This window comes from Clostridium niameyense (assembly GCF_001243045.1).
GTDB lineage: Bacteria > Bacillota > Clostridia > Clostridiales > Clostridiaceae > Clostridium_F > Clostridium_F niameyense.
Map to the genome: position 1 here is coordinate 1,084,389 of NZ_LN849007.1, position 57,671 is coordinate 1,142,059.

Annotated in this window: 54 protein-coding genes (1 of these 54 only partly in view); 45 read left to right on the forward strand and 9 right to left on the reverse strand. The window is 27.1% G+C overall.

Translation table 11 applies throughout. From position 1 onward, the window contains the following. From BN1711_RS06180 to BN1711_RS06205, 6 genes are all read left to right on the forward strand, one after another. On the forward strand, positions 1–28 hold the 3' portion of the coding sequence (locus BN1711_RS06180) for an ABC transporter ATP-binding protein (RefSeq protein ID WP_050607303.1). Its footprint begins 1,715 nt before the window's first position; 28 of the gene's 1,743 nt are visible here — the last part of the coding sequence; its start codon lies off the left edge, out of view; its stop codon occupies positions 26–28. 264 nt (positions 29–292) lie between these two features. Continuing rightward, positions 293–1,057 carry a GDSL-type esterase/lipase family protein gene (locus BN1711_RS06185; RefSeq protein ID WP_164995931.1) on the forward strand — a complete coding sequence of 255 codons (765 nt, stop codon included), beginning with the start codon at positions 293–295 and terminating at the stop codon, positions 1,055–1,057. A gap of 20 nt (positions 1,058–1,077) precedes the next feature. Beyond that, positions 1,078–1,548, forward strand: a complete 471-nt coding sequence (locus BN1711_RS06190; protein ID WP_050607305.1) for a DUF4358 domain-containing protein — start codon at positions 1,078–1,080, stop codon at positions 1,546–1,548. Positions 1,549–1,565: 17 nt separating this feature from the next. Further along, positions 1,566–2,972, forward strand: coding sequence for an MBOAT family O-acyltransferase (locus BN1711_RS06195; RefSeq protein WP_050607306.1), 1,407 nt, complete (start codon positions 1,566–1,568; stop codon positions 2,970–2,972). A 22-nt stretch (positions 2,973–2,994) separates the two neighbouring features. After that, positions 2,995–4,155 carry a DHHW family protein gene (locus BN1711_RS06200; protein WP_050608450.1) on the forward strand — a complete coding sequence of 387 codons (1,161 nt, stop codon included), beginning with the start codon at positions 2,995–2,997 and terminating at the stop codon, positions 4,153–4,155. Positions 4,156–4,625: 470 nt separating this feature from the next. After that, positions 4,626–5,402, forward strand: coding sequence for a ZmpA/ZmpB/ZmpC family metallo-endopeptidase-related protein (locus BN1711_RS06205; RefSeq protein ID WP_050607307.1), 777 nt, complete (start codon positions 4,626–4,628; stop codon positions 5,400–5,402). A 12-nt stretch (positions 5,403–5,414) separates the two neighbouring features. Here BN1711_RS06205 and BN1711_RS12840 read toward each other — a convergent pair whose 3' ends face one another. Then, the gene (locus tag BN1711_RS12840) at positions 5,415–5,546 is read right to left on the reverse strand and encodes a hypothetical protein (protein WP_279233069.1); all 132 of its coding nucleotides are present in this window, start codon (positions 5,544–5,546) and stop codon (positions 5,415–5,417) included. 664 nt (positions 5,547–6,210) lie between these two features. On the opposite strand from BN1711_RS12840, the gene BN1711_RS06210 reads away from it, so the two are divergent. Then, positions 6,211–7,401, forward strand: a complete 1,191-nt coding sequence (locus BN1711_RS06210) for a M20 family metallopeptidase (RefSeq protein ID WP_050608451.1) — start codon at positions 6,211–6,213, stop codon at positions 7,399–7,401. Between the two features lie 198 nt (positions 7,402–7,599). Here BN1711_RS06210 and BN1711_RS06215 read toward each other — a convergent pair whose 3' ends face one another. The 5 genes from BN1711_RS06215 to BN1711_RS12715 form a co-directional block, all read right to left on the reverse strand. Continuing rightward, on the reverse strand, positions 7,600–9,411 hold the full coding sequence (locus BN1711_RS06215) for an ABC transporter permease (protein ID WP_050607308.1): 1,812 nt from the start codon (positions 9,409–9,411) through the stop codon (positions 7,600–7,602). Beyond that, positions 9,408–10,091: an ABC transporter ATP-binding protein gene (locus BN1711_RS06220; RefSeq protein WP_050607309.1), complete on the reverse strand. Its 684-nt coding sequence runs from the start codon at positions 10,089–10,091 to the stop codon at positions 9,408–9,410. The genes BN1711_RS06215 and BN1711_RS06220 overlap by 4 nt, the downstream gene beginning before the upstream one ends. A 72-nt stretch (positions 10,092–10,163) precedes the next feature. After that, positions 10,164–11,201, reverse strand: coding sequence for a sensor histidine kinase (locus tag BN1711_RS06225; RefSeq protein WP_050608452.1), 1,038 nt, complete (start codon positions 11,199–11,201; stop codon positions 10,164–10,166). Further along, complete coding sequence (locus tag BN1711_RS06230; RefSeq protein WP_050607310.1) at positions 11,198–11,896, reverse strand: response regulator transcription factor; 699 nt, start codon at positions 11,894–11,896, stop codon at positions 11,198–11,200. The genes BN1711_RS06225 and BN1711_RS06230 overlap by 4 nt, the downstream gene beginning before the upstream one ends. Further along, positions 11,893–12,090 (reverse strand): DNA-binding protein, encoded by a 198-nt coding sequence (locus BN1711_RS12715; protein WP_423243698.1) that lies wholly within the window; start codon positions 12,088–12,090, stop codon positions 11,893–11,895. Before BN1711_RS12715 ends, BN1711_RS06230 begins: the two co-directional genes overlap by 4 nt. A gap of 216 nt (positions 12,091–12,306) precedes the next feature. Here BN1711_RS12715 and BN1711_RS06240 point away from each other — a divergent pair, with 216 nt between their 5' ends. From BN1711_RS06240 to BN1711_RS06255, 4 genes are all read left to right on the forward strand, one after another. Further along, a complete protein-coding gene (locus BN1711_RS06240) occupies positions 12,307–13,119 on the forward strand; it encodes a 5-methylcytosine restriction system specificity protein McrC (RefSeq protein WP_082174069.1) in 813 nt (270 codons plus the stop codon). Positions 13,120–13,300: 181 nt separating this feature from the next. Further along, positions 13,301–14,335: a DUF5655 domain-containing protein gene (locus BN1711_RS06245; RefSeq protein ID WP_243128200.1), complete on the forward strand. Its 1,035-nt coding sequence runs from the start codon at positions 13,301–13,303 to the stop codon at positions 14,333–14,335. Between the two features lie 323 nt (positions 14,336–14,658). Further along, positions 14,659–15,267, forward strand: coding sequence for a toll/interleukin-1 receptor domain-containing protein (locus tag BN1711_RS06250; RefSeq protein WP_050607312.1), 609 nt, complete (start codon positions 14,659–14,661; stop codon positions 15,265–15,267). Between the two features lie 164 nt (positions 15,268–15,431). Beyond that, on the forward strand, positions 15,432–15,740 hold the full coding sequence (locus BN1711_RS06255; protein WP_050607313.1) for a ribosomal protein L33: 309 nt from the start codon (positions 15,432–15,434) through the stop codon (positions 15,738–15,740). A gap of 76 nt (positions 15,741–15,816) precedes the next feature. Here BN1711_RS06255 and BN1711_RS06260 read toward each other — a convergent pair whose 3' ends face one another. Continuing rightward, complete coding sequence (locus tag BN1711_RS06260; RefSeq protein ID WP_050607314.1) at positions 15,817–16,467, reverse strand: MutH/Sau3AI family endonuclease; 651 nt, start codon at positions 16,465–16,467, stop codon at positions 15,817–15,819. Between the two features lie 121 nt (positions 16,468–16,588). On the opposite strand from BN1711_RS06260, the gene BN1711_RS06265 reads away from it, so the two are divergent. From BN1711_RS06265 to BN1711_RS12250, 8 genes are all read left to right on the forward strand, one after another. Then, on the forward strand, positions 16,589–17,305 hold the full coding sequence (locus BN1711_RS06265) for a TRM11 family SAM-dependent methyltransferase (RefSeq protein ID WP_050607315.1): 717 nt from the start codon (positions 16,589–16,591) through the stop codon (positions 17,303–17,305). A 70-nt stretch (positions 17,306–17,375) separates the two neighbouring features. Beyond that, complete coding sequence (locus BN1711_RS06270) at positions 17,376–18,155, forward strand: DNA-methyltransferase (protein WP_050607316.1); 780 nt, start codon at positions 17,376–17,378, stop codon at positions 18,153–18,155. Positions 18,156–18,172: 17 nt separating this feature from the next. Further along, complete coding sequence (locus BN1711_RS12535) at positions 18,173–20,059, forward strand: DpnII family type II restriction endonuclease (protein WP_207204528.1); 1,887 nt, start codon at positions 18,173–18,175, stop codon at positions 20,057–20,059. 167 nt (positions 20,060–20,226) lie between these two features. Further along, complete coding sequence (locus tag BN1711_RS06280) at positions 20,227–21,063, forward strand: ImmA/IrrE family metallo-endopeptidase (RefSeq protein WP_243128202.1); 837 nt, start codon at positions 20,227–20,229, stop codon at positions 21,061–21,063. A gap of 64 nt (positions 21,064–21,127) precedes the next feature. Further along, the gene (locus tag BN1711_RS06285) at positions 21,128–21,514 is read left to right on the forward strand and encodes a helix-turn-helix domain-containing protein (protein WP_050607318.1); all 387 of its coding nucleotides are present in this window, start codon (positions 21,128–21,130) and stop codon (positions 21,512–21,514) included. 13 nt (positions 21,515–21,527) lie between these two features. Then, entirely contained in the window at positions 21,528–21,896 is a 369-nt protein-coding gene (locus tag BN1711_RS06290) for a hypothetical protein (protein ID WP_050607319.1), read from the forward strand. 20 nt (positions 21,897–21,916) lie between these two features. Further along, complete coding sequence (locus BN1711_RS12655; RefSeq protein WP_050607320.1) at positions 21,917–22,264, forward strand: hypothetical protein; 348 nt, start codon at positions 21,917–21,919, stop codon at positions 22,262–22,264. 19 nt (positions 22,265–22,283) lie between these two features. Next, positions 22,284–22,454, forward strand: coding sequence for a group II intron maturase-specific domain-containing protein (locus tag BN1711_RS12250; protein WP_082174070.1), 171 nt, complete (start codon positions 22,284–22,286; stop codon positions 22,452–22,454). 134 nt (positions 22,455–22,588) lie between these two features. Here BN1711_RS12250 and BN1711_RS06300 read toward each other — a convergent pair whose 3' ends face one another. Next, on the reverse strand, positions 22,589–25,534 hold the full coding sequence (locus BN1711_RS06300) for a collagenase (protein ID WP_050607321.1): 2,946 nt from the start codon (positions 25,532–25,534) through the stop codon (positions 22,589–22,591). Positions 25,535–26,675: 1,141 nt separating this feature from the next. On the opposite strand from BN1711_RS06300, the gene BN1711_RS06305 reads away from it, so the two are divergent. The 19 genes from BN1711_RS06305 (at position 26,676) to BN1711_RS06395 (ending at position 45,421) form a co-directional block, all read left to right on the forward strand. After that, positions 26,676–27,800 carry a radical SAM protein gene (locus tag BN1711_RS06305; RefSeq protein WP_050607322.1) on the forward strand — a complete coding sequence of 375 codons (1,125 nt, stop codon included), beginning with the start codon at positions 26,676–26,678 and terminating at the stop codon, positions 27,798–27,800. Between the two features lie 376 nt (positions 27,801–28,176). Further along, complete coding sequence (locus BN1711_RS06310) at positions 28,177–30,150, forward strand: bifunctional metallophosphatase/5'-nucleotidase (RefSeq protein ID WP_050607323.1); 1,974 nt, start codon at positions 28,177–28,179, stop codon at positions 30,148–30,150. Positions 30,151–30,274: 124 nt separating this feature from the next. Beyond that, entirely contained in the window at positions 30,275–31,051 is a 777-nt protein-coding gene (locus tag BN1711_RS06315; RefSeq protein WP_050607324.1) for a class I SAM-dependent methyltransferase, read from the forward strand. A 712-nt stretch (positions 31,052–31,763) separates the two neighbouring features. Further along, on the forward strand, positions 31,764–32,162 hold the full coding sequence (locus tag BN1711_RS06320) for a zinc ribbon domain-containing protein (RefSeq protein WP_050607325.1): 399 nt from the start codon (positions 31,764–31,766) through the stop codon (positions 32,160–32,162). A gap of 86 nt (positions 32,163–32,248) precedes the next feature. After that, entirely contained in the window at positions 32,249–33,217 is a 969-nt protein-coding gene (locus tag BN1711_RS06325) for a zinc ribbon domain-containing protein (protein ID WP_050607326.1), read from the forward strand. A gap of 285 nt (positions 33,218–33,502) precedes the next feature. After that, positions 33,503–33,943, forward strand: a complete 441-nt coding sequence (locus BN1711_RS06330) for a hypothetical protein (RefSeq protein WP_050607327.1) — start codon at positions 33,503–33,505, stop codon at positions 33,941–33,943. Between the two features lie 331 nt (positions 33,944–34,274). Beyond that, positions 34,275–34,652, forward strand: a complete 378-nt coding sequence (locus BN1711_RS06335) for a DUF5655 domain-containing protein (protein WP_129582134.1) — start codon at positions 34,275–34,277, stop codon at positions 34,650–34,652. A gap of 151 nt (positions 34,653–34,803) precedes the next feature. Then, positions 34,804–34,959 (forward strand): ribosomal protein L7/L12, encoded by a 156-nt coding sequence (locus tag BN1711_RS12720; protein ID WP_243128205.1) that lies wholly within the window; start codon positions 34,804–34,806, stop codon positions 34,957–34,959. 272 nt (positions 34,960–35,231) lie between these two features. Further along, positions 35,232–35,978 carry a vanadium-dependent haloperoxidase gene (locus BN1711_RS06345; RefSeq protein ID WP_050607329.1) on the forward strand — a complete coding sequence of 249 codons (747 nt, stop codon included), beginning with the start codon at positions 35,232–35,234 and terminating at the stop codon, positions 35,976–35,978. Between the two features lie 321 nt (positions 35,979–36,299). Then, complete coding sequence (locus tag BN1711_RS06350) at positions 36,300–37,208, forward strand: DUF2268 domain-containing putative Zn-dependent protease (protein WP_050607330.1); 909 nt, start codon at positions 36,300–36,302, stop codon at positions 37,206–37,208. After that, the gene (locus tag BN1711_RS06355; protein ID WP_050607331.1) at positions 37,205–37,936 is read left to right on the forward strand and encodes a MerR family transcriptional regulator; all 732 of its coding nucleotides are present in this window, start codon (positions 37,205–37,207) and stop codon (positions 37,934–37,936) included. Before BN1711_RS06350 ends, BN1711_RS06355 begins: the two co-directional genes overlap by 4 nt. A gap of 130 nt (positions 37,937–38,066) precedes the next feature. Continuing rightward, on the forward strand, positions 38,067–38,795 hold the full coding sequence (locus tag BN1711_RS06360) for a class I SAM-dependent DNA methyltransferase (protein WP_050607332.1): 729 nt from the start codon (positions 38,067–38,069) through the stop codon (positions 38,793–38,795). 272 nt (positions 38,796–39,067) lie between these two features. Further along, a complete protein-coding gene (gene rpsD, locus BN1711_RS06365) occupies positions 39,068–39,661 on the forward strand; it encodes a 30S ribosomal protein S4 (protein WP_050607333.1) in 594 nt (197 codons plus the stop codon). A gap of 84 nt (positions 39,662–39,745) precedes the next feature. Beyond that, complete coding sequence (locus BN1711_RS06370) at positions 39,746–40,423, forward strand: hypothetical protein (protein WP_050607334.1); 678 nt, start codon at positions 39,746–39,748, stop codon at positions 40,421–40,423. A gap of 299 nt (positions 40,424–40,722) precedes the next feature. Then, a complete protein-coding gene (locus tag BN1711_RS06375) occupies positions 40,723–41,190 on the forward strand; it encodes a DUF2975 domain-containing protein (RefSeq protein WP_050607335.1) in 468 nt (155 codons plus the stop codon). Positions 41,191–41,200: 10 nt separating this feature from the next. Further along, positions 41,201–41,413: a helix-turn-helix domain-containing protein gene (locus BN1711_RS06380; protein ID WP_050607336.1), complete on the forward strand. Its 213-nt coding sequence runs from the start codon at positions 41,201–41,203 to the stop codon at positions 41,411–41,413. Between the two features lie 98 nt (positions 41,414–41,511). After that, positions 41,512–43,287, forward strand: coding sequence for a sigma-54 interaction domain-containing protein (locus BN1711_RS06385; RefSeq protein ID WP_050607337.1), 1,776 nt, complete (start codon positions 41,512–41,514; stop codon positions 43,285–43,287). Positions 43,288–43,532: 245 nt separating this feature from the next. Next, positions 43,533–44,828 carry an L-cysteine desulfidase family protein gene (locus BN1711_RS06390; protein WP_050607338.1) on the forward strand — a complete coding sequence of 432 codons (1,296 nt, stop codon included), beginning with the start codon at positions 43,533–43,535 and terminating at the stop codon, positions 44,826–44,828. Between the two features lie 221 nt (positions 44,829–45,049). Further along, the gene (locus BN1711_RS06395; protein WP_050607339.1) at positions 45,050–45,421 is read left to right on the forward strand and encodes a PH domain-containing protein; all 372 of its coding nucleotides are present in this window, start codon (positions 45,050–45,052) and stop codon (positions 45,419–45,421) included. 147 nt (positions 45,422–45,568) lie between these two features. Here the strand turns inward: BN1711_RS06395 and BN1711_RS06400 are convergent, their stop codons facing one another. Beyond that, entirely contained in the window at positions 45,569–45,949 is a 381-nt protein-coding gene (locus BN1711_RS06400) for a carbonic anhydrase (protein WP_050607340.1), read from the reverse strand. Between the two features lie 171 nt (positions 45,950–46,120). Here BN1711_RS06400 and BN1711_RS12540 point away from each other — a divergent pair, with 171 nt between their 5' ends. The 7 genes from BN1711_RS12540 (at position 46,121) to pglX (ending at position 57,545) form a co-directional block, all read left to right on the forward strand. Further along, complete coding sequence (locus BN1711_RS12540; RefSeq protein ID WP_163249389.1) at positions 46,121–46,276, forward strand: hypothetical protein; 156 nt, start codon at positions 46,121–46,123, stop codon at positions 46,274–46,276. A 213-nt stretch (positions 46,277–46,489) separates the two neighbouring features. Continuing rightward, the gene (locus BN1711_RS06405) at positions 46,490–47,017 is read left to right on the forward strand and encodes a DUF7010 family protein (RefSeq protein ID WP_050607341.1); all 528 of its coding nucleotides are present in this window, start codon (positions 46,490–46,492) and stop codon (positions 47,015–47,017) included. Between the two features lie 183 nt (positions 47,018–47,200). Next, positions 47,201–48,181: a helix-turn-helix domain-containing protein gene (locus BN1711_RS06410; RefSeq protein WP_050607342.1), complete on the forward strand. Its 981-nt coding sequence runs from the start codon at positions 47,201–47,203 to the stop codon at positions 48,179–48,181. Between the two features lie 138 nt (positions 48,182–48,319). Next, a complete protein-coding gene (locus BN1711_RS06415; protein ID WP_050607343.1) occupies positions 48,320–49,672 on the forward strand; it encodes an MATE family efflux transporter in 1,353 nt (450 codons plus the stop codon). A 724-nt stretch (positions 49,673–50,396) separates the two neighbouring features. Beyond that, the gene (locus BN1711_RS06420) at positions 50,397–52,688 is read left to right on the forward strand and encodes a ribonucleoside-diphosphate reductase subunit alpha (RefSeq protein ID WP_050607344.1); all 2,292 of its coding nucleotides are present in this window, start codon (positions 50,397–50,399) and stop codon (positions 52,686–52,688) included. A 17-nt stretch (positions 52,689–52,705) separates the two neighbouring features. After that, entirely contained in the window at positions 52,706–53,734 is a 1,029-nt protein-coding gene (locus BN1711_RS06425) for a ribonucleotide-diphosphate reductase subunit beta (RefSeq protein ID WP_050607345.1), read from the forward strand. A gap of 91 nt (positions 53,735–53,825) precedes the next feature. After that, on the forward strand, positions 53,826–57,545 hold the full coding sequence (pglX, locus tag BN1711_RS06430) for a BREX-1 system adenine-specific DNA-methyltransferase PglX (RefSeq protein WP_050607346.1): 3,720 nt from the start codon (positions 53,826–53,828) through the stop codon (positions 57,543–57,545). The last annotated feature ends 126 nt before the right edge of the window (positions 57,546–57,671 follow it).

Below are 57,671 nucleotides of genomic sequence, written 5' to 3' on the forward strand. Positions count from 1 at the left end.
AAATGAAGCAATTTCATGGGAACTATAATACTTTATAAATATATACTGTATTTTGGTATAGATGAAAAGCCTAATAGCCTAATAGCTATTAGGCTTTTTTATTTTTATAAAAATATTCGATATAGTAATGTAATAGTACTGTAATGATATTGTAAATATTATAAAAAATTTTAATGCTATAATTTATTTGCAATTAGGGTAAAGACAATTTTATTTATAAATAGACAAATTATAAAGATATAATTAGAAGGTTGAGGTTAAACAAATGATGAGAAAATCACGGAAAAATCTAATGAAAACTATATTTATAATTATATGTTTAGTGCTTATATTTTTAATGATTAATCTTTATATGAATTCCAGAAATAGAATTAAAGAAGAAAAAATAAAACGTATACATGCATCAGTAGAATTAATTAAAAAGCTCGAATCTAAGGATGTAATGGAAATTGAAAATAAAATAAATAGTGCTGATAAGATTAATGAAGAAAAAGATAATGAGCTAAAATATAATGAACTAAAAGATAAAGATTTAAAAAAAATGTTTGAAAATTATGTAGTAATGGGAGATTCACGATCAGAAAGTTTAATAGGATATAACATATTAAATAAATCTTCTGTTGTAGCATATAAAGGTAGAAATACACATACGGCTAGAAAGGATATAAATGTATCTGTAAATTTATATCCAAGAAAAGTATTTATGACTTATGGAATGAATGATATAGAGTATTTTGCAGGTAATGCGGATAAATTTGTACAGTCCTATGAAAAAATAATAAAGGATTTAAAATTAAAATCACCTAAAAGTAAAATATATGTATGTGATATTTTACCTGTTCAGCAGAAGGTTATAGACAAGAAAAGTATTTATAGAAAATCAGGAGAATTTAATAATGCATTGAAAGAAATGTGTAATAGATTAGATTTAACCTTTATAGAAACCAAGGATATATTAATTAAAAATCCAAAATTTTATGAACCAGATGGAATTCATCTAAAATATGACTTTTATTCATCATGGTTAAAAGAACTTTTAGATAAATCAAATTCATAAATTAACTAGGGGGATGGGAAATGATGAAGTGTAGGAAGAGTCTATTAATAGTTATATTAATTAATATTATATTTTTTACTATTGGGTGTTCTAAGAATATAGATATATCTGTAGAGAAAATCGAATCCAATATAATAAATAATATCAATGTTGACAATATGAAGAAGGGAAATCAAAAATCTCTTAGACGATTATATGGTATAAATCCAAATGACTTAGAAGAATTTAGTTTATATACTCCTAAATCAAATATGGATGTAGAGGAAATGTTAATTTTAAAAGTAAAGAATGAAGAGAGGATAGATGATATAAAAGAAAAAATAGAAAATAGAGTAGACAGACAAATCACAAATTTTGATGGATATGGTATAAAACAAGTTGGATTATTAAATAACTATGAGATAAAGACAAAAAATAAGTATATTTTCTTTGTAGTGTCGGATAAATCTGAAGAAATTAAAGAACTATTTATAAAAAGTATAAATCAGTAAGGGAGGTGGAAGAAGTTATGGTTTTTAGTAGTATTATTTTTATAGCTACTTTTTTACCTATTAGTTTGATATTATATTATATTACTCCGAAAGTTATGAGAAATTTGATATTATTACTAATAAGTTTAATATTTTATGCATGGGGAGAGCCTGTTTATGTATTGCTAATGATATTTACCACAATATTTAACTTTATTACAGGGAGAATTATAGGGCATAACCATAGTAAAGTTAAAAATTGCAAGAAGGTTCTTATATTTACCATAATAGTGGATTTACTCATTTTAGGATTTTTTAAGTATTACGGATTTTTCATTGAAAATTTAAATGTGTTACTAAATCTTAATATTAAATATAGTAAGTTACCTCTTCCCTTAGGTATATCATTTTATACATTTCAGACATTATCTTATGTTATAGATGTATATTTGGGTAAGGTAAAGTCTCAAAAAAGCTTAGTTTCCTTTGGATTATATGTGGCTATGTTTCCACAATTAGTTGCAGGACCTATTGTAAGATATACAGATATAAAAAGGCAAATTAACATTAGAAATGAATCAGTATATAAATTTGGTTTAGGGGTAGAAAGGTTTATAAAAGGATTATGTAAAAAAGTTTTATTAGCTAATAATATAGGAATAGTATGGACTACCATTCAATCTACTAATATAGATAAATTATCAGTATTAACTTCATGGATAGGAATAATAGCCTACACTTTTCAAATATATTTTGATTTTAGTGGCTACTCTGATATGGCTATAGGACTTGGAAAAATGTTTGGGTTTGATTTTATAGAAAACTTTAATTATCCATATATATCATCTAGTGTATCAGAATTTTGGAGAAGGTGGCATATATCTCTAGGTTCATGGTTTAAAGAATATATATACATACCATTAGGGGGAAATAGGGTCAGCAAATTAAAGTCTATAAGAAATATATTTGTAGTTTGGATGTTAACAGGTTTATGGCACGGTGCAAGTTGGAATTTTATAATTTGGGGTATTTATTATGGGATAATACTATTTATGGAAAAAAATATATTAAAAAGATTTTTACAAAAAGCTCCAAAATCTATAAGGCATATTTATACTATGATTTTAGTTATGATTGGTTGGGTTTTATTTGGAAGCGAAAATTTAAGTTATGCACTAAAATATATAAGTGTTATGTTTGGAATATCAGGAAATTCCTTTGTAGATGCAACAGGATTATATTATCTATATACAAATTTAATTTTACTTATAGTAGTATTTTTATGCTCAACACCTATAGTAAGCAAAATATTTGAAAATATCATAAAAAGGGGACGGGCTAAAGGCTTAGTAATAGCTGCTTTTATTAATGTAGGAGTAATAATATTATCAATATCCTATTTAATAAATGAAACCTATAATCCTTTCTTATATTTTAGATTTTAAAGGTATTAAAGGAGAGAGCTTTATGGTAAATAATAAGAAACGTAAAAATAAACAATATTATTATATAATGATGGGATTTATTTTTATAGCATTTTTAATTATTGTAGTGGTATTAAACGCATTAAAGAAGGATACAAAGTTTTCAGAGTCAGAAAACAGAATGTTAATTAAAAAGCCTAAGTTTACAATGGAAAGATTAGTAGAAGGAAGCTTTTCTAAAAAATATGAGAAGTATAGGACAGATCAATTTATAAATAGAGATTTATGGATAAAAATAAAAACGAATTTTGATAGAGTATTAGGAAAAAACAAATCTAAAGGAGTATACTTAGGCAAAGATAACTATTTGCTTGAGGAATTTCAAAAACCTAATGATGATAGTATAAAAGCTAATGTGGATGCTATAAATAAATTTTCTCAAAAATACAAAAATATCAATCAATATATAACTATAGTACCAAATGCTATGGAGATATTAAAGGATAAACTTCCTAGATTTGCGCCCACTATAAGTGAGAAAAGTTATATTAATGATTTTAAAAATAAATTAAATAAAAATATAAATTTTATAGATTCATATAAGACTTTAGAAAATCATAAAGATGAATATATATATTATAAAACAGATCATCACTGGACAACCTTAGGAGCTTATTATACTTTTTTAAAAGTAGCAGAAGATATGAACCTTAATGTAGACAAAAATAAATATGATAATAAAATTGTAACCGATAGTTTTAATGGTACTCTATCTTCTAAAAGCGGATACAAATCTAAAGAAAAGGATGTTATAGAAATATATACATTAAAAGATAAGAAATATGAATATATAGTTAATTATGTCGATGAACGAAAAAAATCAGCTTCACTTTATGTTAGTTCAAAACTAGAGACAAAAGATAAGTATGGAGTATTTTTAGGAGGTAATCATTCCCTTATTAATATAAGAACAACATCTACAGAAGATAAGACGCTTCTTATTTTTAAGGATTCATATGCTAATAGTTTCATACAATTTTTAATACCTTATTTTAAAGAGATAGTTGTTGTGGATCCAAGATATTATTACGATGATATTGATAAATTAATAGAAGAAAAAAAGATAACAAATATATTGTTTTTATATAATGCAAATACATTTTTTAGTGATCAATCTTTAGAATTAATATTAAATAATAATTAAATTATAAACAAGAATTAAATAAATTATAATATATGATGAAATTAAAATTTTAGCGTAGCTTTGTTGATTTAAAAGCTATGCTATTTTTGCATTTATTAAAACACTCATATTTATTATAGATATACAGATATGTGTCAAACAAAGTATAAATAAATCAAATAATGATATTGCGGTAATTGAGTTATAAGTTTATATTTACAACAGCTATAAATTATCTAATTATACAAAAAGTGGATAGTTAAAGGATTGTTAATTATAAGTATATTATGTATTTTTTGAGTAAAAAATGTAGTTTAGTAATAAAATAATATTCTAAGAACTAAATTGGTAAAAAATAGTACTAAATTAGATTAAGATGGAATATAAAAGATAATATATAAATTTTGAAAGGAGATGTTTTACGATAAAAAATTACTTTAAAAAGAAGATGGAATATAAAAGGCAGTATAGATTTTGAAGGGGGATATTTTATGATAAAAAATTCAGTTCACAAACAAAATGGAAAACCAATTTTAAATGAAAATATTGAATTTCCTGAAGAGGTAATAGAATTAAAAGATATAGAGAGTGTAACATTATATAAAAAAGAAGGAAATGATGTTATAAAAGTTAAGGAGCTTGATATAAATAACTTTAATGCACAAGACTATATTGTACAAATTAAAATGAAAGATATGGTGGATTTTTATGCAGAAATAAAAAGTGGACGTATTGATAATGATAACTTTATGCTAGAGCTTAAATATAATAATGCAGTAAGTTATGATGGTAACGTAAAATCAAATACAATAACTGTGAACTATGGAAAAGTTCAAAATAATATTGTAAAAGATATTTCTTTTGATGATGTTATTAATACTATTAAAAATAATCCAACAGCAGAAATAACATTAACACATGATTTAGATGCAGCTAGTATAAAAAGCAAAGATAATTCCATGATAACAACAGAATTCAAAGGAAAGTTAAATGGAAATGGATATAGCATAAAAAATCTTAAAAAATCATTATTTAACTCGACCAATGGTGCGGATATAAAGAATTTAATTATAGACAATGCAACTTTAAAAAATTCACAAGGAATATTATCAAATTCAATTAATAATACTACAATTCACAATGTTCATATAAAAAATTCTAGTATATTAGTTGGAAGCTGGCAAACAATAGGAGCTTTTACAGGAATAAGCACTGGAAAATTATTAATTGAAAATTCTTCAATTTCTAATACTACTATAAAAGAATGATGATAATAGAAATCAAAATGGTGGATTAATTGGTACATTTGAAAATAGAAGAGGAACTATAAAAAATAGTATTGCTGCTGCAGATGTTAATAGTGATGTATATAAGGTCATTGCAGCTAAGGATAACAATAATATAGATGACATTAAAAACAATATACAAAATGTATATGAGGTTTCAGATGTTAAAGGATTAAGCAGTGTAGTTAAAGATACAAAAAATATAATAGCTATTCAGTTAAATGAGTTAAAGAAAAAGACATTTTATACAAATAACTTAAAATGGGATTCAAACCTTTGGGACTTATCAAAGGTAGAAAGTGGTGGAATGCCAACAATAAAATAATATAAGAAGCTGGTACACTAATTAGTTTACCAGCTTCTTATTGATATTATAAAGATTTTCTTTTCTTTTTTTATATTTTACAATAGAGTGTATAATAATAATGTTACTAAAATAAAGTTTCAAGATGTGAATCAACTTATTGATAAAGTAAATAAGTTGGGAAAAGATGAGAATAAATTAAAAAGAATTTTTTTATCCTTTTAAAATATATAGGAGAAAGATATTTATGTTACTTTTTATGAGTATTTTTTCAATTTTTTATTTATTTTTAGATTTTTTAAAATCTTACCTTAAAGATTTTATTTATATATAACAGTGACAAATTCTCTATTGATTCATAAAAAAGCAGACTTATATTTTGACACTTTCTTTTTTTTTTATGATATTATATTTTATGCTTAAACACATAAATAATGGGGTATACTATTTATGTGTTTTAAAAATTTTTATGAAGGGATATATTCTATGAATTATTGGGAACGAGCAAAAGAAATAAAAGATAATATAATTTCATATAGACGAAACTTACATTCAAATGCAGAAATAGGAATTAATCTACCTTTTACCACTGAATTTGTTATGAAAACATTAAAAAGTTTTGGATATGAACCAAAGCAAATAATAGATAGTGGTGTGGTTGCAACCATCGGGAACGGTGAAGGTCCTTGTATCTTGCTTAGAGCTGACATGGACGCACTTCCCATGATAGAAGAAAGTGGTGTTGATTTTTGTAGCAAAAATCAAGGAGCAGCTCATACCTGTGGACATGATTTACATTCTGCTATGCTTTTAGGAGCAGCAAAAATGCTGAAGGAAAATGAAGAAAAAATTAATGGTACCGTTAAACTGATGTTTCAACCGGGGGAGGAGACTTTCCAAGGGGCAAAAGCCATGATAGATGCAGGAATTTTAGAAAACCCTCATGTTGACAGAGCATTGTCATTTCATGTTGGTGCAGGAAATCTTCCTGTAGGAATTTGTGCATATAATGACAAAGGAGCTGCCATGTTTTCTTCAACAGGGTTTAGAATTCACATCACAGGGAAAGGTTCTCATGGGGCAACTCCACATGAGTCCATTGATTCAATAAATATAGGAGTTCATATTTATTTAGCTCTTCAGGAGCTAATTGCAAGAGAAACCAATCCATCAACACCCTCACTTCTTACAATTGGTCAGCTTTCAGGTGGATCTGCAAGCAATATTATTCCTGAAACAACTATTATGCAGGGAACCATGAGAACAGTATCAAAAGAAACAGATGAGTATTTAAAAAATAGAATTGTAGAAGTAGCAAAAGGTGTTGCTGCTACATATAGAGGGAAAGCTCATGTTTCTTGGTTACCATCTGTTCCACCTCTTATAGGAGATCATAAATTTACAAGAGAAGTGCTTGGATATATGAAAGAACTTAATATTCCAGGCTTTATGCCAGTAGGAGACACTACAGCTAGTGCTTCTGAAGACTTTGCTATAGTATTAAGTAAAGTACCCGGTACCTATATGTTCTTATCAGCAGGTTTTACTGATAGAGAAAGCTATACAGCTCATAATCCAAGAGTTTTATTTAATGAAGATGTACTTCCTGAAGGAGCTGCATTTTTTGCCCATTGTGCAACAAGATATTTGGAAAATGCAAATGGTATAAAAAAATAAAAAGTTAAGAGTATCATTTCATCATTGGCTACGCAGTGCGTAGCCAATGATCATTTCAAGTAGATTTATTTAAAGCTTATATTATTTATATATTTATAGAGTTAATTAAAATGGTGGTAAATATAAAGTAAATACAGTGGGATTTTTAGAGTATTCAGTTTGGTTTAATCTTCTTTATCTAGCCCATAAATAATACGCTTACAGTTCATTTATTGTATCAATTATCGCCATATTCCGAATCCGTTTTGATGGAACATAAACCGCAGCAATAGCCGCAACAAAAACAAATGCAAGTATAATCATTAATGGTATAACAGGTAAATGCCAAGTAGCATAGCTAAAATGAGTGGTAATAAGATTGTCATATAATAGCTTACTAATTAACAAACCAACTATACAGCCAACGGTGCAACCGGACACAGCATAGGTGAACGCTTCAGCTGCTATCATTTTTATTATCTGACGTTCATCCATACCCACTGCACGCATTGCTCCGTATTGTTTTATTCTTGCGGACACACTCATGGAAATACTATTCATAATATTGAGTACAGTAACCAATGTTATAATTGACAAAAATCCATATACAAACAGCTGGAATGCCATATATGTGCTGGTAGTTCTCTGGTCGCGTTTATCACTAAACGTGTACTTATCACCTACCGCATTATGGATTGCTTCAACATTTTTGTCTGTTATGTTTTTTGTTGTCTGTATCATAATAAGTGAATAATCGGATATACCTGTTATGTGTGTAAAGGTTTTTCCAGAAGTAATAAGCGTTATTGTTTCGTTTGTACTGCCATCTTCGCTGAATGGGTTATATTTCAGCATACCTGCGATTTTAAGTTTTTTATTTCCTACTTGTATTTTATCGCCTATCTCTAAGGTACTATCCTTATCACAGATTGCAAGTACATAACTACTATCTCCATATACTTTTGAAATATCACTGCCTTTTTTAAGTTGCTTATCTTTTGTAAGACAGTCCAAATCGTATTCATCATAAGAAATTATATCAATTTTCTTCGAAGTTATATTATCTTTATTTACTTTTGCCTGAACATCAAGATAGCTCCTGCGACCAAATACATGTTTTACGCCTTCCATATTACTGATTTTATCAAGCAGTACACTGTCTACCGAATTTGAACTGTCATTACTGCAAATGTTGATGTCAGAAGTATTCGATGACTGGGGCATTATGTAGCCAACAAAGTCTATGAAAACCGAAAAGCTTAAAAAAAGAATGATGCTAAGTGCAAATGAGCCTGTCATAAGCAATAAATTCTTTTTTACCGATACTGCATGATGAATGCCAAGAACGGTTTCAATTTTTGAAAAACGGATATTTATTGCATGGTGTATATTACTTGTATTTTCTGCATTACCCGATACTGCTGTCACAGGTGATACTTTAGCAGCATGTTTTGCAGGAGATCTGGCGGCAATGAGTACCGTAACAACTCCTACAATTATTCCGCTGATAATACCGATGAAGCTTACTCCAAAAAGGGGTATATTTGAAAACTCCTCACCGACAAGAAAATGTAAGACAGCGCACAGACCCCATGTAACAACAATTCCAAGTATGACTCCTAACGGAATCGCATTTTTGCACCAGTTAAGAGCTTCTAGTCTTACAAAACGGATAATCTGTTGTCTGCTCATTCCAATGCAGCGCATCATTCCAAAAAACTTTGTCCGTTGAGCAACATTACTGCTTATGCTGCTTGAAATCATCAGTACTCCTGCAATTAGTATCAGAATAAACAATACCACTGCCACAGAAAATAATCCCTGCACAGTTGAGTTGTTGGTTAATCCTTCAAGTGCCAAACTGCCATGCTTATTTAGTAATCTTGTTTCCTCCATTCTAACACCCATTTCTGCCATGCTGAAAATAGTAGTTACCAAAAATACGGCAAATATGATACACAGAAGAGTCATGCGGTTCTGCCGTCTGTGTACTTTTGCAGAAATCGGAATTAGGCTTAGATAGCTTTTCATTCGCGACACCTCCCAAAATCTGTCAGTGTGCCATCGGACACTCGTAGTATCCGATCTGCGGTTTGTGCCATACTTTGACTGTGAGTAATCATAACAATCGTCTGTTCATATTTCTTAGCAGCTTCTTTCAATAAAGCGATTACTTCACTGCTATTTTGTGTATCTAGATTACCTGTTGGCTCGTCCGCAAGGATAAGCGAAGGTCGCGTAATGAGCGCACGTCCTATTGCTATACGCTGTTGCTGTCCACCTGATAATTGACTTGGCAAATGGTTACGGCGTTCTTTCAAATTAAGCACTGTAAGCAATTCCTCAAGATATCCTTTATCGGGTTTTTGATAATCAAGCAGTACAGGAAATATGATGTTTTGCTCAACATTCAATTCTGGAATCAGATTAAAACTCTGAAAAATAAAACCAATATTTCTGCGCCTAAAGATTGTTAAGCTGTCATCTTTCATTGAAAAAATATCTTTACCGTCAATAAATACCTTTCCGGAAGTAGGAATATCAAGTGCGCCTACCATATTCAGAAGTGTACTTTTGCCGGAGCCGGATTCCCCAACAATTGCCACAAATTCGCCTTTCGGAACGGAAAAGCTAACATCTTTTAATGCATGTACAGCAGCTTCACCGTTGCCATAGGTTTTAGAAACTGATTTAACTTCCAATAAATTCATAGGTTATCCACCTCTTTCTGTTTTTATATTGAAAGGTTATCACGCCAATCCTACGGTTATATGACACTCATCCTACAATTTTGTAGGAATTAAAAAATTGATTGTAAAAGTAGTGCCAATACTCAATTCGCTGTCAATCTCGATTGTTCCGCTGTGTGCTTCAACAATAGCTTTCGCAAGCGGCAGTCCAAGTCCGATACCTTGCGTGTCTTTAGAAAAACGACTGCGATAAAACCTTTTAAAAATGTGGTATAAATCCTCTGGGTGAATACCGTTACCGTTGTCTTTTATGATAACTTGAACAACAGACGCAAATTGTTTCCATTCAATACGGATACTACTACCTTTTTGTGTATGGTCAAAAGCATTTTTAACAATATTGCTAATTGCCTCCATCAGCCAGTTACGGTCACACAATAAGGTAATGGTATTATTACCACACAGATATATTTTCTTTTCCTCTTGCTCAGCACGATATGAAAAGTGTCTTTCTATACAATTCATCATTTCAGATACATTTTCCATAGTTTTTTCTATCATAATTGTTCCAGCATCAAGCTTTGTGATTTTTAAGAGATTTTGTACCAGTATTTCTATTCTGTCAAGTTCCTGTTCAGAAAGTACAGTAAATTCCTTAATTGCCAGTAAATCTTTTGGTTCCTCTTGCATAATACCGTTATAGATGTTAAGTGCAGCAAGTGGGGTTTTTAACTGGTGGGAAATATCGGATATGGTATTTTTCAAAAACTTTTTTGATTTACTTTCATTTTCAACATGGGCATTCAAAATGGAAGCTAAGGAATTTACTTCGTGAAATAATCTGTATAGCTCACCTTCGTCATCACACTCAATACGTGCATTTTGATTTCCAGAAATATATTCTTTAATTTGCGTTACTGCATTTTCCATAATTGCATTTTGTTCCTTGAAATAACTATAACCTATTGCCAATGTCAAGATACTCATGCACAAGGAGCATAGTAATATACACAAGGCTGCATTTTCAAATTTTAAGCCTATGAGAGTAGTGGAAATCAAGGTAAAGGTTATAATAATCAGCAATTCCACACAAAAAAGTTTTTTAATTTTCTTGTTTATAAGTATTTTCATATCACACCATAATCTACAGTATTCCATTTATACCCCATACGCCGAACTGTCACTATTTTCTGAGGGTTGCTTGGATTGTCCTCAATTTTTGTACGAAGTCTACGGATATATACAGTAAGGGAATTGTTATCTATATAGTTTTCGTAGCAATCCCATAGTTTGCTTAAAATTTGGCCTGGTGAAAGTACAATGTTTGGATTTTCCATAAACAGGCACAGCAATTTATATTCACTTGCTGTTAACTCAAGTTGTCCTTCATTTTTATATACTTGTCTTTTTAATAGTTGTACTTTTATACCATTAGAATTTAATTCGGTATTTGTTTGATTAAAATTGTCACTTCTGCGAAGTAAAGCATTTATTCTTGATAGAAACACAGCTAGTTTGAACGGCTTTGTTATATAATCATCGCCCCCTATATCTAGTCCCATTATAATATTTGTTTCTTCATCAGCAGCAGTCAGAAACATAATGGGTAATTTTGATGTTTTACGGATTTTTTTGCATAAATTATAACCAGAGCCATCGGGAAGTGACACGTCTAAAATTACTAAATCATATTTCCCATTTATCCATAGTTTTTCTGCTTCAAGACTTGTACGGGCAACGTCTATTTCGTATCCTTGTTTTTTTATAGCAAAAGATAAACCATTAATCAAACTCAAATCATCTTCAACAAAGAAAATGCGTTTCATATGTTTCCACCGTCCTTTATTTTTCTACGGGTATGTCTGCCGTCAACAGGCTTTTTAGCGTCTTTAGGTATCAGCCATATTCGGCTGATACGGGTAACACCCGGTATTCTATTTTCCTCGCATAGCTTCTGTACTTGTCTTTCAAAAATGTGCCATTTCTTCGCTATTTCCGGAGCAGAAATATATTCCAACATTTTCCATTCACACCCTTTCAATTTTATCCAATATATAATTGTATACGGTTAACCGAATAAAATCAATATACAGGCAGCAAAGAATATGCTCTATTAATATCAATGATATGAAATGTGTACTTATATCTAAAAGGGAAGATGAATTGTAAAATGTAATATGGTGGCGAGAAGTGGAGGAATATGATTTTAAGTGATGTTTTATAGATATTATTAAACATGCGAAGGTGTATGGATGAATTACCTATGAAAATGTGCAATTTAGCTAATGTTCAGACTTGTAGTATGAATGTATTGGATATATTTATTTTAATATTTTTAAAGGAATTATATAAGGTTACAAAGCAAGGAATAAAGGCTTCTTATGTTTTATGTGAAGGTAATTTACCAGTTTATAAAGGAAAGTTGTTAGTAAATAAGCATATTAGTAAAAATATTATTTGTAAGGATAAATTCTATATGAACTACGATGAATTTAGTCCTAATATACCTGAGAACAGAATTATAAAAACTACTTTATTGTTTATTAAAAATCAAACATCAAATAGAAATATAATAAGAAATCAATACTTATTATATTTTCAACAGGTAGATGTTTCAGTGAATTGTGAAAAAGATTTTAGTAAATGTGTTAATAATAGATTAATGTGTCACTATGATAGTTTAATAAAGTGGTGCAAAGTATTTTTAAATAATAAAAGCTTTACTAATTATAGGGAAGAAGATAATTCATATTCATTATTGTTTCCTATGAAAAGGATATTTGAAAGTTATATAACAAAATCTATAAAGAAAAGTCACTATTTTAAGGATTTTTCAATATATGCTCAACACAATAAATATTGTTTATTAGAAAGTCATAAAAAGTTTAGATTAAAGCCAGATATATTATTAGAATCAAAGAACAAAACAATAATTATGGATACTAAGTGGAAAATATTAAATGATGAACCTACAGGGAACTATGGTATTTTTGTTGATTTGGGAAATATGGAAGAGAGCCTTAGGAAACTTAGAGAAGGGATTTTATAGGGTGAAAAAAATATATGTTTCCATATACATCTCACGTGGAGACTGTGGTGAAGATAACAAGAAAATAGCCTGATATCAAAGGCTTTGAAGGATTCTAACTAAATATGGATGTGTGTTTTATGTTCCCTCAGACTACGGTTTGAGGGAATTCTTGGGTTAGGGGGTTGAACAAATACGTAGAATGAAGGATATTTGCGTTAAGATATTTAATTTGCGTATTTGTTTGGCTACAGCAAAATGGATTATGCTTCTTGTGGTAGTAGATGGTTATGATATAATTAAGGAGATTAAAAAAAGTTTTATAGATGGAAGGGATAATATGTCAGATATTAAGCTGTTTAAAATACATAATGGAGTAGAAGAACTACCAGCTACATGGGCATCGCTAGAACGAGAATTACAGACATTGATTGAAAAAAATATGCCTATACTTTTTGGAGTTACTTTTCTTAAAAGTGAATATGTAACATCTAATGGTGGTCGTATGGATAGTTTAGGAATTGATGAAAATAATTGTCCTGTAATTTTTGAATATAAAAGAGCTAGCAATGAAAATGTAATAAATCAGGGATTATTTTATTTAGATTGGCTGTTAGACCATAAAGCAGATTTTGAACTTCTAGTTATGAAAACATTAGGAAAAGAATACTCTGATAAATTAGATTGGAGCATGCCACGTCTTATTTGCATAGCAGGAGATTTTACGAAATATGATGAATATGCTGTAAAGCAAATTAATAGAAATATAGATCTTATCAGATATAAAAAATTTGGAGAAGAATTGTTGATGTTTGATTTAATTAACTCAAATGTAGCCACACCAATTAATAATGTCAATGAAGAAAAAGTATCAAAACAAAGTACGGATAAGACATTTGATGATCAACTAGAAACTACAAGTGAAAAACTAAGAGAATTGTATGCTTCCATTAGGAATTATATTTTAGCACTTGGTGATGATGTAACGGAGAATAAGCTTAAATTGTATAGTGCATTTAAAAAGATAAAGAATATTGTATGTGTAGAAGTTAGGATGAAAAGCATAATGCTATATTTGAGATTGAATCCCGAAGAGATTACTCTTGAAAATGGTTTCACAAGGGATGTAAGTGAAATTGGTCATTGGGGAACTGGTGATTTAGAAGTTACAATAAAGGATACTCAGGATTTTGAAAAAGCTAAGGAGTATATTGATAGGGCTTATGAGATGAATTAATAATACAAGATGTGGATAATTGAACTAGCTGTAGGAATTTCTTTAAATGCAATGTCGAGAAACATTAATTATTTATAATTTTATAGAAATTTCAAATAATTAGAATTATAATATAATTGCATTGATTTTAGTTGGTGCAATTATTTTTATTAAAAGTTATAATTTTTTGAGAAATTTATTGGCTATTAATTATATAATTAGAAAAATAGTAAAATACAATAAATATAATTCAAATGTTAGGATATTTTTAAAAAATTATTTAAAATGCATTGAAATAGAATGGTTTCAAATAAGGCTGTAAATAACAAGAGAGGGGAGATATATTGAAATTTGATTACGAGGTTGCATTATCATTTGCAGGCGAAGATAGGGAGTATGTTGAAAAAGTTGCTGAGATATTAAAAGCCATTGGTATACAAGTTTTTTATGATAAATACGAAGAAGTGGATTTATGGGGAAAGAATTTATACACACATTTGGATGATATTTATCAGAAAAAATCAAAGTACTGTATTATGTTTATTTCTAAGCATTATAAAGAAAAATTATGGACAAACCATGAAAGAGAAAGTGCTCAGGCAAGAGCATTTGAATCAAAAGAAGAATATATTTTACCAGCTAAATTAGATGATACTGAAATACCAGGAATTAGAAAGACAATTGGATATATAAATATAGAGAAACTTAGTCCAGAAGATTTTGCTTATAAAGTGGCTAAAAAAATTAGACCGGATATTGATGTGCAAGGTATGATAAAATATTTGAAAGAATGGTTAAAAGACTATGATATATCAATAAAAGGAATTAATGTTGTATTCAAAAGTGAATTGGAGGATTATTATGGTGAATTTTCTTTAAGATTGCTAATTGAAATGTATATGATTGATGAGTTAGATAGAATGTTCCTAATTCCTGCAATTGTTCCATACTAATAAAAAAAGGTAGATAGAGGAAATGAATACTTTAATAGACATTGACTAAAGAAAAGGGTTTAATCAGTTATTTTTAGAACTATACAATAATTTGAGAAAACATTTAATGATATTAATGTATTTTAAAATAGTAATATGAAATTTTTTATAGGGGATGATAGGATATGATAATGAGAATTCCAATAAGATTTGATTACCCAGTTCAAATAAATTACCATGATGGAAGTGTAGAAACTTCTTCAGTTTTTCCAGCAGGTAGAGGTTTGATAAGTTGTACATTTTGTAAAATTAATGGGTATGATGCAAATAATAATCGTGTTACAAATTTGGTTAGATATGATGGAATAGAGCTTATGAAGAGGTGTCCTCATTGTAATTATGATAAGCATGTAACTGATTTTGGATATAGTGGGAGAACTACTAATAGAAAGAGAGATCAAAGTCAATGTACTGATTGCAGGGGGAGGTATTAAGCTTATAGTTTTCATATGAAATAAATAAAAATAAGCTCTGAATTTAAAATACAGAGCTTATTTTAGTGTATGAATATTATTTTATATTAACAATATATTTCATAAATTCCTTTTTAAAATAGAAGGCGTGATTTTTATTTGAAATTTCTTTATTATATATATCAGAATGAATAGGATGATAAGGTTTTGAATCTTTACTACGAATTTGAATATATTTGCCATTTGAAGTATGAATAAAGCCATCGCTACTAGTTTTAATATGTTCATTAAGTTGAGTACAAATAGAATAGTAATCTTTTTCTAATTGTAATTTTAAATCATGGAATTTAGGCTCATCTAAATTTACGTGAACACAAGGCAAGAACATCCAATCACATGGGTCGCCAACTTTACTTATTGGGACATAAAGTAGATTATTCATTTTTTTGTAAAGTTTACTTTGATAAAAATCATTGCTATTTAACAGTTCATCTATCATTGTTGAAATTTGAGTTATAAACATTGTTTCTAATGGCTTTCCTGTAGTGTCACATTTATTTGTTTTAAGTTCACCATCTTCAAAATCTAAATTGGTGTTAGACAAATTAAGACCTATTGTTATTTCTAAAAGTTGTCCACTTTTTCCTTTGTTTTTTATAATGTCCCTCATTTGATCTTCTTTTAAGACATGTCCAAACTTTTTACCTGCTAAATCATCTATTAGCTTTTTAGCTTTATCTAATTTCATAATATCGCTCCTTTTAGTAATGTATTTTTATATAAGTACAACATTAATTATATAATTAATAGCATAATTTGTATATAAAGGATATATATTGCCTAAGATTATATGTATAGAGGTGAATAAAATGGATGAAGCTTTTAAATTAGAAACAAAATCATTATGGAGTTTTAAAGAAAGAGGAGAATGGGCTACTCATAAAGGAGATTATCCAGGTAATTGGAGTCCATTTGTTCCTAAAAATATTATTCTAAGATATTCAAAGCAAAATGATGTAGTGTTAGATCAATTTTTAGGAAGTGGAACTACGCTTATAGAAGCAAAATTATTAAATAGAAGAGCCATTGGATGTGATATTAATCCTAAGGCATTAGAGATAGCTAAAGATAGAATTTCAAGAGTTAAAGCAAATACTACTATACAATTAATGGAATGTAATGCTAGAAATTTGGATTGTATTAAAGATAATTCGATAGATTTGATATGTACTCATCCGCCATATTCAAATATCATAAAATATAGTAAAAATATTCAAGGAGATTTATCATTATTAAATCTTAATGAATTTTATGAAGCAATAAAAGAAGTATCAATAGAATGTTTTAGGGTATTAAAAAAAACAAAATACTGTACAATTATGATGGGCGATATAAGAAAAAATGGTTGCGTAATTCCATTAGGATTTAATGTTATGAATTCATTTTTAAATCAAGGATTTAAATTGAAAGAAATAATTATAAAAGAACAGCATAATTGCAATTCTACAAAATTTTGGAAAGAAATAAGCTTAAAAAAGAATTTTTACCTATTAGCCCATGAATATCTATTTATTTTCTTCAAATAATAATTGGATTTATTTTTAAATACCTTTATAATATAGATTGGATGATGCTAGATATAAAGGTGGAGATAGTATGCAGTATGTGAAAGATAGCAATTATAAGTTGTTATTAGGAGATTGTATTAAGGAATTGAAGAAAATTGAAAGTAAGTCAATAGATATGATATTTGCAGATCCACCATATAAACTTAGTAATGATGGAATAACATGTAAGTCAGGGAAAATGGTAAGTGTAAATAAAGGAAGCTGGGATAAATCTTTAGGACTTGACCTTGATCATAAATTTAATATGAAATGGTTAAAAGCTTGTGATAGAGTTTTAAAAGATGATGGAACTATATGGATATCAGGCACATATCATATTATACATTCAATAGCTTTTGCACTTCAACAAATGGATTACTACATAATAAATGAAATTACATGGGTAAAACCTAATGCTGCACCTAATATGGGATGTAGATGTTTTACTGCAAGTCAAGAAACAATACTTTGGCTGAAGAAGACAAAAAAAGCAAAGCATACTTTTAATTATCAGCTTATGAAAGAACTGAATGGCGGTAAACAAATGAGAAGTGTATGGGAAATACCAACAACTCCAAAACGGGAAAAAATGAATGGTTACCACCCTACTCAAAAACCTAAAAAACTATTATACAGGTGCATAATATCTAGTACTAATGAAGATGATTTGATATTAGATCCATTTTGCGGCTCTGGAACAACAGGAGTTGTGGCTAGAGAAAACGATAGAAAATTTATTGGAATTGATATTGATAAGGAATATTTAGAAATTACAAACAAAAGATTAAAACAAGTAACGGAACAAACTATTGAAGAAGTAAAAAGATGAATTTAGGAGTGATAATTATGAATTTTAATGTAAAACCATTTCTAAAATGGGCTGGAGGAAAATCACAGCTTTTACACGAAATAATCCAAGAATTACCGATAAATATTAAACAGATAAAAAGATATGTAGAACCATTTGTTGGTGCTGGTGCTGTATTTATACATTTTTTAGAAAATAATTATTTTGAAGAATATATTATAAATGATATAAATTCTAAATTAATAAATTTATATAAAGTTATTAGAGATAGACCATATGATTTAATTGAAAAACTTGAAAAACTAAAAGCTCAATATTTAGAATCTGATTCAGAAGAAAGAGAGCAACTGTTTTATAAAATAAGAACTAATTTTAATAATGCAGAATGTGATATTATACAGTCATCTGCATATTTTATTTTTTTAAATAAAACTTGTTTTAATGGATTATATAGAGAAAATTCAAAAGGTGAATTTAATGTTCCATTTGGTAAATATAAAAATCCAAGTTTTTTTGATGAATTACAATTAAGAGAAATATCAAGATTGCTGAACTTAAAAAATGAAAATGGGGAATTCAAAGTTAAGATACTGAATAAATCTTTTGATGAACTTGAAGAATATGTAGATATTAATACATTTGTTTATTGCGATCCGCCATACAGACCAGTAACATTGGGAGGATTTACATCATATAATAAAAGCAATTTTAATGATAAAGAGCAGATTTTATTAAGAGATTTCTTTGAAACGATACATAAAAAAGGTGCAAAGGTAATGTTAAGCAATTCCGATCCTAAGAATTTAGATGAAAAAGATAATTTCTTTGATGATTTATATTCAAAATTTAATATAAAAAGAGTTTATGCTAAGAGAGCTATAAATTCAGCAGGTGATAAGAGAGGAAAAATTACAGAACTATTAATAACAAGCTATAAAGAGCAAGCTAATAGTGAAGCAGCACCGACTAAGATAGATGAATGTATAAAAGAATACTTAAAAACTGAATCTAGTGATTTAGTAAAAATATTCACTAAATCTTTATTAGAAACAAATAGAGGGTTTAATTTCTATGTGAATTGGCAAAGACCAGCTACAATTGTAAGTCAATATAATATAGAACTTAATACTTTGAATGCATTAGTTAAAAATAAAAACTATGATCATGATTTTAAAAAAATAGTTAAGAGATTTCCAACAGTGATAAATGTCTTACCAGCTTTATTTGCTTTATCAAAAGATGAAAGAGAAAACTTAAGAAAAGGTAAGGATGTTTTGAAAGTTGTGAATATAGATGCGTTAGAAGATGATTTGCTTGAGTATAGATTTAATATTGGAGAGGAAGAAAATCTAACTGAAGAAGAAATAGAAAAATATTTAGACTTTACTAAAAAGATAGGATTGAAATACTTATTTACAGATTTATTAGAAAAACACTTAATTGATTATCTAATAGGATGCGAAGTAGGATTAGATAGTAACGGAAGAAAAAATAGAGGTGGATTGGCATTTGAGTTAGCATTAGAACCAATAATATATAATATCTCAAAAAAATATAATATAGAAATGTTAACTCAAAAACAATTTAAAGTTTTGAGGAAAATGGGATTTGAAATTTCAGAGGATATAGCTAATAGGAAGGCTGACTTTATATTAATAAAAGATAATAAAATTATGAATATAGAAGCGAATTTTTATGGTGGTTCTGGATCAAAACCAGAAGAAATAATAGACTCATACATAAATAGACAAGAAGATTTAAGAAATAATAATATAGAATTTGCACTTATAACTGATGGCAAAAAATGCTGGGGGAATGACCATAAGCCACAATTGTTAAAAGGATTTAGACATTTAAACTATCTATTGAATTTCAATATGTCTAAGAATGGAATGTTAGAGGAAATAATAAACAACATTTTTTAAATTATTTATAATGTAGCTTCTATTTTATTATGTGTAAGAATTTAAAAAAAAGAATATTTAATAAATAATGGACAGACACTTTTCAATGATTTTAAAATACCTGTAGAGTTAAAGTTAACTCAAAGGGTATTTTTTATATATTGACAGGAATAATTTGGAGATGTATAATGTTCTCATACAAGCATACACGCAACAATGAAAGGGGCGATGGAATGGTTAACTTAGATTTTAAACAAAAAAAGAATGGTGTTCCTGTTCTATCAAAAGATGAAATTGATAATTTAGCGGAAATAGTAATTAATGATTATAATTCTAAAATGTTAAAAGAAGCAAGTGCTTTAGATGTTGAGGAATTTTTAGAATTTTATGCTGAATTAGAAATGGATTATAAAGATTTAACCCATAATCAATCCATATTAGGTATGACAGTTTTTAATGATTGTAATATACCAGTGTATGATGCTAAGAATAATAAGGCTAAGAGAATACCTGTAAATGAAGGGACGGTTCTTATTGATAATAGCCTTTTGAATGAAGATCAATTAAGAAGAGGACGATTTACTATAACCCACGAAATAAGTCATTGGCTTATACATAGACAAGTATATCTAGTAGATAAAAACCAATTATCATTATTTGATTTTATGGAAGATCAAAAACAGCCAGTTGTAAAATGTCGTACTAGTGATATCGAAAGTACTAAAAGAAAAAAATTAGTAACTGATGATGATTGGATGGAATGGCAAGCTGATTCTATGGCATCAGCATTGTTAATGCCTAAGGCAATATTTTCAAAAGTTACAAGAGATAAATTTACATCTGCTGGGATGGAAAAATGTTATTATGAATTAGGTTCTGATTTTGAAAAAGATTTATGGGCAGATTTATTACCTTATGAATTAGCAGATATATTTGATGTATCAGTAACTGCAGCTAAAATAAGACTTAAGAACTTAGGATTTATACGTGAAGAACAAGGAAATCATCAATATTTTCTTGTATAAAATAAACAAAAAGCTTAATTATATAAACTAGCATGTTTTGCTAGTTAAAAGGGAGGTGTAAAGGATGAGTCCAAACAAATTTGGAGAGTTTGTATCAGAGAGAAGAAAAGAAAAAAAGATTAGCTTAAGAAAAATGGCAGAACTTTTAGATCTTTCCCCAGCATACTGGAGTGATATTGAAAAGGGTAGAAGAAATCCACCTAATATCAATAAACTTCAGGAAATATCTAAATTATTAGGTTTATCTCATGATGAATTAGATGAAATGATAGATATGGCTTCTGAAGACAGAGATGAAATTCCTATGGATTTACCTAATTATATAAAGGAAAGTAATTTAGCCAGAACTGCGCTTAGAAAAGCACGTAAAATGGATGAAGTTGAAGGTAAAAGTGATATTACAGAAAAAGCATGGAAAGATTTTATAAAAGCTTTAGAAGAAGAAGAATAAAGGGGGATTGGGTGTGAAGGATTTATTTAAAAAGATGATTGAAGATAATTTTCATCGGGATATATTTAATTCTTTGCAAGAAGAAATTATGGACAAGTATGATCAATATGATTTAACTCTAAGATCTAATGTTGTTCAAGAAGTGCTAGAAGCAAGTCTTGATAGTATTGATGTTTTAAGAATTTTTGATATTAACCAAGATGAAAAAAAGGTGAAGTTTAGTGTACTAATAAGTTGTGATATTGAGATTAGTGATTATGCTTATAATGAAAATATTTCTGAGTTAGTTTGTCAGTGGTTTAAGTTAAAGTGTAGTGCAATGTTAGAAAATGCTGTATTAAAAGATTTTACTGTAAAGAAAATTGAAGCCTATAACAAGTAAAAAAAGGTGGGGATATGTTAATGAATCTGAGTAAAGATTTAGTGCCAATTATATATAAAAAAGATATGGATAAAGAGGCAACAAAATTTTTGCTAAAGTATTGTCCAGAAGCTTTAGATAAACCTATGCCTATACCAGTAGAAGATATTGCAGAATTAGAAATGAATCTTGAAATTGATTATGTAAATATTGATAGAAACTATGATATATTGGGCATGATGATATTTTCTGATGGGGTGAAGGAAAACACCAAAAGTTATTATTTAAAATTATTATTGAAAAAGATTCTTTCCTTATATCAACTAAATGTAGAGATCATAAAGAACCTATTTAAATTGATATTGGTTCAATTGTTAGTCCATATGTAGATAAAGAAACAATGAAAAAATGGAGCAAAGAATAAACAAACTTAATCTTTTGAATATAGGATGGATAAACTACTATATAATAGCAAACTGCAAAGGAATAATTAAAAGTTTTGAAATATGGATTAAACAAAGATTAAGAATGTGTATCTGGAAACGATGGAAAAGGTTAAAACTAGATATAGAAACTTAAAAAGATTAGGTCTTAATCATTACCAAGCAATAAAATATGCCAATACCCGAAAAGGATATTGGCATATAGTTAATAGTCTTATTTTATAAACTACTCTAAATAATCAATTCTTTAAAACCGTAGCTTTAGACAGTTTAATGAACTTTTACATTTAATTTGTATGATATATCATTTTCACTGATGTTATATACAGTTATATAGTATTTTCCAGGCTCAGCAACAAATTTATTTTTCATAGTATTTCCTTGTTTAATGGCATAAGTTTTAAATTTATTTAAATCGTTGGAATTAAATAATAACCAGTTTGCTTCACCACCACCAGAATTAACTAATTCTATATTAATTTCTTTAGTATCTTTTACATCAAATGTATATATATCAGTAACATCAAGTTTGTTTAATTGTCCTAAAATACTATCTCCTAAATTTAATTTGTTAGCATGTTGAATATAGTTATTATTTTCACATTCAGTTAGAGTATTTTGATTAATATTTCCACTTATTTTTAAATTGTAATTAGCATTAGAAGTTGAAAATTTATATACTACTATATAATATTTTCCTGGTTTTTTAGCTTCAAATTTTTTATTTAAAAATCTTCCATTTTTTATTGGATAAGCTATACTTTTATTTGTATTATCTTCAGTGTATAAATTCCACGCTAATTCTTTATTATTTATATTTTCTAAAGATATATCTATAGTTCCTGGTTGTTTTACATTAAAATAATAAATTTGTTTATCAGTATCTTTTAAATTTCCACTAATAACTTGTTGTGATTTTACAGGTCCTATAGCAGATTCAAAAGTGGTACCTGTTTTAATTTGCTTTTTTTGATTTTCTACAACTTTAGAATTATCTTTATCAATATTTTCTACTTTATTTACAGCATCTTCTTTTTTTGCATTAGTTATATGTACATCATCTTTTAATATTCCATGAAATACTATATCATACTCTAAATTGTCTAGCTTATTTACTTTAGGATTTACAAAGTAACAAGTTAAAGTTTTGTATCCAGACCAGTTAAGATTATCTAAATTATTTAAGAAATTATTACATATGGTATTCATTTCTGTCCAATCTTGTATATCGTCCTTACTTTTTGTTTTTTCGTAAGTTCCCCTTAAAGTAAATGTATTAAAAAATTGTCCTTTTTCTTCTTCCACCTTAATATTTTTTAATTTACAAACTTTTTCTATATCAGCATAAACTTCTTTTGAACTTTTTTTAGGATGTTCTTTTAAATAATCATTAGATACTAATGGAGTTGTTAGATTTTCACAACTTTCAAACAACTTTTGCATATGATCTTGATATTTTTTATTAAGATTATTTTTATTACTTAATTTTTCTATATAATCTTCATATCCTTTAACATCATTTTTCTTTATATAATTAATTAAATTGTTTAATATATTTTTATTATTATTATAAATATAATCACTAAAGGAAAATCCATAATTATAGAAATCAAAGGAGCCATATTGTGAATGTAAAAGCTTTGTTAAACTAAATCTTCTTTCAGGAGCCCATGAAATTCCTTTTACTTCAGATTTTCTTGGCAATATATTATTTTTTCTTGTTGATCCTGCGAAAAATTCAGCTGAACCTTCTTCAAACCAAGTAAGTCTACAATTATTTCCTTTATAAAAATCACTAACCCCCCACATACCAGGAACTAAGTATCTTCCTTGAAGGTAGTGAGTAAACTCATGTCTAAATAATTCTTCTAAACTAAAAATACTGTCCTTTTCTTTTCTTTCAAAAGTAAAAAATGTTCCTTTTTTTTCAATATATATACCCCCATTATCTGTACTATATCCATATAGGATAGAGTTAACTTTATATTCTTTTGGATTATTATAAATAACTATATTAAGTATATCATCTGCATGTCCTTTTTCTAAAGGATTATCACTTCCAATTACTCTATGAAATTGAGCTTTTACTTCTTTAGAAGCCCAATAAAGTCTTTTGATTTTTTCTTGAGAAACTTTATTACCTGCGTTAATAATTATGCTTCCGTTATCAAATTCATATTTTTTTGGAGTATAGTGTTTTTTTGCTTCTTCTTTTATTTGACGGATATCTATTTTAGTTCCATCTAGTTTTGTACTATTAAATTTATAAGCTATAGTTTCCATTGCTTTTAAATAGTGATCACTTAAGTATGGATATAATTCTAGTGATTTTTCTATGGTTTTTTGAGGGATTTTTTTATCGCTATGAGCATTAGCTAACCTTCCAACGTAATATATACCATTATCTATAAGCCATTCATTTTCTTTTGTAATATTATTTATTAATGCGAGTTTTGAAACTTCATTTATAAAACTATCTATCTTTTCAAACCATACAGTATTATTTATTTTTGTTTTAGATTTAGATAAATATGATTCTATAGAATAACTAACACCCTCTATAACATTATAAATAGCTTGTCCTTTAGAGAAATCTTTAACATTTTCATCTATATTATTATTGTATTGTATTAATACTGAAGTTAATTTGTTTACTATCTTATCATCACATGTAGTATTGCTTATCAATAAACCAACACCTTTTATGATGTCATTTTGACAACGAGTACCTAATTTAAAATAAGGATTATTTATTATAGAATTAATTGCTGGAATACATTTTTGTTTATATTGAATACTATTTAATTCAGCCAATTGTTTATTATAAAATCCTAGGTAAAATCCACCTCTTAAAACCTCCATTAAGGTTATAATACCCTTATCATCTTGTTCAGTATATTGAGAACCCTTACTGGCTATTGCATTTATAATAGCTTGTATCCTATCAGGATTAGAATAAAATTTTCTAGCTCCTTCGTTGTATTGCATAAAATCAGTAATATTATTCCATTTTATGCTACAAAGAGTGTTTATAAGTTCTTCATTTGATAAACTTTCTAATTCACCTAATGAATAATTTTTTTCAAGCATAATATGACCATTTGTTACAGTATTATTACTATCACTGTCTAGTGCTAAAGCATTTAATGGTAAACTTATAGAGAATAGAACTACAAACATTAGATAGCAAATAAATTTTAAAGCCTTTTTTTTCATAAATTTCCCTCCTAAATTTTTCTTAAGTTATATGAACATTAATTCCTATCACCCTATTGAAATATAATAGATTTTCCCTAAATATATTACCTTTGAAAAAGGAGATAGAAAGTAATTAACAAATTCAATCCGTAATTAATCACTAAGGACTTTAAAGAAAAATATAACAAATATAATCATAATATACCATAAAATTTTAAAAAGTAGACATATTTTTTATAAAAATATGTCAGAATGTTAAAAAATGTAGTTATAGGGGCTATAATTATTTAATTTATTATGGGTAGAATGGTTAATATTTAATTATTTTATATTTGTATAATACGTATCATTTCTAACATATTGTTGAATAGGCTACAATAAAATATACAGAAAGGATTTGGTGGTGATATAATAAATAAAAAAGAAGAAAGTAAGGATATCATGGTGAAAAAACAAAAAATATACATAGGATTTTAAAATGCAAATAGTAGCTTTAAAACAGAATATCAAATCAATATTGGATATTGCAAGAGCATATGAAAAACCTAAATGATTATAGCAAATTTTGCTCTTTGAAGGATAAAGATAATCGTATTGATAAAAAGAATGAATTAATACGCTTGCATAAGAAAAATCACATTTAAAAGTAAGTATGGTTTATAATGTCATAAAAATAATTATAGTAAATAAAGAAAAGTATAGTGCTAGTGCAATATGAGCAATTTTAAATATTCCAAATCAACTGGGATATAAGCTAATTTTATAACAGATATGAATAAAATTATTAAGACCAAGATATTTTTATAAAAAACGAATGGAAAATGTAAATATAATAAAATATATTTTTAAATTATGATATAATGGAAAAAGTTAAAATATAACTTATACAAATAGAATTTAGTTGCTTATAGAGAAAAATAAGATTTATATAAATTTATAAACCTTTATGATATGATAGACATAAGAAAACTTAATAAGCAATTTTTAAATCCCTCTATATAGTTATCTGCAATGGAGGGATTTTGTATGGGAATATATAAAAGAATAAACTGTTTTATTTGATATACTTTTTAATAGGTAGAACGAGTTTGTTTTTATAAGAACAATATGTTAAAAATTACAGCAAGAAGATTTGCATTTAATTAGAGGAGGATACATTATGAAAATTTCAAAAAAAGATGCGTTGCAATGGTTTGAGTTTTTTGCTATGTTACCAGAAGATGAGGAACTTATGATAAAGCAACAGGAAATTATGTACGCTACTTTTGCACAAATTGAAGAGGCAATAGATTATAGAAATAAGGGTTTGATGTCAGAAATTAAAGGATTAAAAACATTAGAAAATAGAACTTTTTATGTGGGAGATGAAAACAAATTCTCAAATGGATGTCGTTCATGTCTTTTAGGAACAGGTTTAAGTCCAATTAGAAAAACTAACAAATGTAACATACAGTGTAAGTTCTGTTATAACTATGGAGAATTAGATGATATTGCACCTATTGGAGAAGGTATGTGGGAAATTGGAGGCACAAAATTTTATGAGAAGGATATAGATTTACTTCTTTCTATTTATAAGAAACCTACAGGTATTTCCTATGTTTATTTAGAACCATTTATGGAAATTGAAAAATATTATTCTATTATAAAGAAATTTAGAGATGCTAAGATTCATCAGCATCTATATACAAACGGAATTTTAGCTACAGAAGAAACATTAAAAGCATTGGGAGAAGCTGGTCTTGATGAGATACGTTTTAACTTAGGCGCATCTAATTGTTCAGATAAAGTTATTGAAAATATTAAAATAGCTAAAAAGTACATTAAAAATGTAGGTATTGAAACTCCAATGACTCATGAATTTTTCCAGGCATTTTCTAAGAAGAAACAAGCTATTTTAGATACAAAACTTGATTTTATAAATTGTGCAGAATTGCATTTAAATCAAAATAACATAGACAATTATTATGAGGAAAATATGTATATTTCTAGACATGGCTATATTTCTCCAACTTGGAGTAGGGAATTAACTTTAAAATTTATGAAAATAGCCGATGAAGAAAACTGGGATTTAGCAGTTCATGATTGCTCAAATCATACTAAATTTTCTAGAGATTTGAATTTAAGTAGTAAAGAGGGTAAGTGGTTTGGAGCAAGTGGTTATGGTTGTGAGTTTTCCAGAATGCCTTATGAGGCGTTTTTACCGATATTACGTGATGAAAATTTCAAATTTTTAAGTGAAGAAGAATTACCTAATGGTTATAAACCAGGAGAATTACTTTTTTAGATTAGGTAGTTAAGAAGGGGTTTAGATGTCAATAGCAGATATAAATTAGTTTGCTATTGGCATCTTATTTTTTGATGATTTAAGGAGTGTAATATTTTAATTTTCAATATAATCTATATATACATATTATAAAGTTTCAGGAGTTTCTTAGAGGTAACCGTATTAAATCACTTTTCAGATAAATAAAAAAATTTATATTATTTTTCACAAGACTATCATCAAAAATTATGTTTTATACTTAATAGATTATATAAATTATAAAATCTTAGATTTTATATACTTATTATCTACTTTAAAGTAAAATAGAACTAGAAAGTTTATGGTGAAAGTATATACATTTTATTTTGAGTGAGGACAAGAGAGGGGGATTTTATGTATGAAAAAATCATGTAAGAAGATATGCGCTATTTTGGATATTCTAATAGTTGTTTCACTACTTGGAGGAGTTAAGGTTAGTGCACAAACAAAATCTAAGAAGATGGATATCCTATTTACACATGATACACATTCACATCTAAACACCTTTTCCACGTTGATTGATGGGAAGAAAACTGAAATTGGGGGATTTGCTAGAATAAAAACATTAATTAATGAAAAAAAGAGTAAAGATTCTAATACAATTGTATTAGATGGGGGAGATTTCTCCATGGGTACTTTAATTCAGACGGTTTATGATAAAGAGGCAGCGGAACTAAGGATGCTTGGAAATATAGGATGTGATGTTACAACACTAGGAAATCATGAATATGATTATCGCTCAGATGGACTTGTATCTATGCTTAATTCAGCAGTAAATTCTGGGGACAAGTTACCAGCTATGGTTTTATGCAATGTTGATTGGGATTCAATGGAGAAAAGCGGTTTAACAGATGGTGCGCGAAAGATAAAAGATGCTTTTAAACATTATGGAGTAAAGGATTATGTTGTGTTAAAAAAAGGTAATGTGAAAGTTGCTGTTTTTGGAGTTTTTGGAAAGGATGCTTTAGCATGTGCCCCAACCTGTGCTTTGAAATTTAAAGATCCTGTAAAGTCCTCAAAGGAGACAGTGGCTAAAATCAAGGCAAAAGAAGATGTGGACATGATTATCTGTGTATCCCATAGTGGCACATGGGAGGATAAAAATAAATCTGAGGATGAAATTTTAGCAAAGAATGTAGATGATATAGATTTGATAATAAGTGGACATACCCATTCTCAGTTAAAAGAGCCAATTTGTCATGGAAATACTTATATTGTTTCAGCTGCAGAAAACGGTAAATACCTTGGAATGCTTTCTATGGAGCAGATGGGAAATAGAAGATGGAAAATTGAAAATTATAAATTGATACCTGTTACATCTGATATTTTACAGGATAAAGAAACCCAAAGAAAGATAGATAGCTTAATGAAAACTGTAGATGAAAAATATCTTAAAAATTTTGGATACACGGCACAAAAAGTAATAGCAAGAAATAATATTAAATTTACTACTGTTAAGGACTTATGTGAGAGTCATGAAGATCATAATCTTGGCAATATAATATCTGATTCATATATATATGCTGTAGAAAACTCTAATTACTATAATGGAAAACCGGTAGATGTAGCTATTGTTCCTAGTGGAACTGTAAGAGATACTTATACCACAGGTGATATAACTATAGAAAAGGTGTTTAATTCCTTTTCACTTGGTATTGGTGCAGATAAATTAGCAGGATATCCGTTAATAAATGCTTATTTAACAGGCAAAGAATTAAAAACAATATTAGAAATTGATGCTTCTGTTTCAGACTTTATGACTACTGCAAGGTTATATATGAGTGGATTAAATTTTTCTTATAATCCTCATAGAATTATTCTTAATAAGGTAACAGACTGCTATCTTAAAAAGGTAGGTAGTAGCAGAGAAGAGATTGATGATGAAAAACTCTATAGAGTTGTAGCTGACTTATATAGCGGTCAGATGTTAAGTGAGGTAACAAAAACATCCTATGGACTATTATCTATTATTCCTAAATTTGAAGATGGTACACCAATTAAAAATTTTGAGGATGCTATTATAATGGAAAATGGAAAGGAAATGAAAGCGTGGGATGCCATAGCAAGATATATGAAGTCTTTTAAAGATACTGACGGAGATGGGGTATCAGATGTTCCTGATTATTACAAGATTTTACATAATAGAAAAGTTGTAGAGGATAGCAGGAATATTAAAGACCTATTAAAGAATCCTAATAGCTATTCTGCCATGATTATTGGTATATTTATTATACTGATTTTAGTTATAGTTTTTTTTATAATATTTATAAGAAAAAGAGTAAAAGTTATATATAATAAATATAGTAAAAGAGAAAAAAGTTTGTATGATTAAGAAAAAATTAAAATTTTAATAGGATTATGTAGTATAATATTTGTTAGAATGTAAATGAATAATAGCCTAGAGAAAATGATACTAGGAAAAAATTAATATAATAATAGATGAGGAATATGAAGAAATGACAATGGAATTAGAGAAATATTACAATAAGTTTTGTGAGGATAAAAGATTAACTAGACAATATGCAAAGGTCGAATATATTACTTCTATGAAGTATATTCATCACTATTTAGAAGATAATAAAAATGCAAAAATCTTAGATGTTGGTGCAGGAACAGGAAGGTATTCTGTACAATTAGCAAATGAAGGATACGATGTTACTGCCATTGAACTTGTTAAGCATAATTTAGGTGTTTTAAAGTCAAAAAAAAGTTCAGTAAAAGCATATCAAGGAACAGCATTAGATTTATCAAGGTTTGAAGAAAATACCTTTGATATGACATTGGTGTTTGGACCAATGTATCATTTATACAATTTTCAGGATAAAGTACAAGCCCTTCAAGAAGCAAAAAGAGTGACGAAACTTGGAGGATATATATTAGTAGCATACTGTATGAATGAATATAGTGTGCTTACATATGGATTTAAGGAAAATAATATTCGGGAATGTATTGATAACGGAAAACTTACTGATGATTTCCATGTTATATCTGAACCAAAAGATTTATATGATTATGTGAGAATTGAAGATATTAATAAGTTAAATGAGGCAGCAACATTAGAAAGAATAAAATTAATTGCAGCAGATGGACCAGCTAATTATATGCGTCCTATTTTAAATGCTATGGATGAAAATACATTTAAGCTTTTTATGGATTATCATTTTACAACATGTGAAAGACCAGACTTATTGGGAGCAAGTGCACATACATTAGATATTTTAAGAAAAAAATAAGCTTTATGGAATGAACTGGTTTTGGGATTTAGAAGAGTCATATCTGTATATTATAATTTAATAAAAGCTATTACTTAAAAGTTTGTTTTAAGTAATAGCTTTTTTATTTAAAAAATGAATTGCTTAAAATTAAGCTGTGAAAGAAGAATAAAGAAGTTACCGAAGAAAAAATGGGTAGTTATATTGATAATCAGTATGGTGTAATCAGACAAATACCAGGTAAAAATAGGGGCGTTAATGCTTTAACTCTCTGATAATAAGTCTTTTTAGATACTAAATATATAGAAAAATATAACATAATATAGTATAATATGTTATAATATCAATATTTTATAAGGAATTTATTATAAAAAAACAAATTGTATTATTAATTGTAGGAATTATTTTTGTAGGATTAATAGTATGGAAAAAAGTAATAATTAAACCTAAGGAGCTTATTAAAGATGAATCATATACTATTCTGCTTTTTCTAGGTAATCCTGTATATTCCAATTAATTAATAGGAAGGTTTTATTCTGAAAAGTAAATACTTATGGGTTATAGTTGTTTATCTCAGGTGTTATTAGGTGAAAGAAAAATTTGAATATAGTAAATTAGATATGTAAGGTATATGAAAATAAATAATAACTTAAAGATGTGTTAATATCACATTGACCAATTATTTATTTAAAGCAGTCTTGTTATTATTAAAATAGAAGTGAAGGTGAATTAAGTGATATGTCCAAAATGTTCAAATAAGATTGATGATGATAGTTTATTTTGCAATGTTTGTGGAAGTCCTATTAAAAAAGATGGTGAAACTAAAGTAGTAAAAGATACTAATAGTAATAAGAAAGATACTAAAGTTAATGGTGGAGAGCTTGGATTTTTTATATTTGGATTATTTATAGCTATTATAGGAGCGGGATTATTTTTTGCTGCTGGGGAAGAATTAGCTGCTGTAGGAGAAAGCATGACAACTATTACATCTGTTTCAGGAGATTCTATAGCAGAGGTATATTACCAAGATGTTGGAAAAGCTGTAAAAGGATTTGCAATGTTTTGTAGAGCTTTAGGAACTAGCGTTTTATTTATGGCTGTTATGAGTATATCAAAATATTTTAAAAGATAGATTATATTTGTTTAATATAGGAAATTACATAGTAGTTTAATATAATTATAGCTAAATATATTAAGTTAAAAGGTAGGTTATTTTATATGTTATGTCCTAATTGTAAGGCAGAAATAGCAGACAATAGTGTGTACTGTAAAAAGTGTGGAGCAAAAGTAAAAGAGAATAAAGAGATTGAAGTAAAAGGAGAAAATACTTCTTTATATAAAGAGGTATCACAAAATAAGGTTAAAAAATCAAAGGCAAAACCATTGATAATAACTTTAATTATAATATTATTTGTATTAGGATCTGGCTTTGGTACCTATAAATATGTACAAGCTAAAAATATAAGTGATTTGGTTAGTAATGCCGATAGAGAATTTGATAAAAAAAATTATGATATGTCAATAGAGCTATATAATAAGGCTTTGTGTTATAAAGATGATAATAAAATTAAAAATAAACTTTTATTAGTAAATACACATAAAAAAGGCCAAGGATTGTATAATCAGGGCTTAAAACTAATGAATGAAAAGAAGTATTTAGAGGCTATGGAAAAATTTAGTGAAATAAGTAAAAATGCATCAACTATATATGATTATTCAAAAGAAAAGATAAAAGAATGTAAAGATAAATATATAAATAATATGATTAATTTAGCTAAAAAGTCTACTGATAGTCAAGAGTATGATAAAGCTAATAAATATTTAGATGAAATAGAAAAAGTTGATAAAAATAATTATAGTGTAAAGAAATTAAAAGCTACGATTGAGCAAAACAAAGAGAAGGAAAAGGAAGAAGCAAATAATAAGAAAAATAGTAAAATAACTAAAGAAGGGGCTTATGAAATATTGAAGAAGCATAATTATGATGGAATGGAAATAGGAGGAATGAGTCCTTTAAAAAAAGAAAATTTTAATGTTGATGATCAAAGTATGTATGGACATGATTGTTATTATATAGGTGGTAAAGGTGGAAATGCAATATTATTTGTAGTGGATGCAGTTACAGGAAAACTGTATTCTTGTAGCAAATTAGAACCCGGGTATTGGGAATTAATATTGGATGAATAGAATTATAAAAAGGTATATTGTGCAAATTTTTAATTGGATTTCAAGAAGAGTAGTTGGTGAGATTACAAAAGGTAAAAATGCTCAAAGGATAATTCACTATCTGGTTGGCGGTATAAAAAAGAATAGAAGATATTGTAGAAAATATAAGCCATGGATTTGGTAGTTATGTGCGAAAACTAAATAAAGATTATACTATAGGAAATACGTAAGAGAGTAATTTGATTAAATGTTATGTAATATTTATATATAAAAAAGTTTTTCAAGAAAAAATTGGGGGATTATAGATTGAAAAAAAAATCAAAATGTATGTATGTTTTAATGTTTATAATATTTATATTTCAATGTAGTTATAATATTTATCAACATAATAAGATAAGTGGTTATAAAAGGCAGCTAAAGATTATTGTTATAAACAATTTACAACAATTTGCTTCAATGGATGTTAGTAAGGATAATGAAATTATTTATGCTGAACAATATGCAAGCATTGTTGCTGCTCAGGAAGCTTATGTTCTATTAGGTGGTGGTAAGGGAATTCCTTCTGAAGAATATGATTCTACTTTAGCCAAGTCATTTATTCAAATAAAACGTATTATGCTTAATGATAAAGAGAAATTTAAAAAAATATTTGGTGGAATGGATGCTTCAAATTTAATATTTAAAATATCAGATGATTTTGAGGATAAAGATTCCATAATCAAGCTTAATAAATTGTTAAGTGATTAAATTTTCCAGAGTAATAATTGAAATATAGAAATGGATAAAAAAGTCTATATAATTAAGAAATAAAATTAAGTTATAATTTAATAATTTTACTAAAAAATAAGTTAAGTTCTTTAATTAAAATAGTTAAAAGATTTTTAGAATATATCTAAAGTTATTTTATGTATGATAAATATCTGTAGAATACAGATATATAGTTGATTTATATATTATAAATATTGATTTTAATTACTAAATTTAACAATAAAACCAAAATAAATTAAAATATAATAAATATTGATAGTAAAATAATTTATATCATTCAAATGTAGTCACCCCCATTAATAATTCGAGTTTGGAAAAGAGAGTGAAAGAAAGTACAGATAACACTTTTAATGAACAATTAGAAAGTACAAGTAAAAAATTAAGAGAATTGTACTATTCCATTAGAGATTATATTTTAGCCCTTGGTGATGATGTGACTGAAAATAAACTCAAATTATATAGTGCATTTAAAAAAATAAAGAATATTGTATGTATAGAAGTTAAAATGAAAAGTATAATGTTATATTTAAGACTAAATCCTGAAGAGATTACAATTGAAAATGGCTTTACAAGAGATGTAAGTAAAATTGGACATTGGGGTACTGGTGATTTAGAAATTACGATAAAGAACCCACAGGATTTTGAAAAAGCTAAAGAATATATTCATAAGGCTTATGAGATAAACTAATTATATAGTGATGGAGTGGGAAACTATGGAATCTGTATTGATAGGTTTTATAAGTATTTTATTTATTATTTTAAATGTAAATATTAATAAGTTACAACACAATCAAGAGCGAATAGAATAAAAATTAAATAGAATTATTGAGCACCTTGGAGTGTCTGAACCATTTATAGAGAAAATAAATGATGAGTTGAAGGATGGGTTAATAAAACTTGTTGAGACAAATAAAAAGATTAAGACAATAAAAAAGTTAAAATATACTACTGGAATGGGATTAAAAGAAGTAAAGGATTATGTAGATAGTTTATGATGAACATTTATATATTTTGAAAGATTAATAATTACATAAATAGGTCATAATAACAGAGCATTTTGAATGAAAAAAGGTAAGCTATGAAGAAGTAGTTTATCTTTTTTATTATTTAATATTAAAATGACAGTAGGCTATAGACTTATATGCATCTATAATAAGAAAAGTACAAAATCTTTATTTTCCATCACATAAAAACCTATAAAAAAGAAATACTTTATAATATGAGTATAATTAACTAAAATAATTGTTATTTAGTAGGAGGAGGAAGTATGAGTAGGTTTAGATGGGATGAAATTCCTTACCCAGGTGAAGTTTTTGGGCCAATTGGAGAAGGAGAAGATGCAGGAAGTTGGCCTTTAAAGTTTTTTATAAAAAATGATAAAGATGAATTTTGTGATTTAAAAGGCAATAAGATAGCTTTTGAAATAGAAACACCAAAGGATACTATGAGTTTTGCGACAAATGAGCTAAATCAAATTAAAACTATATTGGAAAATCTAACAGATAAACAAAAAGAAATAGCATCATATTGGAGTTCAGAAAATTTAATTCTTCTGTGCCTTAATACTGTAAGTACATTATTAAAGAATTATAAAGTACCAACTATGGATTCAGCTAGGATACTATCTATAATGGGAGATGCATTTAATGATGCTATGGCTTTAACATATTACTTTAAGTATAAGTTTAAAATCCCAAGACCTATTCAATTAGAACCAAATTTAAAAACATATTTAAAATCCAGCTACGATCCAAGTTATCCTGTAGGTCATGCAGTAATAGCAGGAGTGTTTTCAACAGTATTGTCATATTTTTTTCCAGATGAAATAGGGCAATTAAATAATACAGCTGAAGAAGCAGCTATGTCTAAGATATACGGAGGAATTCATTATCCTATAGATGCTAAACAGGGGTTAAGATTAGGAAGACAAATAGGTTCTATAATAGTGGATAGTATTAAAGACGATAGTAATTCCTTAGGAAATAGTATAAACAATATATATAGGAAATCATAAAATATTTCCCCTGAAAATGAAGCTTTATCTTCAGTAATAGCTACAAATCTAATATTGAAGATATAGTAGAATGTTTAGGTAAAATAAAGTTAAAGCATGTTTAGGTATTTTATATTAAATTGTTAAAAATAAATGTCATAAAGTAAATATGTAATAGTTTAAACGGACAGGTATGAACCTGTCCGTTTTATAGTGTTATATACGATATTAATTTTATTATTTTTGCTGTAAATAAATCATATATTTTTTAAATCTTCTGTTGACTCTAACGTAACGTGATAGTGTATTGTATAAATATACTAAAAGAAAAGAGGTAAGAAAATGAAAATTACAGAAATTAGATCAGATAAAATCTATAAAAAGATGATTTCTACAAAGGCTACTGAGCGTGATGACATATATAGATATGAACTAATGAAACCATTTGAATTTAAGTGGTCATGTGTTGGCATTCCAATAAAAGCAGATAAAGCAGATGATTATGATGTTGTTACGGCAAGCAGTTTAAGTGGTGGATTTAAACCAAGTGAAATTGATAGTAGACTAATTGATTATGTTAAAAAAATTAGTGATGAGAGTTTTTGGAAGGAGTGTCATGATAGCATTAAAAAAACACTTAAAGCTTTTGAAAAGAAGGGAATTTTACTTCCTAGAAAAGAGTATATTTTTACTGTTTTATTGAATGATCCATTAAATCCAATGTCAAAAATTAATGGTGATTATTGCGGAGATGGAGGAATTCCTGGATATATCATTGGAACAATTATTCCAAATGAAAAATCTCTTAAAATGTTACCTGTAGTACTTGCTCATGAAGCTAATCATAATGTAAGGTGGCAGTTTATTAAGTGGAACAATGGAATTACACTTGGGGATATGGTTGTTAGTGAAGGTTTAGCAGAAAACTTTGCTGCATCTATGCTTGGAGAGGATAAAATAGGAATGTGGGTTACAAATATAACAGAGGAACTTCTTAAAAATGTTATTAAACCTGTAATTAAGGATAACTTAAACAATAGTGATTTTAATAAGCTTTCAGCATTTTTGTATGGTGATGAAATCATGAAAATGCGAGGTGTTGAACCAGTTGGTATGCCTTACTGTGCAGGATATGCTTGCGGTTACGCTCTAATTAAGTATTATCTTAAAAAGACTGGTAAGACAATATTTGAAGCTACTATTACCCCTACTGAGAGTATTCTAAAGGAAACAGAGGATTTTTGGAAATGAAGATTAATGAAGTTGCAAAATTAACTGGAGTTACTGTAAGAACACTCCATTATTATGATGAAATAGGATTACTTAAACCAAGTAACATTACTGAATCAGGTTATCGCTTGTATAATGAGGATGAATTATCTAAACTCCAACAAATATTATTTTTCAAAGAATTGGAATTTTCTCTTAATGAAATTAAAGATATTATTACAAATCCAGACTTTGATAGAATAAAAGTGCTTAAAAATCAAAAAGAGCTACTTATTAAAAAGAGAAAGCGAATTGATAATTTAATAACTCTTGTAGATAGTACATTAAAAGGAGAGAATAATATGAGTTTTAAAGAATTTGATATGACAGAAATTGAAAATACGAAAAAGAAATATGCAAAAGAAGTTAAACAGCGTTGGGGAAGTTCTGATGCTTATATAGAATGCGAGAAAAAATGCAATAATTATAGTAAGGATAAGTGGAAACAAATAGATGGGGAATGTAAAAATATTTTAAAAGCTTTTGCATCTAATAGAGATAAACCAGCAGATAGCTTGGAAGTGCAAACCCTTGTTGAAAAGTGGCAGGAGTATATTAATGTAAGATTTTTTAATTGTACAAATGAGATTTTGAAAGGTTTGGGATGTATGTATATTAATGACGAACGTTTTAAGAAAAATATTAATAAAAATGGTGAAGGAACAGCAGAATTTATGTCAAAAGCTATTGAAATTTACTGTGAAAAATAAAAAAGTGAATTATTAAAAAATGCTGGCATAAAGTTTATGGAAAAGTGGGAAACTATTATTATTTAAAAAAGTTATGGATTTGAATATATTATAAAATCAAATGAAATAAATAAAAAAAGGATGATATAATATGGGTTTTTATGACCAAATTGCAAAGTATTATGATGATATTTTCCCAATTTCTGAAGATACAGTAAGTTTTTTAAAAGCTAGCATTGGTAATTCACCTAAGGATGTTCTTGATATTGCCTGTGGTACAGGAATGTATGCAACTGAATTAAGTAATGAAGGCTATATATTATACGCTATTGATTTAGATGAGAGAATGATTGAAAGCTTAAATAACAAAGTAAATAAAGATAATTTAAAAATAAAGTTTTTACAAGGTGATATGAAAGAACTAGGAGAAAAGTTTAAAAAACATAGTTTTGATGCAATCTATTGCATAGGAAACTCTTTAGTTCATATTGATAGTTTTACGGAAATAAAAGAATTGTTTATAACTATTAAAGAATTATTAAAGGGAGAGGGGAAATTTATCTTTCAAATAATTAATTATGATAGGATTATATCCAAAGGCATTAAATCTCTTCCTACTATAATTAATAATGATGTTCCTTTAAAATTTGAAAGGTATTATAATTATGATAAACTAAAAAATAAAGTAATATTTAAAACAGTGTTATCAGTTAAAAATGAAAAGATTGAAAATTCAATATATCTTACACCATTAATATGTGATAAGGCAATAGATTTACTGCATGAAGCAGGATTTTATGAAATTAATGTTTATGGAGACTTTAAAGGGAATAAATTTGATAAAGATAATTCTTATGCTCTTGTAATAGAAGCTAAATAAAAAATAATTAAGTAGTGTTAAAAAGATGATTTTTAAATTATTTAGGAGTCATCTTTTTTTTATTTCTGTTAATATCAATGATTATTATTAATACTCTAAATTATGATTACTATTATATTAAATTAAGTATAATATAAAAAATCTTATTTATGATAATGAAAATCATTTTCAAATACAAAAAATTGTGCTATAATATTTTTGAATATATTAGAAAAGTTAATTAAGTGGTATATTACCGTGGCAAAATATATTATTATATGGAGGTTTTTATTATGGCAAAAATGATGGGACCACGTTTTAAACAATGTAGAAGATTAGGAGTGAACATTTGTGGACATCCTAAGGCAATGAAAAGAGCAACAAATTCTAATAGTAGAGCAGCTAACAAGCTTTCTAATTATGGACAGCAACTTTTAGAAAAGCAAAAATTAAGAGGATTTTATGGAGTTTTAGAAAAACAATTTGTAAGATATGTAAAAAAAGCTATGAAAAGTCCAGGTATTGCTGGTGAAAATTTAATTATTAGCTTGGAATGTAGGTTAGATAATATAGTTTATAGAATAGGTTTCGGATCTTCTATTCGTCAAGCAAGACAAATGGTAAGTCATGGACATATATTAGTTAATGGAAAAAAAGTTGATATACCTTCCTTTGAAGTCAAGGTAGGAGATGAAATAGCTTTAGTTGAGAAATCAAGAAAAAATCAATTATTTATAGATAATTTAACTTCTGGAAATGGAAAATCAATAAGTTACATAGAAGTGGATGAGGAAAGTTTCAAAGGAAAGCTTACAAAACTTCCACAAAGGGATGAAATTCCTATAGAGATTAATGATCAGCTAATTGTTGAATTCTATTCAAAATAATATTAAAGGCAAAGTTTAGTGACCTTGATTTTAACGTAAGGAGAATTTTATCAATATAACATCATTGCAAAGGTGGGGAATAAGGTGGTATCAAAATATAATAGTTCTTATTATTGGGAGAATTTAATTGCACAAAATAAACCTATTTGGAAAGGAGCTTTCCAAAATTTATCTTTAACTAGAGATTCAAAGTTTATACACTGTGTAATAATTAATTACGATAAAAATATTATAGAACATAATTGGGCTTATTATCCTGATGTTAAATCTATGTTGGGATTTATACAATATGTATTTGTACCTACTGCATTTTTTACATGGTTAAGTAATGAATTTAATGAATTTGTTGTACCTATAGCCCCATCTTATGAAATATTAGGGTACTTAAAGGAATTTAATAAGAAGCATCAAGAAAATTTCTTGAATATTATGAAAACCACTATAGAAAAATTAAATAGTTTGTGGTATTTAACAGAAGAAGAATGTATAAAAGAGATTAAGGATTTTTCAAAGGAATTTAATAAGCAGTGGGGAGAGAAAAATGGAAAGCTATTAAGTTTAAATATTTTTGAGGATAGTTTTCAAATTGGTGAATATATAATACCTAAAAATCATAATGATGTGTTTTTAGAAGTTTTAGAAGAAGAAATTGGACTAACAAAAGATCAATGGGAAGAAGTCTATACAAAAGTTTATGAAAATGAATTTATGAAAAGACAATTTATAAATATTTTGAACTATAAAATAGGATGTTGTGATTAATTATTATAATATTTAAAAGAATAAAATTTTATAATGTATAAAATTAAATATAAAAGCTATTATCAAAATCAAGTATGATTTGTATTTTAGATAATAGCTTTTTATTTATGACAAAATTATACTATGTGTTATGTGTAATTTAAAAAAATATGTTATTCTATAGGTATATTCTAACTAAAAATATTATTGACTTTATTGTTTTTTAAATATTATATATTGAAAAACGATAAATTATACTTGAAAAACAATAATATATGTAATATAATCAATAATATAAAATTAGTTAGGAGATGATATTATTGAAAAATACAAATACAAAATCTATATTAAGCACACTTTTGTATATTACTGGAATTATTTTATTTATAACACTTGTAGGTGAAATGGGAAGACATATATATCTAATTGTGTGTAATTTTACATTTGAATCTGTGGTAAACTTAATTACAACATCAATATATCTTTATGGCTATTTCACAATTACCAGGTATTTGATAGCTATAGTTGAAAGCACTTATTCTACGCCATTCATAGAAAATAATGTAAGCAGGTTAAGAAAAATGGGATACTATTTAATAATAAACGTTATATTAGAGGGTATTTCTGATTTTTACAAAAAGGGTGTTTCTATACTAATAGGAACTTCCAATGGTTCAATAAAATTATCAACAGTAATGGGTATTATATTAGCATTAATGTGTTTTGTAATAGCTGAAGTATTTGAAAAGGCAATAAAAATGAAAGAAGAAAATGATTTAACTATTTAGGAGGGAAGCTATGGCAATATTAGTTAATTTAGATGTAGTAATGGCTAAAAGAAAAATATCTCTTAAAGATTTAGCAAAAAAAGTTGATATAACTAATGCAAATTTATCTATTTTAAAAAATAATAAAGCGAGGGCTATTAGATTTTCAACATTAAATGAATTGTGTAAGGCTTTAGATTGTCAGCCAGGTGATATACTTGAATATGTAGAGGATGAAAGCTAAATAATATAAATGATAAAATGATATAAATGGAATAAAGGAAGGAGGAGTTATGTTAAAATACTTATAATTTAATAAAGTGTTTTGCATAACGATAAAAAGTGTCTTTAAACAGTATAAAGAGCTCTGTTCAAGAGGTGGCGGAAGCTATAGCTGCAGTTCTTAAAGTAGATGTTACTATAATTGATAAAAATTTTAATAGAATTGCAGCTACTGGTAAGTATAAAAAATTTATAGGAAATAAAATACCTGGTAAATGTTTATTTGAATTGGTTATAAAAGAAAAAAAGACGAATCATATAAAAAGATATTTGAAGGATAATGAAGAAAAAATAAATCCATCTGTTTGTGAAAATTGTGAAGCAAAAGATAGATGTACTGAGTATGCAACTATAGGTTATCCTATAATTATGGAGCATGAAGTAATAGGTGTAATTGGCATAAATATTTTCAATGAAAAGCAACTTAATATAATAACAGAAGAGTTTAATTCTATGATAATATTTTTAAATAGATTAAGTACTTTGCTTGTAGGTAATATTATTTATCATGAAACTATAAAAAAATTACAAATTCAAACAGAGGAAACTAACCATATAATAGATAGTTTAAGTCACGGTATAATGTCTGTAGATAATAATGGAATTATAAAATATATTAACCATAAAGGTAGAAAACTTTTAGATATTAAAGAGGAAACCTTATTAAATATAAATATTAAAGACATAATAACAAACTTTGATATTAGACTTTTAAGTAATGAATATAAGGGGAAGAGAATAAGTATTCGTGGGAAAAATGAAAGTTTTTTAATTAAAAGTAGTCCAATTATATTTAAAGGAGAAAGAGTAAGTAATATTATAGAATTTAATAAAAAAATTGAAGAAGTTCAGGCAGCATATAAGCTATTTGCTAGTAGTAAAATTGTAAGGTTTGAGGATATATTGGGAAGTAGTAGCAGTATAAAAAATGTAAAAAATATAGCTAAAACTATAGCTAAAACTGATTCTACTGTATTATTAAGGGGAGAAAGTGGTACTGGAAAAGAACTTTTTGCAAGAGCCATACATTTTGAAAGTGAAAGACGAGATGCACCTTTTATAGCTGTAAATTGTGCCTCCATTCCAGATAATTTATTAGAAAGTGAATTCTTTGGATATGAGGGAGGAGCATTTTCAGGAGCTAAAAGAGAAGGGCAAATGGGAAAATTTGAACTTGCCAATGGTGGAACTATCTTTTTAGATGAAATAGGAGATTTACCTTTGCATCTTCAACCTAAAATATTAAGAGTGCTTCAAGAACAAAGCTTTACTAAAATTGGTGGTAAGGAAGAAATTTTTGTAGATGTTAGAATAATAGCAGCAACTAATAGAGACTTAGAGAGTATGGTTAAAAATGTTCAATTTAGAGAAGACTTATATTACAGATTAAATGTAATACCTATATATTTACCAAGTCTTAAAACAAGAGAAGAAGATATAATACTCCTTAGTGAATATCTTATAGATAAATTTTGTGGAAGGTCTAATTTACCTATGAAACAGCTTTCACAGGAGGTAAAACAGGCATTTATGAATTATTCTTGGCCGGGAAATATAAGGGAATTAGAAAATATAATAGAGTATATAGTAAATACTACTAAAGAAAAAACTATATACATTGAACATTTGCCTAAATCTTTCAACATATTAAAAGATCATAATAAAAATAATAAGAGCTTACAAGATAGGCTTTACCAATATGAAAAAAATTTATTACTATCTATGATAAAAGAATATGGTGAAGATGGAAAAGGTAAAGAGAGAATTGCTAAAGAATTAGATATTAATCTATCTACCCTTTACAGAAAACTGAAAAAATATAATTTGCAAAAGTGAGAATGTTTTTGCAATGTTGCAAAAAAGCTTAATTCTAGGGTATTAGGTCTTAAATAATCCTAGTAATAGTATTGAAATTTGCACAAATGCAAAAAATAAAAGTGGTTTATCTATAATTAATTAAACAAAAAAGTAAGTTTTAATTGAAATATAAGGCTTTTCAAGATATTAAAAATAGAATTTAAATTGTTTGGCATGGTTATTGCTTATTATATAAGTATTAAAACTTAAAGGAGTGTATTAACATGTCAAAGTTGCCAAAAGAGGAAATAAGTGAAAGATTACTCCAATTAGTAAAAAATGAAACTAAACCAGCTATAGGATGTACTGAACCGGTAGCTGTAGCTTTTACTGTAGCAACAGGTAAGAAGTATATAAAAGAAAAAGTTTTTAGTATAGATTTAAAAGTAAGTAAGAATATATACAAAAATGGTAAGTCCGTTACTATACCAAATACAGAAGTTTGCGGATTAGATATAGCAGGAGCTTTAGGAGAAATATGTGGAGATCCTAAAGAAGGATTATTTGTTTTTAAAAATGTAAATGATAAATATTTAAAACAAGCAGAACAAATGATAAAAGATAATATTGTAATTCTTAATACTGCTGACAATACAGATCCTGTGTTTGTGGAAGCTACATTAAAAGGAGAAAATCAAGAAGTAACTGTAATTTTAAAGGGCGGACATACCACTATAGATGAAATTATAGTAGATGGAAATGTAGTATTTAAAAGAGAAGTAGAAGATAAAAAAGACAATAATGATTGTGATTTTATGAGGGAACTTACTTTAAAAGATATAAGAGAAATTATAGAAGATATTGATATAAAAAAATTAGATTTTATAATAGATGGAATAGAAATGAATAAGGAAGCAGCAAAAGAAGGATTGGAAAAACAAAAAGGGTTAACTTTAGGATCCTCTCTTTTAAAGTTGCAAGAGGAAGGAAAAATAGGAAAAGATTCAGCAACTATAGCAAGAATTTTAACTGCAGCAGGCTCTGACCTTAGAATGGGTGGAGGAATGTGTCCTATAATGACTAGTGGAGGAAGCGGAAATCAAGGGCTATGTGTAATACTCCCTATTACAGTAGTAGCTGAAGATATTAAAGCTTCAAAAGAAAAACTTCAAAGAGCAGTTTTCTTTGGTCATGCAGTTAATAACTTTGTAAAAAAATATACTGGAAAATTATCTGCAATTTGTGGTTGTGCTATAGCAGCAGGCATAGGTGCAACAGCAGGAATAACTTGGCTTTTAGGTGGAGGAGATAAGGAAATAGATGGAGCTATCTTAAACATGCTAGCCAATCTTACCGGTATGCTATGTGATGGAGCCAAAGGAAGTTGTGCTATTAAACTTTCTACTTCTGCCTCTGAAGCAGTGGTATCTGCTTATTTAGCTTTAAATAATGTAATTGTTCCTAGTAATACAGGAATTATAGGTAAAACTGTAGAAGATACAATAAATAATTTAGGAATACTATGTAAAGATGGATTTTATAAAGCAGATGATGTAATGCTTCAAATGGCCTGTAAATAGTTGTATTTAATAGTTTAGCCCTTTAAATTAAATTGTTATAATATATAAATTAAGGTAGTACAATGTATGTACTATCTTAATTTTTTAGTTAAAACTTTTAATTCTAATTATTAAAATGTATAAATAAAATACTTACTTTGAAAGAATAATAGTATTGAAAAGGAAAATAGTATAATTTGTAGAATTTATTAAGATATATGAAATATAGGGAGGAATACATAATGTCAGAAATACAACCTAAAATAGTAGCACTTTCAGAAGTGGATATAAACGATGGGAAAGATATTTATGATTTTTTACTTTTAGATGATGAAAAAATATTAATTTCTTATAAATCTATAAGAGATAGATTAATTGTAACAAATAAAAGATTAATAGTAATAGACATACAAGGATTAAGAGGAAAGAAAAAAGAGTTTATGATTATACCTTTATGTAAAATTACAGCTTTCTCTTGTGAAAGTTCAGGCACTTTTGATTTAGATGCAGAAATGAAGGTGTGGTGCTCTGGAATTGGAAGAATCGAGTTTGAGTTTATGAAAGGTACGGATATTAAACCTTTATTAAAAATATTAAGCCAACATATTTGTTAGCAATACAAGATATGAAGTTTATATTTGTATAAATAAGAAACAATTAAAAATATAGTCAAAGACAGTAAGCATTAATTAATGAATTTATAATATGGTTAAAATAATAAAAAAGCAGTAAGTAAAATCCATTACTGCTTTTTTATTATTTTAGCGTATTTCTTCAGCTCTCCATTTATGATTTACCCATATGCCAATTACTTTTTTATTAAATCCCCAGGATTTAACCCTGTCAACAGCTTTTTTAATATCTTCAATTTGTTGTTTTTTATCAACTGGATTACCAGCGCAATCAAAGTGTCCAATTACAGCAATTGCTTTAGCATTATGTTTTTCTATAGAGATTCTAACATTATTTTTTATAGAATCTACCAAACATTCATTTGTTCCTTCCGCTAATATTCTATCCGGGCCTGCATCTGTAACCATATCAACATAATCTACATGGAATTTGTTTTTTACAAATTTTTTAACAGGACTTTGAATTCTCCCATCCATGCAAGAGATAGCAACGGCGAAAGTTTCTTTCATTATTAATATACCTCCTTAAAAATTTAATAAATATTTATAACTTATTAAATTTAAATATATTATTCTTCTTATTATATGTTTATTAATGTTATTAGGAGAAAAGAATAAACACATAATATTTTTATTAAAGTATAAAATATAGATAACTGAAAGTAGAAGGGAGAGTTAATTATGGCAAAAGATAGCCAACCAGATAACAAGAAAGCTAGAATGGAAAAATGCAATTATCAAACACCAATAACTAGCGAAGAGGGAAAAAATCATAATAGAACTTTAAAAAAACATTCTGTTAAAAGGCAAGGATTTCAAAGTGATAATATAAATTAATCTAGCGTGTAAATTTCATAATTATATAAAGTATTTATTTAACTTAAAAGGATATTATTTAATATCCTTTTATTTTGGAAGTGTTTTCACTTGCTCTTTTATAACATTTATATTGTATGCTATAATAAAATGACAATTAAATGGCATATTATTTATTAATTAGAAAAAATTTAGTAATGGGAATTAAAAAACATAAATTATGGGGGGATAATAATGAATTTAGAGGAATTAAGAATCGATTGTGCTAAAAAACAAAGAAAGGGATTACATATTATTTTGGCATCCATTTTTATATGGAGTGCAGTTTTAATAGTACATATATCATCTTTACCTATTTTAACAAAAAATTTATTAACTTTTTGTTGTACAGCACCACTTTTACCAATTTCCTATTTTATATCTAAAATATTAAAGGTAGATTTTCAGAATAAAGAAAATCCTTTAACAAACTTAGGAATATTATTTTCTGTTAATCAAATGCTATATCTTTTAATTGCTATGTGGATTTATCCAACAATACCAGAAAAAATGCTTATGGTTATTGCAATGATTTTTGGAGCTCATTTAATGCCCTATAGTTGGCTTTATAAATCTAAAACATATTTAGTACTGTCTGTTATTATTCCCGTTATGGCAATGATTGTAGGATTAAACTTTAATCCATTTATTTTAGCTATTTTCATGGTTTGTTTTGAAATAATATTTAGTGGATGTCTTATAATTGAAAATAAAAAATTATAAAAGTAATTAAATAAACCTTAGTATTTAGAGGGGAATATCTTAAATACTAAGGTTTTTACTTTCTTATAATTATTATAATATTTAGTTTTAGTATATGGTTTTATTGGATTTATAGTTTTTATATAATATAAATTAATACACATAGTGTTATAATAAACATAAAAAATAGGGGGATAGGGGAATTTGAAAGTTTTTAATATAGAGAATGAAAATGAATGGGGAATAAAAAGGAACTTAAAAATGCTAGAAAAAAATGAGTTCTATAGGGTTTTTGATTACAATTGTAGTACTGGAAAAGCAATTTTTATTGTGTATGATCTTTATCCAGGAGTTCAAATTACCTTTAATGATTTTGATACACCTGATATTATAGAATCTGATTCTAATAATTATGGAATTATTGAAATAAGTCATTGCTTGCATGGGAGGGTAGAATGTGAATTTGATGATCATAAGTATACATACATAGGTGAAAATAATTTTGCTATATGTAGTACAAAATATATACCCAATAATTTTTCCTTTCCACTAAATAGATACTATGGAATATCTATTGTAATAGATTTAAATAAAGTATCAAAAAGTTTTAAAAAGGTTATAGGAGATTTAGACATTGATTTAATAGATATTGTTCATAGACTGGAACTTGATAAGTCTTGGTATATTAATAAGGCTAATTATAAAATAGAGCATATATTAAAGGAAATCTATGCATTAAAAAATGAGAAAGAAACAGGTTATTTTAAGATAAAAGTAGTAGAACTATTATATTTTATCAATAGGCTTTCTATAGAAAATAGGGCAGAATTTAAATATTATTCAGGAAGCGTAATAAGAAAAATTAAACAAATGAGAGATTTTCTTATAGATAATTTAGATGATAAAATTAAACTAGAAGAGTTATCAAAAAAATATAATATTAGCTTAACTATGTTTCAAAGGGTATTTAAGAGAATTTATGGGGATACACCTTATGCTTATATTAAAAAGTATCGTATGAATAAAGCAGCACTTTTAATGTGCTCTACTGAAAAGAATATAAATACAATTGCAATGGAGGTAGGATATAGTAATGCTAGTAAATTTTCAAATGCATTTAAGGATGTATATGGGATATTACCAAAGGATTATAGAAAAGAAAGTACCATTATGGAGCATTACTAAATATTATAGAGTAGATTATGAGAATGATTATTATTATAATTTAGCTAGTTAGCAAATGTTAACTAGCTTTTTATTATGCATAAATTAAATAATTTATAAAATTATTTATTAAATATAACTAGAAAAGGTGTGATGTAAATGGAAAATAAAAGAGAAGATTTATTAATTAAATCACCAGTAGAATTAATGTTTAAGTTATGTATTCCAGCTATTATTGGAATGACGGTTATAGGACTATATTCATTTATGGACGGTGTTTTTGCTGGACAAATGATTGGGAAAGAAGCTATGGCAGCTATTTCTATAGCATATCCATTAACTTTGTTTAACAGCGGAATATCTACTTTAGTAGGAATAGGTTCAGCTTCAATACTATCAAGGGCTATAGGCAAGAAGGACAATAATACCATAAACAAAATAATGGGAAACCTTATAGCCAATGTATTATTATTTTCAACTATTGTTATGATTGTAGGAATTGTTTTTATAAGACCATTACTTCAAATCAGTGGAGCACAAGGAGAAATATTAAATTTGGGAGTTAGGTATTTAAAAATTGTGTTTTTAGGTTCTATATTTGTAAATTTTGCTCAAAGTGCAAACATGGTTATGCGTGGAGAAGGTAAAATGAAAGAAGCTATGTTAATTATGGGATTTGGAGCACTTTTAAACATTGTATTAGATCCTATACTAATTAAGGCATTTGGAGACAAGGGCATAGAAGGGGCAGCAGTAGCTACAATTTTATCCCAAATAATTCAGGCCATAATAACCCTTGTTTATTTTAAAAAAAAGAGCAAGAAGGTTAAAATTAATAAAATTAAATTAGAAAAAGACCTTAGAGGAGAGATGTTTTCGGTTGGAATATCAGCTATGATGATGCAAGTTTTCACTATTATACAACAAACACTTTTATATAGAATGGCGTTTAAATATGGTGGAAATACTCAAGCAATATTAATGGGTGCATCTCTTAGAATACAGGCATTTTCCTTTATTCCAATTTGGGGAATGAGTCAAGGATTGCAACCGGTAGTGGGAACTAATTATGGTGCGGAAAAATTCAATAGAGTAAAGAGGGCAACTAATATATTTATATTAGGATCAACTATACTTGCACTAGTATTTTGGATACCTATACAAGTGATGCCAAGTAAGGTATTAGGGTTATTTATAAAGGATACTCCTATTGTTTTATCAGGAATTTCTAATTTTAGAATTTTTTATTCAATATTTCCTTTGTATGGTGCACTTATTATGATGATAACATTCTTCCAATCAATAGGTAATGGAAAATCAGCAGGAAAGCTAGTATTATTAAGACAAATTATATTATATGTGCCTGCCATAATATTAATACCGACAATATTTGGTTTGCCAGCAGTATGGTTTACACAACCTTTAGTAGATTTTATAGTTATTTTACTGGGATTTGTTTTATTGTTTAAAGAGTATAGTAAAATGCAAAGGGAGTTAGGGGTACAGATATAAATTTATTTTTGTTAGAAATAAGGAACTAGGTAATTTAAGTATACTTAGTTTCTATTTTTATGTTATAATAAAAAAATTATATAAGGTTAAAATGGAATTAATATTATGAAAAATATAGTTAGAAATGGTTCATTAATAGCCTTTGCAACATCTATTTATAATAAAAGTAATTAGTTTCAACAATATTAAAAATAATTGATATAAAAATTTAATTATAGGAATTAGGGGGGAAGAGCCTTCTAATTCCTATTTTTATGTTATGAATAAGATATTAACTTAATCTAAATTATGTATACTAAACAAAAATGTAAACTTAAAATATAAATATAAAAAATTAATTTTAACATGAAAAACAATTTAAGATTTAATAATAATTATTATAGACAATAATAATTTGTATAGTTTAAATATTTTAACTATAAATTAAAAAAACTTAATTACTAATAATAGTATCAATACCATTATTAGTAGTTTTTTTCTTTTTAACAAATATAATTGCAATACAAATATTTAACTTTATATCTAATATAATTTACAATGGGAAAATATAATCAATACAATATATAGAGAATAAGAAAAATAAACACACAATATATAGGGTTAATTTAGCTACATTGCAAATTTAAACATTGATTTTAATGAGTTTATTTCTTATAATAATATTTATTAGCAAATAATAGGTGTTAAAATATAAATTTTATATTGTATAGGTAAGGTGTAATATATGAATATTAAAATTAAGAAAAGAAATGGTACATATGAACAATTACAAGTTAATAAGATAAAAAAAGTAATTAATTTTGCTTGCAATGGTTTAGATAAATGTGATCCATTAGATCTTGAGATAGATTCTAAAATACAATTTAGAGATGGTATGAGCACTCGGGAAATTCAAAAAATATTAATTCAAACGGCAATAGAAAAAATAATTCAAACAACTACTGATGATTATGGTAATAGTTTTAAAGAGGCCAATACTAATTGGCAGTATGTTGCAGCTAGGTTACTTTTATTTGATTTGTATAAAGAAGCTAAAATAAATAGAGATTACAGTAATTTTGGATATGGTGATTTTTATGCACTTGTAAAGAAACTATCCTACATGAATCTTTATGGAGAATATTTAATGAAAAACTATTCTGATGATGAGATAAAGGAATTATCATCTTATATAGTTCCAAAAAGAGATGAGCTTTTTAATTATGAAGGATTAAAATTATTAAATGATAGATATTTGGTTAAGGGATTTAATGGAGAGGTAATGGAGCTCCCACAAGAAAGATTTATGGTTATAGCAATGCATTTAGCTATACCAGAAGAAAAAAATAAGGTTTTTTATGCAAAGAAGTTTTATGATTTAATGAGTAAACTTAAAATGACTGTGGCAACACCTACTTTGGGAAATGCCGGAACGCTTTTTTATCAATTAAGTAGCTGTTTTATTTCTTCTGTAGGAGATAATCTTTGGTCTATTTATGATGTAAATCAAAAATTTTCTCAAGTTTCAAAGCATGGTGGAGCCCTTGGAATATACTTAGGCAAAATAAGAGCTTTAAATAGTGAAATAAGAGGAATAAAAAATGCATCTGGTGGAGTAATACCTTGGATAAAACTCTATAACGATACAGCTGTTGCTGTTGATCAATTAGGAAAACGTAAGGGCGGGTCAGCTATAACATTAGATATATGGCATAAAGATATTTATGATTTCTTAGATCTTAAGACTAACAACGGTGACGATAGAAGAAAAGCCCATGATATTTTTACTTCTGTAAGTATTCCAGATTTATATATGGAGAGACTTGAAAAAAGAGGAAAATGGTGTTTATTTGATCCTTACGAAGTGAAAAAAGTTATGGGGTATAGACTGGAAGATTACTTTGATGAAAAGGATGATAAAATATTTACCAGGAAATATTTGGAATGTGAAAGAAATTTAAAAATTTTAAGAAAAGAAGTTCCAGCTCTTGATATAATGAAAAAAATAATGAAAAGCGCTGTAGAGACAGGAACTCCTTTTATATTCTTTAGAGATACTGTAAATCGAGCTAATCCTAATAAACATAGAGGAATGATATATGCTTCTAATTTATGTCATGAGATAGCTCAAAATATGAGTGAGAGTACACTTATGGATGAAGAAATTATAGATAAAGATGGTACAGCTCAAGTAATTCAAAGAGTGAAATCCGGAGATATGGTAACTTGTAATCTTAATTCTATTAATTTAAGTAAGGTATCTTTAGAGGAACTTAAAGATACAATTCCTTACCAGATAAGGATGCTAGATAATGTTATTTCACTCAATAAATTTCCTGTTAAAGAATCTGAAATAACTAGTAATAAATATAGAGCTATAGGACTTGGAACTAGTGGATATCATGAGTTTCTTGTAAATAATAAAATACAATGGGAAAGTGAAGAACATTTAAAAATAGCAGATAAATTATTTGAAGAAATAGCTTATGAATCAATAAAAGCTTCTATGGAACTTGCAAAGGAAAAGGGGGCTTATAAAGCCTTTGAAGGCTCTGAATGGAGTACGGGAGAGTATTTTGAAAGAAGAGGATATATATCAGATAAGTGGATAAAATTAAAAGAAGATATTAAAAAATACGGGATAAGAAATGGATATATTATGGCTATTGCACCTACAGGCAGCACTTCAAATATTGCAAATACCACAGCAGGCATAGATCCTGTATTTAAAAAGTTTTTTATTGAGGAAAAGAAGGGAAGTTTTACTCCTAAAACTGCACCTAATTTAAATAAAGATAATTTTTGGTATTATAAGGAGGCTCATACTATTGATCAGCAGTGGAGTATAAAAGCTTGCGCTATAAGGCAAAAACATATAGATCAGTCTCAGTCTTTTAATTTATATATTACTCCTAACTTAAAAGCAAAAGAAATATTAGATATGTATATGGAATGTTGGAGAGAGGGAGTTAAAACTATTTATTATGTAAGAAATAAATCCATAGAAATGGATGAGTGCACAAGTTGTTCAAGTTAATATAAGGGGTGAATTGAATGTTAAAAAAGAAGATTTTTAATGAAAAAGGTAATCGTGGAACAGAAACCATGATAAATGGAAATACCACCAATTTAAGAGAATGGAATAGGATAAAATACAACTGGGCTAATGAAATGTATAGAAACATGTTAAATAATTTTTGGATTCCCGAGGAAATATCATTAAATGAAGATGTTAAACAATTCTCCTATTTAACGGAGGGGGAAAGAAGGGCCTTTGACAAAATAATTTCTTTTTTAAATTTTTTAGATTCTATACAAAGTGAGAATTTGCCTAATTTATCTAGATATATAACAGCCCCTGAAGTAACATCACTTTTAAATATTCAAGCTTTTCAAGAAGAGATACATGCACAAAGCTATTCTTATATACTGGATACAGTTACAGACTCTATAACCAGGGACAATATATACGATGAGTGGAGAGAAGATAAGCATTTATTAAAGAGAAATAAGTTTATAGCAAGCATATATCAAGAGTTTAATGAAACCCCAGATGTTAAAAATTTCTTAAAAACTATAATGGCTAACTATATACTAGAGGGAATATATTTTTATTCAGGTTTTAGCTTTTTTTATACTTTAGCAAGACAAGGAAAAATGACAGCTACAAGCACTATATTTAAGTATATAAATAGGGATGAAATAACTCACTTAGTATTATTCCAAAATATAATTAAAGAATTAAAAAAGGAAAATCCAGATATATTTGTAGGGGAAATAACTGATGAGTTTAGAGTAATGATGAAAATCGGAGTAGAGCATGAAATTGAGTGGGGTAGGTATGTAACGGATAATGAAATATTAGGTCTTAATGATGAACTTATAGAAAAATACATTAAATATCTTTCAAATCTAAGACTAACGGCTATTGGTTTAGAACCTTTATATCCCGAAATTACAAAGCATCCTATGAGTTGGATAGAGGGATTTTCAAGACTTAACAATACAAAAACAGATTTTTTTGAAGCTAAAGTTACAAATTATACTAAAGCTGCAGCCTTTGACTTTGATGACTTAGAATAAAATACTTTGTTTTAGAGCGTTTATATTAATATATTTATTGTATGATATAATATTTATGGAAAAAACCAAGTATTATATGGAGGGTACATACATGGATAAAGGGAAAATAAAATCTTTTGCTATGAAAGCTAGAAAAAATCTTATTAAAGCTGTTACAGATAAGGCTAATGAAATAGGAATAAAAATAGATTATAGTGCTCATGAATTACAGATAAAAGAAACGGAAGATATAAGTAATATATATATAAATCGTAGAGAAAGCTTAATAAATAAGATAAATGAATATAGCAAAGAAAAAGGTCTTATATATGGTTTTGAACAAGTTGTAGAAGAAGTTGCGTATACTTGGTTTAGTAGATTTATAGCTCTTAGATATATGGAAGTTAATGATTATCTTCCATTAGGCATAAGAATCCTTTCATCTCAAATAGAAAATAAATTAGAGCCAGATATTTTAACAAGAGTTTCTGAAGTTATAGATGAATTAGAGCTTAATGCTGAATATATATATAAATTATCAGATAATAACAATACTCAAAATAGAGAGAAAGCATATAAACAAATTTTAATAAAACAATGTAATAAACTAGAATATATAATGCCCCAAGTCTTCAAAGAAATTACTGATTATACTGAATTACTATGTCCAGATAATCTTTTACAGGAGGGTTCTGTAATAAGGACAATGGTAGAAGAAATTGAAGAGAAAAATTGGATAGGAAATGTAGAAATAATAGGCTGGTTATATCAATATTACATATCGGAAAAAAAAGATGAAGTTTTTTCTGCTTTAAAGAAAAATATTAAGATAACAAAAGAAAACATACCAGCAGCTACCCAATTATTTACTCCAAAATGGATAGTTAAATATATGGTAGAAAATTCCTTAGGAAAGTTGTGGCTAGAAGGTCATCCCAATAAAGAACTCCAAAGTGAATGGAAGTATTACTTAGAAGATAAAAAGCAAGTAGAAGAAGTGGAAGAAGAATTAAAGGAAATAAGAAAAGAACATTCAAAATTAAATCCAGAAAATATAAAAGTCTTAGATCCTTGCATGGGATCAGGGCATATTTTAGTATATGCTTTTGATGTGCTTTATAAAATATATAAAACGGTAGGATATAAAGAAAGGGAAATTCCAAGGTTAATACTTAAAAATAACCTCTATGGATTAGATATAGATGATATAGCTGAACAATTAGCATCTTTTGCTTTGATTATGAAAGCTAGATATTATAATAGAAATTTATTTAGAGAGATGGAAAAAGAAAAAATAGAATTAAATCTTTGTTCAATACAAGAAAGTAATGAAATTTCAAAGGAAGTATTAAATTATTTTGTAGGAGAAGATGACAAGTTAAGAGAGGATATAGGATATTTAGTAAATGTATTTAAGGATGCTAAAGAATATGGATCTATGCTTGAAGTTAAAGAAGTTAATTTTAATAATATAAAGCAAAGGGTAATTGAAATATTTAATGATAAAAATTCGGTAGAAATAGATAATTCCATTTATAAATATAAGAATGTAATATTAGAAAAGCTTATTCCAATTATAAAACAAGGAAAAATAATGAGCCAAAAGTATGAAGTTTGTTGTACTAATCCACCTTATATGGGAATTAGGGGGATGAATAAAAAAATGGCACTTTACTTAGAGAAAAATTATGTTTTATCTAAGTATGATTTATTTTCAGTATATATGGAGGTATGTAAAAACAAGCTTAAAAGTAATGGATTATATTCTATAATAAATCAACATTCATGGATGTTTTTATCAAGTTTTTTGAATTTTAGACTAGAATTATTAGACAAATTAACTTTCCTACAGTTAGTGCATTTAGGATCACGGGCTTTTGAAGAAAATGTAGGAACCATAGTTCAAAGTGTTATGTTTGTATGTAGAAATAAAAGAAGTCCAAAGTATGCTACTTATTGTATTGATTTAACTAAAGCAGAAGATAGTAAATCTAAAAATGAACTTTTTTTAGCTCTTGATAAAAGTAAAGTATGTAATTACAAAGATATAAATCTTAATAAATTATTAGTAATTCCAACAAAACCATTTGCATATTGGGTTTCAAAAAACATTTTAAATATTTGTAAGAGTAATAATAGGTTTGAGGATTTTGCAAAACCTAGGCAGGGAATGGCCACATCAGATAATAAAAGATTTTTAAAAAAATGGTATGAAGTTAATATTAATAATATAAGTTTTACTTCTGATAGTGCAAAATCAGCTTTATTAACTAATAAAAAATGGTTTCCTTATAATAAAGGAGGTACATCCAGAAAGTGGTATGGTAATAATGAATTTATTATAAATTGGTTTAATGATGGTGAAGAGGTTAAAGCATATGCATCTAAACTTTATAAATCATATAGTAGAACTATAAAAAATGAACAGTTTTATTTTAATGAATGTATAACTTATACATTCATCTCAGAAAATATGGGAGCCAGATATTCACCAAAAGGATTTATATTTGATGTAGCAGGTTCATCTATATTTTTAAATAGTGAGAATATAAAAGTAATATTAGGACTATTGTGTAGTAAGGTTTCTAGTTTATTTTTAGATATTATGAATCCCACTTATAATATACAGGTAGGGGATATTAAGAATATACCAATATGTAAAGAGATATTTGCAGCGGAAAACACCACAAAAATTGAAAAATTAGTAGTGGATAATATTTATATTTCAAAACAAGATTGGGACTTCTTTGAAACCTCTTGTAATTTTAAATGTCATCCATTATTAACTTTTAGAGGAAATAGTTTAGAAGATTCCTTTAATAATTGGAGTGAATTTACAAGGAAACAATTTAATAGATTAAAGGCTAATGAAGAAGAACTAAATGCTATATTTATTAACATTTATGGAGTGGAAAATGAATTAAACCCTAAGGTTTATGATAAAGATGTAACTATTAGAAAAGCAAATAGGAAAATAGATATAAAGTCCTTTATTTCATATGCTGTAGGGTGTATGTTTGGTAGATATTCAATGGATGTAGAAGGTTTAATATATGCTGGTGGACAATGGAATCATAAGTTTAGAGTATTAAAAGATAAAAACTTAAATTTAAGTAGTTTAAGGTATGAAGTAAGAAAAATAAAAGAAGACGAAAATAGAAATATATTGGAGGATAATTGGATTAATGTAAGCTTTATACCGGATGAGGATAATATTATTCCAATAACTGATGATGAATATTTTGAAGAAGATATAGTTTCAAGATTTATAGAATTTGTTAAAATTGTATATGGTGAAGAAACGTTAGAGAAGAACTTAGATTTTATTGCTGATTCTATAGGAAGAAAATCATCACAGACTTCAAGACAAGCAATTAGAATGTATTTTCTAAAGGATTTTTATAAAGATCATTTAAAAACTTATGAGAAAAGGCCTATTTATTGGTTATTTGATTCTGGTAAAAATAATGGATTTAAATCCTTAATATATGTTCATAGATATGATGATCAAATTGTAACTAAAGTTAGAGAAAAGTATCTTCATATTCTTCAAAGAAAGTATGAAAGAGAAATACATAAACTTCAATTAGTTTTGACTTCTAAAGAATATACTTCAAAAGATAAAACTTTAGCTAAAAAGAAAATAAGCAAAATTGTAAAACAAATGGAAGAATGTAGAAAATATGATGAGGTAGCAACATACTTAGCTAATAAAAAAATAGTTATTGATTTAGATGATGGAGTTAGAGTTAATTATGATAAATTTCAAGGAATTGAATTTATAAGTTCTAAAGGTAAAAAGATTAAGATGAATTTACTAGGTAAAATATAATTGAAACACCAGAGAAAAAAATATAAAATTTATTCATATAAATCACTTAATTTTGTTTTTAATATAAAGGAAATTTGGCATGGTTTTAATTACAAGAATTATACATTCCATCTTTAAAGTTACTAA

Bases quoted from the DNA above. Each gene is read 5' to 3' on its own strand.
- BN1711_RS06185 (WP_164995931.1), top strand. From the start codon at position 293: ATGAAAACTATATTTATAATTATATGTTTAGTGCTTATATTTTTAATG.
- BN1711_RS06190 (WP_050607305.1), top strand. From the start codon at position 1,078: ATGATGAAGTGTAGGAAGAGTCTATTAATAGTTATATTAATTAATATT.
- BN1711_RS06195 (WP_050607306.1), top strand. From the start codon at position 1,566: ATGGTTTTTAGTAGTATTATTTTTATAGCTACTTTTTTACCTATTAGT.
- BN1711_RS06200 (WP_050608450.1), top strand. From the start codon at position 2,995: ATGGTAAATAATAAGAAACGTAAAAATAAACAATATTATTATATAATG.
- BN1711_RS06205 (WP_050607307.1), top strand. From the start codon at position 4,626: ATGATAAAAAATTCAGTTCACAAACAAAATGGAAAACCAATTTTAAAT.
- BN1711_RS12840 (WP_279233069.1), bottom strand. From the start codon at position 5,546: ATGTCATCTATATTATTGTTATCCTTAGCTGCAATGACCTTATATACA.
- BN1711_RS06210 (WP_050608451.1), top strand. From the start codon at position 6,211: ATGAATTATTGGGAACGAGCAAAAGAAATAAAAGATAATATAATTTCA.
- BN1711_RS06215 (WP_050607308.1), bottom strand. From the start codon at position 9,411: ATGAAAAGCTATCTAAGCCTAATTCCGATTTCTGCAAAAGTACACAGA.
- BN1711_RS06220 (WP_050607309.1), bottom strand. From the start codon at position 10,091: ATGAATTTATTGGAAGTTAAATCAGTTTCTAAAACCTATGGCAACGGT.
- BN1711_RS06225 (WP_050608452.1), bottom strand. From the start codon at position 11,201: ATGAAAATACTTATAAACAAGAAAATTAAAAAACTTTTTTGTGTGGAA.
- BN1711_RS06230 (WP_050607310.1), bottom strand. From the start codon at position 11,896: ATGAAACGCATTTTCTTTGTTGAAGATGATTTGAGTTTGATTAATGGT.
- BN1711_RS12715 (WP_423243698.1), bottom strand. From the start codon at position 12,090: ATGTTGGAATATATTTCTGCTCCGGAAATAGCGAAGAAATGGCACATT.
- BN1711_RS06240 (WP_082174069.1), top strand. From the start codon at position 12,307: ATGCGAAGGTGTATGGATGAATTACCTATGAAAATGTGCAATTTAGCT.
- BN1711_RS06245 (WP_243128200.1), top strand. From the start codon at position 13,301: ATGAAGGATATTTGCGTTAAGATATTTAATTTGCGTATTTGTTTGGCT.
- BN1711_RS06255 (WP_050607313.1), top strand. From the start codon at position 15,432: ATGATAATGAGAATTCCAATAAGATTTGATTACCCAGTTCAAATAAAT.
- BN1711_RS06260 (WP_050607314.1), bottom strand. From the start codon at position 16,467: ATGAAATTAGATAAAGCTAAAAAGCTAATAGATGATTTAGCAGGTAAA.
- BN1711_RS06265 (WP_050607315.1), top strand. From the start codon at position 16,589: ATGGATGAAGCTTTTAAATTAGAAACAAAATCATTATGGAGTTTTAAA.
- BN1711_RS06270 (WP_050607316.1), top strand. From the start codon at position 17,376: ATGCAGTATGTGAAAGATAGCAATTATAAGTTGTTATTAGGAGATTGT.
- BN1711_RS12535 (WP_207204528.1), top strand. From the start codon at position 18,173: ATGAATTTTAATGTAAAACCATTTCTAAAATGGGCTGGAGGAAAATCA.
- BN1711_RS06280 (WP_243128202.1), top strand. From the start codon at position 20,227: ATGTTCTCATACAAGCATACACGCAACAATGAAAGGGGCGATGGAATG.
- BN1711_RS06285 (WP_050607318.1), top strand. From the start codon at position 21,128: ATGAGTCCAAACAAATTTGGAGAGTTTGTATCAGAGAGAAGAAAAGAA.
- BN1711_RS12655 (WP_050607320.1), top strand. From the start codon at position 21,917: ATGAATCTGAGTAAAGATTTAGTGCCAATTATATATAAAAAAGATATG.
- BN1711_RS12250 (WP_082174070.1), top strand. From the start codon at position 22,284: ATGGAGCAAAGAATAAACAAACTTAATCTTTTGAATATAGGATGGATA.
- BN1711_RS06300 (WP_050607321.1), bottom strand. From the start codon at position 25,534: ATGAAAAAAAAGGCTTTAAAATTTATTTGCTATCTAATGTTTGTAGTT.
- BN1711_RS06305 (WP_050607322.1), top strand. From the start codon at position 26,676: ATGAAAATTTCAAAAAAAGATGCGTTGCAATGGTTTGAGTTTTTTGCT.
- BN1711_RS06310 (WP_050607323.1), top strand. From the start codon at position 28,177: ATGAAAAAATCATGTAAGAAGATATGCGCTATTTTGGATATTCTAATA.
- BN1711_RS06315 (WP_050607324.1), top strand. From the start codon at position 30,275: ATGACAATGGAATTAGAGAAATATTACAATAAGTTTTGTGAGGATAAA.
- BN1711_RS06325 (WP_050607326.1), top strand. From the start codon at position 32,249: ATGTTATGTCCTAATTGTAAGGCAGAAATAGCAGACAATAGTGTGTAC.
- BN1711_RS06345 (WP_050607329.1), top strand. From the start codon at position 35,232: ATGAGTAGGTTTAGATGGGATGAAATTCCTTACCCAGGTGAAGTTTTT.
- BN1711_RS06350 (WP_050607330.1), top strand. From the start codon at position 36,300: ATGAAAATTACAGAAATTAGATCAGATAAAATCTATAAAAAGATGATT.
- BN1711_RS06355 (WP_050607331.1), top strand. From the start codon at position 37,205: ATGAAGATTAATGAAGTTGCAAAATTAACTGGAGTTACTGTAAGAACA.
- BN1711_RS06360 (WP_050607332.1), top strand. From the start codon at position 38,067: ATGGGTTTTTATGACCAAATTGCAAAGTATTATGATGATATTTTCCCA.
- rpsD (WP_050607333.1), top strand. From the start codon at position 39,068: ATGGCAAAAATGATGGGACCACGTTTTAAACAATGTAGAAGATTAGGA.
- BN1711_RS06380 (WP_050607336.1), top strand. From the start codon at position 41,201: ATGGCAATATTAGTTAATTTAGATGTAGTAATGGCTAAAAGAAAAATA.
- BN1711_RS06390 (WP_050607338.1), top strand. From the start codon at position 43,533: ATGTCAAAGTTGCCAAAAGAGGAAATAAGTGAAAGATTACTCCAATTA.
- BN1711_RS06395 (WP_050607339.1), top strand. From the start codon at position 45,050: ATGTCAGAAATACAACCTAAAATAGTAGCACTTTCAGAAGTGGATATA.
- BN1711_RS06400 (WP_050607340.1), bottom strand. From the start codon at position 45,949: ATGAAAGAAACTTTCGCCGTTGCTATCTCTTGCATGGATGGGAGAATT.
- BN1711_RS12540 (WP_163249389.1), top strand. From the start codon at position 46,121: ATGGCAAAAGATAGCCAACCAGATAACAAGAAAGCTAGAATGGAAAAA.
- BN1711_RS06405 (WP_050607341.1), top strand. From the start codon at position 46,490: ATGAATTTAGAGGAATTAAGAATCGATTGTGCTAAAAAACAAAGAAAG.
- BN1711_RS06415 (WP_050607343.1), top strand. From the start codon at position 48,320: ATGGAAAATAAAAGAGAAGATTTATTAATTAAATCACCAGTAGAATTA.
- BN1711_RS06420 (WP_050607344.1), top strand. From the start codon at position 50,397: ATGAATATTAAAATTAAGAAAAGAAATGGTACATATGAACAATTACAA.
- BN1711_RS06425 (WP_050607345.1), top strand. From the start codon at position 52,706: ATGTTAAAAAAGAAGATTTTTAATGAAAAAGGTAATCGTGGAACAGAA.
- pglX (WP_050607346.1), top strand. From the start codon at position 53,826: ATGGATAAAGGGAAAATAAAATCTTTTGCTATGAAAGCTAGAAAAAAT.